Below are 57671 nucleotides of genomic sequence, written 5' to 3' on the forward strand. Positions count from 1 at the left end.
GGCCGTCACCCCGGCAACCGACCCGCGCTACCCGCCCCGCCTCACCGAGGCGCTCAAGTCCAGCACGGCGACGAGCTACCGGCTCACCATCCCCGGCGCCGCGCATCTCACCTTCATGGACGGCCCCCTGTACCTGCCGCCCGTGCCCTCGATCGTCGGCTCCCTGGGCCGCACCGAGAGCCCGCGCGTCGTCGCCGCAGCCACCCTCGCCTTCCTGGACGCCACGTTGCGGGGCAAACCCGGCGACCTGACGGGTGTTCTGCCGGCCTACGGCGACCTCAGCGTCTACCGCCCGGACAGCAGCCACTGACCAGCTGTTCCGGGGCACGCACGCCTGCCGCTGGCAGGCGGCCCCGTGTCGTCGTTCACCTGTGCGCGAACGCGCGGAGCAGGCGTACGTACGGGGTCCAGCGGGCCGGGCGGGCCACCGTGCCCGTGCAGGCGAGCTCGGCGCGGTCCAGGCCGTCCTCCAGGCAGGCGTCGTGCATCGGGCGCCAGGCCACCGGCCAGGTCAGGCGCGCCAGGCCGCCGGCCTTCATCGCGAGGGTGTGCCGCAGCACGGTGCGTTCCTCGTCGACGGGCAGCACCGTGAACTCGTGGAAGCCGTGGAATCCGCTCGGCCCGCTGAAGGTGAAGCGGATCCAGACCCCGGGCACGTACGCGGTGACCGTGTAGCGGACCGGGCCGTGGCCGCCGGTCGCGCCGACCGCCAGCGGGCGGTCGAACTCCATCGTGGGCCAGTCCGGGCTCGGCCAGAGCCGGTCCGCCGGGCCGCCTGACAGGTTGTCGATGAGCGCGCCCACCTCGCCGGCCTTGGCGGCCAGCAGGCGCTCGTGCACGTTGTAGACGCCCATGCGTCCTCCCCTCCAGATTATTAGAGACCATCCTCTAATAATCTGGAGGGTACCCTCTGATTCATGGCGAGACCACCCCGCTTCGACACCGACCAGATCCTCGACGCCGCCGTCCGGCTGGCCGCCTCCGCAGGGCCGGCCGGCGTGACCATGTCCGCCGCCGCCCAGGCGATCGGCGCGCCGAGCGGGTCCATGTACCACCGCTTCCCCGGCCGTACGGCGCTGCTCGCCGAGGTGTGGCTGCGGACCGTGGAGCGCTTCCAGGAGGGGTACTTCGCCGCACTCGGCAGCACCCCCGACCCCCACCCGGCCGCCCGCGCGGCCGCCCGGCACGTCATCTCCTGGAGCCGCGCCCACCCCCAGGAAGCCTCACTCCTCCTCTACGGCGCCGAGGAGTTCGGCCGCACCGACTGGTCCGAGGAACACCAGGAGCGCGCGGACCTCGGCAGCCGACGCGTGTTCGGCGCCATCGCCTCCCTCGCCGAAGCCCTCGGCGCGGCGGCCCCCCGGGACCACGAACGCATCACCCTGGCCCTGATCGACCTGCCGCTGTCCGTGGTCCGCCGCCACCTGCGCGCCGGACAGCCGCTGCCACCGCACGCAGAAGACCTCACCGAGGAATGCACGACGGCCCTGCTGGCCGCCGCGGGGGCTCCGTGATCGGACACCCCGAAGCCGGAGTCCTCCGCGGAGCCACACCGTCAGGCCGTGGCCGCCGGAGCGGCGAGCGCCTGACGGACGGCACAGTACCAACTGGCAGGTCCAGTAGGGCAGTTGGGACCGTCGATGTTACGGGAGAGCGCGTACTCCCAGCCCGCCGCCCCGGCGAAGTCCGGGTACTTGTCGGCGAGAGCGCGCAGCGTCCCCTGGAGGACCGGCATCTCGACGTAGCCCTCGCAGTCCAGGTTGTCGTTGGTGATGCCGGCGGCGACGACCTTGGACGCGGGGAACTGGTTCCGGATGACCGCGTCGTAGTCGGTGGTGTCGGCGAGGCTGCCGTTGCCGCAGTAGAACTGGGTGTTGTACCAGCGGATCAGGGGGCCGACCTGCTTCTCGAGCGTGCGGTAGTCGAGGAGGGGAAGGTTGCCGCCCTCGGGCGTGGTGAGATCGCCGGGCCCCGGGGCAAGGGTGATCAGGAAGTCCGGCCCGAAGTCGGAGCGCAGCTGACGGATCAGCCGCTCGGCGGTCACCTCGCGGAACGCTTCCTCGACGTCGAGGTCGATGCCGTCCAGCCGGTACGTCCTGAGGGCGTCGCGGACGGGCGGGTAGTACGTGCCGAAGTCCTTGTCGAGCAGCCCGTACGTCCCCTGCGCGGCGCCGCCGAGGAGAGCGGTGACCTTGACGCCCTTCGCCTGCACCGAGGCGATGTCACGCCACATCGGAACGTACTTGGGCGCGGAGGGCGGGTCGTCGTTCAGAGTGAGGATCGGGTACTGGGCCGGGTCGTTGAGGTGGAACGCGGCCACCTCCACCACGTCCGCGTGACCGATCAGGGGCACCGGGGAGACGTACTGGCTCCCCGGATCGCCCGTGGTCGTGCCGGTCTGGTAGAACGCGACGACGTGGCGGCTCGCCGACGCCTTCGCCGCGGGAGAGGCGCCTGACACCCCGTCAGGGTGTCCGTGACTGCTCATGGACGGGTTCCTCCTGGTGATCGGCCGCAGACCTGCTGCGGGTCACCAGGAAGCGTGCCGTTCCACCCGGGAGGGCCGCGCGCATTCCCATCACGCGTCCTGGAATTCCACTCCGCCGGCCCCGTACCACCGCCGCCGGCTCCGATGGTGCTCAGTCGACGCAGAACTCGTTGCCCTCGACGTCCTGCATCGCGATGCACGAATCGTGGCCGTCGTAGAGCAGTTGCACGCGCACCGCGCCGAGCGCGACCAGCCGGGTGCACTCGGCTTCGAGTGTGGCGAGGCGCTCCTCGCCCACGAGCCCGGTGCCGACCCGCACGTCCAGGTGCACCCGGTTCTTGACGACCTTGCCTTCGGGAACGCGCTGGAAGAACAGTCTCGGACCCACACCCGAGGGGTCGATGCAGGCGGACCACGAACCCTGCTCCTCAGCAGGCTGGGAGCGGTCGTACTCGTCCCAGGTGGCGAACCCCTTCGGCGGCGGCGATTCGTACCCCAGCACCTCGCACCAGAAGCGGGCGACGCGCCGGGGTTCCGCGCAGTCGAAGGTGACCTGGAACTGCTTGATCAATGACATAAGCGCACGATAACAGGGGGCCTCCCGCTCATCTCCCGCCAGGAATACGCATGTTGCCGGAGGGCCGGAACCTTGGCCGATCCTTTCGTCAACAGCCTTGCCACGAACCCCCGTACGTCTCGTCGGTATACTGGTGGCGCACGATTGCAGTGTGACATTTTCTGCTGATCGAAAGTCAACTCCCTTGCCGAAGGGTCGTCATGGGCGTCGTACACAAGACCGTTCACCCGATCGACGGCGAGCAGCTGAGCGTGTACACGGTGGACCCGGGGCCCGGCACCGTCGCGGACCGCATGGGCGTCGTCGTCATGCACGGCGCGGGCAGCGGCAGCAAGGAGCGCAACCTGCCGCTCGCCGAGGACTTCGCCGCACTCGGACACCCGGCCGTCGCCCTGGACTTCTCCGGCCACGGGGAGAGCACCGGCGAGCTGCGCGACCTCAGCCTCCGCCGACGCCGGTACCAAGCCGCGGCCGTGATCGAGGAGGTGTTCGGCGCCGACCTGCCGCTCGCCCTGGTCGGCTTCAGCATGAGCGGCCAGACCATCGCCGACCTGGTCGCGCTGTACGGCGGCCGGGTGGCGGCGCTCGCCGCCTGCGCCCCCGGGATCTACGGCGCGGAGGCCTGGGACGTGCCCTTCGGCTCCGGGTTCACCGAACTGATCCGCAGGCCCGACAGCTGGCGGACCAGCTCCGCGCCCGGCACCTTCGCGCGGTTCGACGGCCGGGCCCTGCTGGTGGTCCCGGAGCAGGACGCCGTCATCCCGCCCGGCGTCACCGACCTGGTCCGCACGTCGCTGGCCGCGAAGGCCGGCTTCTCCGAGCTGCGCCTCGCGGGGTCCGACCACCGGCTCGGGGCCTGGCTGGCCGACCACCCGGAGGACCGGCAGCGCCTCGTCAGCGCACTGCTGCGGCCACGTCCGTCAGTACCGGGCCCAGGAAACGACGTCCGATCCGCTGGAGCGCCGGCGAAGACGCCGCCCGGTTGCTCGACCACCGTTCATCGCGGGGCCCGCGACCGGTGAAGCGCCGCTTCGGCGAGGGAGAACCGGGGCCACGCGGCCGCGGGACCGGCTAGGAGCGTGGGTCGCTGACCGGGAGTGCGCGGGTGCGGATCCGGTGCCGTTTCGTGCTGCGGATCCGTAGTGCGACGGCGCAGGAGGCGACGAAGATCATGGCGATGCCCGTGCCGGTCAGCACCTGACGGGCCCCCAGGGCGGTGGTGAGGGGGCCGCCCAGTGCCGCGCCGACGGGTGCCGCTGTCAGCAGGACGGACGCGCGCAGGGCGAGGACGGTGGTCAGGAGGGCTGCCGGGGTGTGCTCCTGGAACAGTTTGAAGGCCAGGGCGCTGTAGGGGCCGTAGATCACACCGGCCAGGGCGAAACCCCCGAGGGAGAACACCGCCGGCGCGTGGAGTCCGAAGGGCAGCATGGCCAGGCCGTGACCGGCGATGATGCACAGCAGGACCGGCCACAGCGGCAGGTTCCGCAGGGTGCCGACGGCCAGGGTGCCGGTGACCGCTCCGATGCCGAATGCGGCCCAGTACAGGCCGAGGGCCCCCGCGCCGGAGTGGAGGTCCTGGGCGACGAACAGGGGCAGGGCGACTTCGACGGGGCCGTAGAACAGGTTGAACAGCCAGGTCACCGCGAGCAGGCCGAGCAGTTCGGGCCGGGTGCGCAGGAGGCGCAGGCCTTCGCCGGGTCGGGTGTCGGGGGCCGGCCCGGCGGGTGCCGGAGTACCAGGCTCGCCCAGGCGCGCGCTCTGCAGGGCCAGGGCGGCGAAGGACAGGGCGTCCAGGCCGATGATCCAGGCCGGGGCGATCGCCGCCGCGAGGAATCCGGCGAGTGCCGGGCCGACGATCGTGGATACACAGGTGCTGGTGCTGAGCAGCGCGTTGGCCGCCAAGTGGTGCTCGGCGGGGAGGGCTTGGGCGGCCAGGGCGTACTTGGCGCTGCCGCCCCAGGCGTGCAGGAGGGATGAGCCGGCGAGCAGCGCGAGGTAGAGGGCGGGGTGGAGCATGCCGAGCGCCCACGCCAGGGGGATGCAGCCGAGGAAGAACGCGCGTGTCCAGGCGTTCGCGCGGATCAACTGCTGTGCGGGGAGGGAGCGCAGCCATCGGCCCAGCAGCAGTGCGCCGATGGCGCCCGGCAGGATGTAGGCGGCGACCGCGGCTCCGATCAGCGGGCCTCGTGCGCCGGGCGGGGAGATCTGTACCGCCAGCCACGCCACCGCGACCACGCTCATCCCGTCGCCGAGGTCGGATACCGCCAGCGCGGGCAGCAGGCGCCGGAACGGGCGGTGGGCGAAGAGCGGTCGGTACCCTCGGGGCAGCCGACGGAGCAGGCGTGCTGAGATCATGTGGCCAGGCAAGCGGTTCAAGCGCGCTTGAAGTCAAACGACGGGTGATGCAGTGCGATACGTGGGCATCGGGGAGCTGGCGCGCCAGTCGGGCATGCGGGCCTCGGCCCTGCGCTACTACGAGAGCCTGGGGCTCCTGCCGGCCGCGCGCCGCGAAGGCGGACGCAGACTGTGGCCCGCCCCCACCCTGCGGCGGATCGCGCTGATCCGGATGTCGCAGCGCGCGGGGTTCACCCTGGCTGAGATCCGCGAACTGCTGGACAGTGACACCAGCCAGGGCGCCACCCGCCAGTGGCGTGCTCTGGCCGAACGCAAGCTCCCCGAACTCGACCGCGTCGTCCAGCAGACCCAGCAACTGCGCGAAGCGGTCGCGGCCTGCCTCGCCTGCGGCTGCATGAACTTCACCGACTGCGAACTCCTGGCCGGCGCACCCGCCACGGATACCTGATCGCCTCCTCCCGGTCGGGGGCGCCCGTCACCGACCCACGCTCCTAGGTCCTGTCCGGTCGATCTTGGCCCGGCAAGATCGGCCGGACAGGACCTAGCCGAACGACGTGGTGACGGTGTGGTGGAGCCGGGCGATCTCGTCCTCCCAGTCGGGGACCGCGCGGGCGGGGACCAGGATGACGTGTTCGACGCCGACGGCCGCGAACTCGGCCAGGCGCTCGCGCAACGCCCGGTCGCCGCCGACGGCGTAGACGTCGCGGCTGGTGCAGCCCTGCTTGTGGGCCGAGACCTCGGCGTCCAGCTCGCGCCGGAGCTCGGGGGTGTCGATGGCGGGCGGCACGTAGACGAGCTGCACCGCGCGGGTGATGTGCTCGGTGCGGCCGAGGTGTTGCCGCTCCTCGTCGAGGACCTTCAGGCGCCGGCGGTACTCGGCGGGGGTGATGAACGCGGGGACCCAGCCGTCCGCGAGGGCGGCGACGCGCCGTACGGTCCTCTCCCTGCCCCCGCCCAGCCACACGGGCGGCACCCCGGTCGGGCCGCTGCCGCTGGATTCCCCGGCGGACTCCCCGACGAGGCGGCGCAGGCGGCGCAGGATGTCCTCCAGGGCGGCGGCGGCTTCGGCGGGGTCCCGGATGAGGGCCTCGCGGGGGCCGCCGATGCCGAGCTGGGCGACGAACCGGCCGTTGGAGCGCCGGTACAGGTCGGTCAGTTCGCGGACCACGGCGGAGGGTTCCAGGCCGGCGGCGACCAGGACGTGCGGACCGAATACCAGGGCGGACGTCCGGTGGGCCACTTCCCGGGCCAGCTCGAGCGGCGGGGGCATGTCGTCCCCGTTGTTGTTGTAGAACCAGAACGAATCGAATCCGTGCTGCTCCACCGCGTCGAGCAATTTCCACAAGTGGTCCCGCGTCACGTCATGACGCAACGAGGTACCGAAACAGAAGCCGAATTGCAGACCCATGAGACCTCCCTGTCGAGATATTGCCTGAGGGGCACGGCCGCCTGCCGGGCGGACGGTCGATGAATTGGCGGGAGCCAGCTGAATACCGACTTCAGGGCCGCGGTCCACAGGATTTTCCAATCCCGTCGAACCCTTTCGAACCCTGTCGAAATAAGGGGTCTCCGCTCGCCGTGCGCAGCCGACGAAGCAGATCAGATACACCTTCGCCTGGAACGTACCACAGGGGTCGAGCCTTCGAGAAGTGCGCCAATCCAGGCCCGGAGCTCATTTACCGAGCCATATAACATCCTTTAACCAACCTTCGCAAGGTCCACAGGTTTCACTCAAACCAACGGTGCGATTCGCCCCAAAGTGCGCTCTTGCGCCGACCCCGAGGCAGCAGCAGCGCCGGCGGAAGCACTGGCTCCGGTGTCGGGAGAGGCGGGCGCAGCCCTATGTCCAGAAAGTCGCCTTCCCCGTGCCTGCGAGAATGAGACATTCCGTTTGCCCGTTCTTGAAAAATTCCCAGGGTACATACAGACTCGTTTCGTGAACGGACCCCGGCATGCCGGAGGTCCGACCCGGGGCACCGATCCCCGAGGGCGCCGACCGCACCTTCACGTACGCGCCCCTGGTTCCCCGCTCAATTCGCCGTCGCCGGCATCCGCCCGCTCACGGGCGAACTCTTCACGCTTGCAGAGCCCCATGCCCGGATGGCCGCACAGCTTCATTCTTCCTCTCGACACCCCGCGCTCGGACCACCGGCCGAGTGCCGCCAGCACGTACGGAAGGGGCAACCGAAGTGAACAGGAGCGACCTGGTTTCGGATTCGGGTCCGGCGTCGGATGCCGAATTCGCATTCCCGCTCTCGGCCCCGGAGTTCGGTATCTGGCTCACCTGTCGGGACCAGCCGGAGTCCTTCAACATCCACCGCGTCTGGGAGCTGCGCGGGCGGCTCGACGAGCAGGCCCTGAAGGGCGCCGTCGAGGAGACCGTCGCCCGGCACCCCGTGTTCGCCCGCCGGCTCGTCGACGAGGACGGCGTGCCCTCCTGGGTTCCCGGCGCGCCGCAGCCGCGATGGACCGTGGTGGACACGGCCTCGACGGTCGACGCCGCGCCCTGGGCGCCCGTCGGACGCCACCGGTTCGACCTGAGACGAGACTGCCCCGTCCGCGTCGACCTGTTCCGGCACCGACCGGACCACCATGTGCTCTCCCTCCTGGTGCACCACATCGCGTGCGACGGGGCGTCGCTGGAGAACGTGCTGGCGGACATCGGTGCCGCGTACAACGCGCGCACCGGCGGCGGGCCCACCTTCTCGCCATCACCGGCCCCGACACCCGACCCGCCCGCGCCTGCGGAGCCCTCCCGCTTCTGGCCCCTCGAACTGGCCGACGCCCAGTGGCCGGAGGCCCTGCCGCGCACCCCGGGCCCCCGGACGGCCGAGGCCGACGTCCTGGTGCTCCCGCTGCCCCCGGACGAGGCCGACGCGGTGCGCGCGGCGGCCCGCCGCCTGCGCGTCACCCCGTACCTCATGGGACTCGCCGCCCTCTACGCGGCGTTCGCCACGCAGGGCAACGCCCCGGACGTCATGGTCGCCACACCGTTCGCCTCCCGGACACCGGCCACCGCGTCGCTGGTCGGCTGCTTCGCGCGGATGGTCCCGCTGCGCCGGCGGTGGCCCTCGGGAGCCTCCGGCGCCGAGCTCTGCGACGGTGTGCGGCGGACCGTCGCCGAGGCGCTGTCCCACGCACACGAGCCGATCCACGAGAGCGCGGACCTCTTCGACGCCGCGGCGCCCGGACTCACCGTCAGTTTCCAGCTGCGGGACCCCCTTCCGGGGCCGGCACTCGGCGGGCTCACCGTCCGCGCGATGGAAGCGACGTGGGCGGCGGGCACCGTGCCCGGGGCGGAAGCGGTGCGTGAGCCGGCGGCACCCAGCGCCGGCGCACCGGAGGTGCCCGGAGCGACTGAAGCGACTGAAGGCCCCGAAGCCCCTGAAACTCCCGGAGCCCCCGAAGCCGCTCCCCCGGCCGAGTCCCCGGCCGGGCACCCCGGCGGGACGAACGGCCTCACGCGCTTCGACCTCGAATTCGACCTCTGCCTACGGGCGGACGACGCCTCGGTGACGGTGACGCGCCGGGTACGCGGCGGCTCGACCCGCGCGGCCGCCGCCGAACTGCTCGCCGCCTACCGCCGGGTCCTGCTCGCCCTCGCCCGCGACCCGGAGGCACCGCTGCCCCGCTCGACGAGCGCGGCGACGCCGTCCCTGATCGTCGCCCCGGCCGATCCGTCGGAGCACGCGCAGCCCCTCATGGAGCGGTTCGACGCCTGGGTGCGCACACAGCCCCGGCGGCCGGCGGTGCGGTGCGGCGACGACCTCCTCACCTTCGCCGGCCTGGACCGCGAGGTCGCCCGGCTCGCGGCCGCCCTGCGCCGCCACGGCGCGGGCCCGGGCACCGCGGTGGGCGTCCTGCGCGAGCGGGGCGTCGCCCTCGTCGCGTCCGTGCTGGCGGCGTGGCGGGTGCGGGCCCACGTCGTCGCCCTCGACCCCTCCCAGCCCGACTCCCGTCTCGCGTACGTCGTGGCGGACACCGGCACCCGTCTCGTACTGTGCGATCCCGCGTCGCGCCACCGGCTCGACGCCTCGCTCACGATCGTCGACGAGGACGCGCACGACGAGGCCCCCGACACCGAGGCCCTGGACACCGAGGCCCCGAACACCCAGGTCCCGAACACCCAGGCCCCGAACACCGAAGACGCCCGCCCCCACGATCTGGCGTACGTCCTGCACACCTCGGGCACCACCGGCCGCCCCAAGGGCGTCATGGTCGAGCACCGGGGTCTCGCCGTCCTCGTCGACGCGCAGCCCGCGGGAGCCGGGGCCGCCCAGGTCGGCGTCACCGCCGCCGTCTCCTTCGACGTCTTCTTCCAGCAGCTCCTCTACCTCTTCCGGGGCAGCTGCCTGGTGGTGGCCGACCAGGCCACGTACCGCGATCCGCAGGCACTGGTGGAGTGGGTCGAGCGCAACGACGTGCGCCTGCTCAGCACCTCGCCGTCGATGTTCGCCGCCATGCGCCCCTTCGGCGTCGAGGAGGTGTTCCAACGCACGGGCCTGGAGCTGGACTTCGGCGGCGAGGCGGTCGACGCCACGACCTGGCGCAGGCTGCGCGAGCTGGGTGTGAGGGGGTCCAACGGCTACGGCCCGACCGAGGTCACGATCCAGACCACGTGGTGCGGTTTCGACGAGTACGGGACCCCCAGCATCGGCCGGCCGCTCGACGGCACCTCGGCCTACGTCCTGGGCGCCGACCTCCGCCCCGTGCCGGTCGGTTCCCGCGGCGAGCTGTACCTCGCGGGGCCGCTGGTCACCCGCGGCTACCTCAATGCCCCCGCGCTCACGGCCGAGCGCTTCCTCCCGGACCCCTTCGCCCCGGCGCCCGGCGCCCGGATGTACCGCACGGGGGACCGCGTCACCCTCGGCGCCGACGGACACCTGATCTACCACGGCCGGACCGACCACCAGTTGAAGGTGCGCGGCCAGCGGGTCGACCCGTACGAGGTGGAGGAGGTGCTGCGCGGCACGCCGGGCGTCCAGGACGCCTACGTGGCACGCCAGGGCCCGATCGGGACGGCGGGGCTCCTCGCCTGGGTCACCCCCCGCCGCCCCGGGCCGGTTCCGGTGCCGGGGGAGCTGCGCGACCTCGCGGCCCGGCGGCTGGCGCCCGCCGCGGTGCCCGCGCACATCGAGGTCGTCGACGCGTTCCCGCTCACGCTCAGCGGGAAGGTCGACGAGCGTGCCCTGCCCGTGCCCGCGCCCGTGCGGCCGCCGGACGGCGGCGCGGACCCCGTCGTCCGGCTCTGGGCGCTGACACTCGGCCGCCCGCCCGCCTCGGACGGGGACAACTTCTTCTCCTGCGGCGGGAGTTCACTGGACGCGGCCCGGCTCGTCGCCGAGGTCAACCAGGAGTGCGGCGTGCGCGTCGACCTCGCCTCGTTCTTCGGCGACCCGACCCCGGAGGGGTTGCGGCACCTGATCGCGCGGGCCGCGCCCTCCGGCGGCGAGGGCCCGTCCACGGCTGCGCCCGCCGGTCTGTCGGCCGCCCAGCGGCGGCTGTGGCTGCTGCACCGGGCGGAGCCGGACAGCCACGAGTTCACCGTGTACTGGGCGCTGCGGCTGAGCGGTCCGCTGGATCCCGCGTGCCTGGAGGCGGCCTGGCACGACGTGCTCACCGCCCACCCCGAGACGCGGCTGCGGGTCATCGACGACGACGTGGCCCCCGGGCGCGGGCAGTGGCCCCTCTCGGCGTTCACCGTGAGCGTGCGGGACGTGCCCGGGCACGCCCTGGCCGAGCACCTACGGCGCGTGGCCCACCGGCCCTTCGACCTGTTCGAGGAGCCCCTGATCGAGCTGCGGGTGCTCCGGACCGGCCCCGAGGACCACGTGCTGGTCTTCGCCGGCCACCACCTCGTGCTCGACCGCCGCTCCACGGAGCTGATCACCGATCAGCTGCTGAGCCGGCTGGCCGGCGGCCCGGCGCTCCCGCCCACCCCGGCGGGCGCCGTCCCCGGACCGTCGCCGGCCGAGGCCGAACGGCTGCGCCGGTTCTGGGCCGAGGAGCTCGCCGGTGTCTCCGCCCACTCGCCGGTCGCCCTCGGCGGGCCCCGGCCGGGCCCGCACCGGCGCACCGCGGCGACGGTCGGCGTCCCGCTGGACGCGGCGCAGTGGCGGCGCGTGACGGAGGCGGCGCGTGCGCACCGCACCACGGCCCTCGTCCTTGTCCTGTCGGCGTTCGCGGTGACGGCCGACCGGTACGGCGCGGCGGGCGACGTCCTGGTCGGCACCACCATGGACGTCCGACCGCCCGGCTTCAGCGAGGCCGTCGGCCTCTTCGTCAACCCCGTCCCGGTACGGCTTCGCCCCCGCCCCGGCGGCACCGCCGGCGAGGCGGTCGCCCAGGCGCACGCGGCCCTCCTGCGGGCGCACGCGCACCGCGCGCACCCCTTCGACGAACTCGTCCGGGAGCTCGGTCTGCGGGCCGGTCCGGGGCAGGCCCCCCTGTTCCAGGTGCTGGTCGACCACGAGCCGTCGGCCGCGGTGACGGCCGCGCCGCCCGGCGTCCGCGCCCGCCCGGTGGAGATCCCGGCGGCCATCGCGAAGTACGACATCGAGGTCCTGCTCCGGGAGACCCCTGACGGCGCCCGGCTGGACGTGCTCCACCGCACCGACCGGTGGACGACGGACCAGGCCTGGCAGCTGGCCGAGCGGATCCGCGGGGCGCTGCTCGCGCTGGCCGCCGAACCCTCCGCGCCGGCCGCGCTCCCCGCGGCGCTGGACCCGGGGCGCCTGCCCCTGGAGTGGGGGCGGGGCCCGGAGCCGTTCGCGCCGGTCGTCCCGGTGAGCGAGCTCATCGCCCGGATCGCCCGGGAGGCACCGGAGCGGACCGCCGTGGTCGCCGGGGGCGAGCAGCTCACCTACGGACGGCTGCGGGCCGACGCCCTGGACCTCGCCGCCCGGCTGACGGCTCAGCTGACGACCCGGGGCGCCCGGGTGGCGGTGCTGACCGAGCGGTCCACGGGCCTGCTGACCGCGCTGCTCGGCGTGCACTTCGCCGGCGCCGCGTACGTCCCGCTCGATCCCCGGCACCCCGACTCCCGCATGACGGCGTGCCTGGCCGACTGCGGGGCCGCCGCCGTCGTCACCGACGCGGCCATGGCCGGGCGGGCGACGTCCTTCGGGCTGCCCGTGCTTCCGCTGCCCTCGACAGCCGGGCCGACGGCCGACCGGAGTGCCGAACCCGCCGTCCCCCTCCCGCCCGGACCGCACGACCCCGCCTACGTCATCTACACCTCCGGAACGACCGGGCGGCCCAAGGGCGTGGTGATCGAGCACGGCACACTGGCCGCCTCCACGGCCGCCCGCCGCACCGTCTACCCGGGGCGGCCGGTCTTCCTGCTGCTCTCGCCGGCGGCGTTCGACTCGGCCGCCGCCGGCATCTGGGGAACGCTGTCGGCCGGTGGCCGCCTGGTCGTCGCGAGCGACGACGAGGTCCGCGACCCCGAGGCCCTGGTCGCCCTGATCTCCCGGCACCAGGTCACCCGGCTGCTGTGCGTGCCCTCGCTCCACGCCCTGCTGCTCACCGCCGCCGACCGGGCCGGCCCCGACGCGGTGCGGAGCCTGCGCGAGGTCGTCACGGCCGGGGAACCGCTCCCGGACGAGCTGCTGCGGCGCCACTTCGCCGTCCTGCCCCGGGTGGCGCTGGTCAACGAGTACGGCCCCACCGAGGCCACCGTCTGGGCGAGCTACCGCCGCTACCACGGGCCGGAGGCCGTCGACATCGGCGGCCCGGTGCCCGGGTACCGCCTCTACGTCCTGGACCACGCCCTGCGCCCCGTCCCCCCGGGGGTCGACGGCGAACTGTACGTCGGCGGCGCGGGGGTGGGCCGGGGGTACGTCGGCCGGCCCGCCGGGACGGCCGGCGCCTTCCTGCCCGACCCGTTCAGCGGCGAGCCGGGGGCCCGGATGTACCGCACGGGCGACCGGGTGCGGTGGCAGGGGCCGGAGGCGCTCGCCTTCGTCGGCCGGCTGGACCACCAGGTCAAGGTCCGGGGCCACCGGGTGCAGCCCGCCGAGGTGGAGGCGGCGCTGCGCGGCGCCGAGGGCGTCCGGGAGGCGGCCGTGGTCGCCGACGGCGGCGCGCGCCTCGTCGGCTTCGTCACCGGCGGCGGGCGGCCGGAGGCCGTCCGGCGCGAAGTCGCCGAGCTGCTGCCGGAGTTCATGGTCCCGGCCGTGGTCCACGCGCTGGAGCGGCTGCCCGTCACCCCCAACGGCAAGGTCGACCGGGGAGCCCTGGAGCAGGAGGCGGCCCGGCGCCGGGCCTCGGCGCCCGCCCGGCCCGCCGGGGACGTCTCGCCCGGGCACGCGGCGGTCACTGCGGCGTGGCGGGAGGTCCTGGGCGTCGCCGACGTTCCCGGCGACGTCAACTTCTTCGACCTCGGGGGGCATTCGCTGCTGGTGCCGGCGCTCCAGGAGGCCCTGCACCGGCACACCGGCGTCCGGCTGCCGATCCTCGACCTCTTCCGCCACAGCACCGTCGCCGACCTCGCGGCCCGGCTGGCCCGTGCGAAGACGGCCACGCCGCCCGCCCCCGGGGCGGACCCACCGCCCTCAGCCGGTTCGCCCCGTCGCCGACGCGGCGACGCGGCCCGTACGCTCCGCGACCGCCGTGCCCAGGAGGCCGACCGATGAACCGCGACCGTTCCCTCGACATCGCCGTCACCGGCATGACGGGGCGCTTCCCCGGAGCGGCCGATGTGGCAGAGCTGTGGCGGGCCCTGCGCGACGGGCGGGTGCTGACCCGGCGCCTGGGCCGGGAGGAGCTGGCGGCCCGTGGCGTCCCCGCGTCCCTCGCCGACGATCCGGCCTACGTCCCCGTCCACGGGTCGCTCGACGATCCCGACCGCTTCGACCACGAGTTCTTCGGCGTCAGCCCCCGCGAGGCCGCGCTGACGGACCCGCAGCACCGCCTGCTCCTGGAGTGTGCCTGGGCCGCCCTGGAGGACGCCGGCCACAGCGTCACCGCCGGCGACGGGCTGCGGACGGCGGTGTACGCGGCCGCCAGCGGCAGCGGCCACCTGCGGGCGCTCCTGGCCTCCGGCTCGCTGGCGCCCCCGGAGTTCGAGGAGGCCCTCCTCGTCAACGAACGCGACTTCCTCGCGACGCGCATCGCCTACAAACTGGGGCTGACCGGGCCCGCGCTCACCGTCCTCACGGCCTGCTCCTCCTCGCTCGTCGCGGCCCACCTGGCCGTCCAGGCGCTGAACAACGGGGAGTGCGACCAGGCCCTGGTGCTCGCCGCGTCGGCCAACGCCCCCCAGGCGGGGCACCTGTCCCTGGCCGGCGGAGTGATGTCGCTCAGCGGGCACTGCCGCCCCTTCGACGCCTCGGCGGACGGCACCCTCGCCGGCTCGGGCGCGCTGGGCGTCGTCCTGCGCCGCTACGAGGACGTGGCGGACGGCCCGCTCCCCCTGCACGGAGTGCTGCTGGGATCCGCCGTCAACAACGACGGCACCGCCAAGGCGGGCTTCCTCGCACCGTCGGCGGCGGGCCAGGAGCAGGCGATCCGCGCCGCGCTCGCCGCCGCCGACGTCGACGCCGCGTCCGTCGGCTACCTGGAGAGCCACGGCACCGGCACCCGCGTCGGCGACCCCATCGAGTGGTCCGCCGCCTCCTCGGTGTACCGATCGCTGGGTGCCGCTCCCGGCAGCATCCCGGTCGGCGCGCTCAAGGCGACCATCGGCCACCTCGACGCCGCCGCCGGACTCGCCGGGCTGGTGAAGGCGCTGCTGGTGCTCCGGCACGGGTACGTGCCCGCGATCCCCGGGCTGAGCCGGGCCAATCCGCTGCTGGAGCGGGAGGACTCGCCGCTCGCCCTGCCCGCCGAGGCCGGGCCGTGGCGGGGCCCGCAGCCGCGCCGGGCCGCGGTGAGCTCGTTCGGCGTGGGCGGGACCAACGTGCACATGCTGGTGGAGCAGCCCCCGGATCCGACCACCGCACCGCCCGCCCCGCCGCCCGGGCGGGAACGGCTGGTGGTGCTCTCCGCGAAGGACCCGCGGGCCCTCTCCCGGATGCGGGAGCGGCTCGCCGCGCACCTGGAGGACCCCGGATCCGTGCCCTCGCTGGAGGACGTCGGCCGGACCCTCGCCCGGCGCGCGGAACTCCCCTACCGCTCCTCGGTGGTGGGCGCGAGCGTGGCCGAGGTCGTGGCGGCGCTGCGGGCCCCGGCCGAGCTGGCACCGGAGCCCGCGGCGCACCCCGCCCCGGCGCTGCTGCTCTTCCCGGGGCAGGGGACGCAGTTCCCCGGCATGGCGGCGCCCTTCGCCGCCGCCCTGCCCGCGTTCGCCGACGCGCTGGACGCCTGCCTGGCCGCCTTCTCCCCCGACCTCGCCCGCGAGGTGGACGAGGCGCTGCACGACGTCTCCTTCCCCGCCGAACGCCTCGCCCGGACGGCGCTCGCCCAGCCCGCGCTCTTCGCCGTCGAGTACGCCGCCGGGACGGCGCTGCTCGCCCTGGGCCTGGTGCCCTGCGCCCTGCTCGGGCACAGCCTGGGCGAGATCACGGCGGCGACCCTGGCCGGCGCGCTCTCCCTCGACGCCGCAGCCCGTCTCGTCGCGCGCCGGGCCCTGCTGATGCAGGACTGCGCCCCGGGCGCGATGGTCTCCCTGGCCTGCGGCGAGGCCGAGGCCCGGGCCCTGCTGGCCAAGGCCGGCGCCGAGCTGAGCGTCGCGGCGGTCAACGCCGCCACCAGCACCGTGCTCGCCGGGCCCCCCGAGGCGGTGGCGGCCTTCCGGGAGCGGATCGGCGGCCGGTACGCGGCCAAGCTGCTGCGGTCCTCCCGCGCCTTCCACTCCCCGCTGATCGAACCGGCGGCCGACGCGCTGCGGGGCACCCCGACGGCCGCCGAGGTGCGCCCCGCCGCCCTGGCGTGGATCGAGAACACGGAGGGGCAGCTGCTGCCCGAGGGCTCGCTCACCGACCCCGGCCACTTCGCCCGGGCCGCCCGCCGTCCGGTGCGCTTCGCGGACGCGCTGGCGACGGCCCGGGCGAAGTTCCCCGACGCCGTCGCGGTCGAGGTGGGGCCCGGCCGGGTGCTGAGCGGCTTCGCGGAAGCCGCCGGGCTGCCCGCGATCCCCCTGCTGGGCTCCGCTCCACAGGCGCCCGCCACGCCGTCGCACGCCCCGGCCGCCGCCACCGCACGCCCGGTGCTGGCGGCGATCGGCCGGCTGTGGTGCTCCGGCCTCCCCCTGGACCTCGCCCCGCTCCACGCCCCGGGGCGCTCCGTCCCGCTGCCGACCTATCCGTTCCACGGCCCGCGCCACCCGGTGCCGGCCGCCCCGGTGCCCGGAGCACCGCCCGGACCACCCGTCCGGGCAGCGGTCGCCGACGCGGCCGCGCCCGTCGCGGACACCCCCGTCGCGATCCTCCGCGCCCTGTGGGCCGAACAGCTGGGGGTGACCGACGCGCCCGACACGGCCGACTTCTTCCAGCTCGGCGGTGACTCGCTCACCGTCGCCCGGCTGGCACGCGGGATGAGCCGCCGGTTCGGCGTCGACATCCCCGTCGGCGAACTGTTGCAGGCCCGGTCCATCGGGCTCCAGTACGCGCTGGTCGAGCGGTTGATCGCCCAGCAGATCCTGGACGAGGCCGGGGAGGAGCTCGGATGACCGCCTCACCCCTCGACCGGCTCACCCCCGGGCAACGCGCCGAACTGGCCGCCCGGCTCCAGGGGCGCAGCCCCGCGGCCGCGCCACCGGCGGCCGCCGCACCGTCACCGGCGGATGCGGAACCGGCGCTCCCGCCCCGCCCGGACGCCGCGGCCGGCAGCCACCCCCTCTCCGTCACCCAGTACCGGATGTGGCTCGCCGAGCAGGCGTCCCCCACCGCGTCGGCGGCCTACACCGTGCCCCTGGCCCTCCAGCTCGCGGGCCCGCTCGACGTCGACCGGCTCCGCGCGTGCCTGGACGCCCTCGCCGCCCGCCATCTGGCCCTGCGGACCCGTTTCGGCCAGGAGAACGGGGTGCCCCGGCAGCGCTTCGACCTGCCCGCCCGCATCCCGCTGGAGGTGCGGGAACTGCCCGCGGGAGCGCCGGAGCGGGACCGGGCGCTCGACGCCGAGGCGGCGCGCCCGTTCCGCCTGGACCGGCCCCCGTACGTCCGTGCCGTCCTGCTCGCCCAGGGGCCGGAGCAGCACACCCTCCTCCTGACCTTCCACCACGCCGTCTGCGACGGATGGTCGTTGGGGGTGCTGATCGACGACCTGCTGGACGCGTACGCCGCCGGGGGCGGCCCCGCTTCCACCCGGCCCGCGCCGGCCGCCCAGCACCTCGACTACGTCCACTGGGAGCAGTCACCGGACGGTCGGGCCGCGCTGGCCGCCCACGCCGCGCACTGGGCCCGCTCCAGCGGCAGCGCCGACGACGGGAGCGAACTCCCCTTCGCCGTCGACCCGACCGCCACGGAACAGGCCACCGCGCAGCAGACCACCACGGAACAGGCCGCCACGGAGCAGGCCACCACGGAGCAGACCGCCTCGCACCAGGCCGCCCGGATGCCGCACGCCGAGCTCGCGCTGTCCCCGGGCCTCACCCGGCAGGTCCACGCGTTCGCCCGGCGGCACGCCTGCACCGCGCACGCGGTGTGGCTCGCCGCGTTCGCGGCCACCTGGAGCGCGGTCACCGGCGCCCGGACGGCCTCCGTGAGCGTCCCCACCGCCAACCGGGCGGCGGAGCGCTACGACCTCACCGTGGGCGCCTTCGTCTCCGCGATGCCCCTCGCCCTGCCCCTGCCGCCCGCGCTGGGCTTCGCCGCGCTGGCCCGGCGGACCGGCGAGCAGCTCCTGACCGGTTCCCAGCACCCGACCCTCCCCCTGACCTCCGACGACACCGCCGTGCCCGTACCCGCCGCCGCCTTCGTCCTGACCCACGAGGACAACCGGCCGCGCCCGGCCGGCCCCCTCACGGTCACCCCCCTGCCGGTGCGCGTCCAGGGCGACCAGGGCGCGCTGACCGTGCAGCTCACGGAACACGCCGGCACCGCCGCCGTCCGGCTGACCGGCTCCCCGCAGCACTACACCGACGCGGCCCTCGCCCGGCTCGGGCGGGCCTACCGACGCTGCCTCGTCTCCGTCCTCGCCGCCCCCGACGCACCGCTGGCCGCACTGGACGCCCGCGACCCGGCCGAGCGCGCGACCATCGCGGCCGCCTCCACGGCGCCGCCCGCCGCCGGGGCCCGCCTGCCCTACGACGCCTTCGCGGACTGGGCACGGCGCACCCCCGAGGCCTTCGCCGTCTGGGACGCCGCCGACGGTCACCTCACCTACCGGGCGCTGCACGAGCGCACCGAGCGCGCGGCGGCCCACCTCGCCCTCGCCGGGGTCGGCCCCGGCTCGGCGGTCGCCCTGGACGTACCGGCGGGCGCCGACTACCCGGCGCTGGCCCTGGCGGTCTGGCGGCTCGGCGGCTGGATCATCGCGCTGCGCCCCGACGACCCCGCGGAACGCCGCCGCACCCTGCTGCGCAGCGCCCGGGCCGACTTCCTCGTCCGCACGGCCGACGCCCCCGGGCACGACGCCCACACGCACGACGCCGACGACGGCGCCCCTGGGAGGGCGCTGCGGACGATCCGGCTCCCCCGAGGGGGCGCGCGCGAGCTCCCGGCCACCGGAACGACGGTGCCGCCCGTGGCCCGCACGAGCCCACAGGACCTGGCCTACGCGGTGTTCACCTCCGGCACGACCGGTACGCCCAAGTGCGTCCCGGTGCCGCTGGGCGCGCTGGCCAACGAGCTCGCCTGGCGCCGCGAGGCGATCGGCCTCGCCGCCCCCGACCGGGTGCTCCAGACCATCCCCCTGGTCTTCGACCCGTCGCTGTGGCAGTGCTTCGGACCGCTGGTCGCCGGGGCCGGCGTGGTCTTCCCCGGCGTCGACCTCGGGGCGCATCCGGCCGCCCTGGTGGAGGCCGCCCTTGAGCACTCCGCGACCGTGGTCGACGTCGTCCCCTCGCTGCTCGCGGCCCTGGACGACGAGGATCTGCGCCGACTGCCGGCCCGGGTCGTCTTCTGCGGCGGGGAGGCGCTGCCCTCCGCGCAGGCCGAACGCTACCTGCGCGTCGGCCGCGGTGAACTGCGCAACCAGTACGGGCCGTCCGAGGCCTGCATCGACGCCACCTCGTACCGGTGCGCGGCGGGGGCCGGGGGCGGCACCGCCCCCGTGGGCCACCCCATCTCCGGCGTGCGGCTGCACATCCTCGACGGCGCGCTGCGTCCGGTGCCCATCGGTGTCACCGGCGAGCTGTACATCGGCGGCACCGGGGTGGCGCGCGGCTACCGGGGCCGTCCGGCCGAGACGGCGGCCCGGTTCCTGCCCGACCCGGCCGGTCCCCCGGGCTCGCGGATGTACCGCACCGGGGACCGGGTGCGGTGGAACGCCGACGGGAGCGTGCAGTTCGTCGGCCGCAGCGACAACCAGGTCAAGGTGCGCGGCCACCGGGTGGAGCTGGAGGAGGTCGACCGGCACGTCGTGGACGCGCCGGGGGTGCGGGAGGCGGCCACCGTCGTCGTCGGGGAACGCGTCAGCCGCCTGGTGGGCTTCGTCACCGGCGAGCCCGCCCCGGACCCGGCGGCGGTGCGCGCCCATCTGGCCCGTACCCTCCCGCCGTACATGGTGCCCGGCGAGATCCGGGTGCTCCCTCGGCTGCCGGTGACCGCCAACGGCAAGGCGGACCGCCGCGCCCTGCTGGCGATGGTGCGCTCCCCGCGCACGGCGGCGGGCCCCGCCGCCGCCCACGACCGGGTGGCCGCCGCCGTGGTGGAGGCGTTCGCGGCGGCGCTCGACCGGCCGGCGGCCACCCTGGACGACCATCTCTACGACCTCGGCGGGGCGTCGCTGGGGGCGGCCCGGATCGCCTCCGCGCTGAGCCGCCGCCTCGGGGCGGAGGTCCCCGTGCGCACCGTCCTGACGCATCCGCTGGCCGCCGAACTCGCCACCGAGGTCCGGGCGTTGCTCGCAGCAGCAGCACCTCCGGCGCCCGCCGACGCCGGAGCCGGCGTTTCCCAGACGCCCGAACAGCTCCTGGTGGCCCAGCAGGAGCGGGCCCTCGGACACCCCGCTCCCCCGATTCCGCTGCTGCTCAGGCTCGACGCCCCCGTGGATCCGCAGGACGTGGAGCGGGCGGTCCGCGCACTGGTCGCCCGGCACGAGGCCCTGCGGCCGGCAACCCCGCAGGCCGCACCCACGACGACGCAGGCCCCCGGAACGGGACAGCACGACGCGTGGCAGCCCTGCCCCGTGGCCCCGCTGCCGGACCGGCCCGCCCAGGCCCACTGGGACACCGCACTGATCGAACGGCCACTGCCCGCAGGATCACCGGGGCTGGAGGTCGTCCTGCTGACCGGGGAGGACGGCACCGTCCGGCACCTGCTGCTGAGGCTGGCCCGCCACCGGGGCGACGGCGCCTCCGTGGGCATCCTCGCCGACGAACTCCTCGCCCTGCTCGCCGGACGCGACCTGCCTCGGCCGGCGCCGCGCTACAGCGACTACGCCCGCGCCAGGGCCGCCCGCCGCACGGCCCGGCGCGCCGAACTGGAACGGTACTGGCGCACGAGCCTGGGCCCGGTCGCCCCGGACCCGTTCGCCGAGCGCCGCACCGGCCCGAGGACCTTCCGCAACCACGGGGTGCGGAAGGTCCTCCCCGCCGACGCGTACGCGCGCCTCCAGCGGGCGGGCCGGACGGCGGGCACGACCACCACGGCCGCCTTCCTCGACCTGCTCGGCCGGATCGTCTCCCGGATGTCGGGCGGCACGTCCACGGTGATCGGCATGCCGGTCTCCCACCGCTCGGCGGCCACCGAGGAATCGCTCGTCGGCCGCGCCGTCGACCTGCTGCCGGTGGTGCTCGGTGCCACCGGGGCCGGCCACGCCCACCGGGCGCTGCTGTCGGCCCTGGACCACGCCGACCTGCCGCTGCTGCACATCGCCGAGCTCGCCGATCCGGTCGACCCCGCGCTCCGGCCGCCGGTCTGCGCGGCCGGGCTGGTCGTCCACGGGCAGGAGGAGAACCCGGCCGTGGTGCCGGACGACCTGCCCCACGACAGCGTGCCCGAGCACTGGGCGGACCTCGACCTCGTCCTCCACGTGCAACCGGCCCGCTCGGGAGAGTGTTCGGTGCTCCTGACCGGAGCCGTCGACCTCTTCCCGCAGGCCGAACTGCGCGGGCACCTCGCCCGGGCCCTGGCGGAGCTCGAACCCGACCAGGGCTGAGGCCCGGCCCCGCAGCCGCAGCCGCAGCCGCAGCCGCGCCACCCCAGCCACACCCACCAGACACATCCGACACAAGGGGAAAAGTCATGGACGAAGAGCAGAAGTACCTGTTCGACCTGCGCGGCTACCTGGTCCTGGAGGACATCCTCTCCGCGCAGGAACTCGCCTCCGTCAACGCCGCCCTCGACGGCCACGGCCTGTGGGACGGCGAGAACAAGCTCGACTACCCGCTGCTCAAGCGGTACAACCCGTTCATCGCCAACGCCGGCCCGCTCCACACCACCCCGCGCCCGGTGCGCGACCTGATCAGCCACCAGAAGGTGCTGCCGCACCTGGAGGAGGTGCTCGGCCCCGACCTGCGCTACGACGAGGGCCAGGTGCTCTACGCCCGCAAGGGCGCCGGAGCGCTGATCCTGCACAACGGCAACACCCCGTGGGAGTACCCCCCGCTGACCTACCAGGTCCGCGACGGCCGGATCTACGGCGGACACCTGATCGTCGCGTTCTGCCTCACCGACGCCCTCGCCGACCAGGGCGGCTTCGCGGTGGTCCCCGGCAGCCACAAGTCGGCCTTCGAGATCCCGGAGGACTTCCAGACCTGGCAGAAGGTCGGCGACTGGGTCTCCCGCGTCCCGGTCAGGGCCGGCTCGGTGGTCCTCTTCGCGGACACCGCCACCCACGGCAGCTGGCCCTGGGCCGCCGACTTCGAACGCCGGGTCGTCTTCTGCCGCTACACCGCGGGCATGGTGCAGCACACCGCTCCCGCGCCCGTGCCCGAGGACCTCCCGGGCGAGGAGTGGACCCCGGTCGAACGCCGGCTGCTCCGCCCGCCGTTCGCCTGGCACTTCCACGACCGGGGCAGGGGCTACACGGAGCAGCAGCGCACCTCCGTGCGCACCGCCGAGGGCTGGACGATGAACGACCACTCCCAGCAGATCATCACGCTCGCGGAGGACGCGGAGAAGTCCGCCGAGGGGCGGGGCTAGCCATGGCGAGCATCACCGTGAGTTCGGTCGGCTACGAGGAGTTCGACCAGCAGCTCGGCAGCGACCCCCTGGGGCTGATGACGCGGCTGCGCGACGAGGGGACGGTCAGCGCCGTCCCGCTGGACGACGGCACCCGGCTGATCGTCGCGGCGGAGCCCGCCGTCGCCGCCGCGGCCCTCGCCCACGGCACCCGCAACCACCGCGGGCTGCTGCGCGAACTGGTGGGCAGCGGACTGTTCGTGGTCGCCTCCGGGGAGCAGTGGCGCCACCGCCGCGCCCTGCTGCGCCCGATGTTCTCGGCCCGGGCCGTGGCGGAGCTGCACACCCTGGTGCTGGAGAGCGCGGAGGACTTCGTGCGCCGTCGGCTGCTGCCCGCGGCGGGCCGCGAGTTCGACCTCGGACACACCCTCCAGCAGCTGAGCATCGAGATCATCCTCCGGCTCGTGGACCCGGAGCTGACCGGCGCCGAACTGGCGTCCCTGGCCTCGACGGTGGACACGGCCGTCCACTACCTGGACCGGCGGCTGTTCGCCCCGGAGACCGTCACCGACGCGGACGGCGAGGCGTTCGCCCGGGACAGGGCGGTGCTGGAGGAGTTCATCGCGCACCGGGCGGCCCAGGTGCCGGCCGCGGCCGAAGGGGTCCTGCCGTCGCTCGTCGCCGCCCTGCACCAGCGGGGGGACACGCCCGGCGAGCGTCCCGAGGACGTGCTGCGCGAGGAACTGATGTCGATCTTCGTGGCCGGCGTGGAGACCATGGGCACCCTGCTCACCTGGACCTTCCACAACCTGGCCGGCTCGCCCCCGGCCCTGGCCCGCACCCTCGACGAGGTCCGCTCCACCGACCTCGGCGCCCTGCGCGCCGCGCCGTCGATCCCCCAGGGGACCTTGCCGTACACCCTGGCGGTGGTCGAGGAATCCCTGCGGCTGCACCCGCCCGCGTGGGCGCTCTTCCGCCGCATCGACACCCCCGTCGAAGCGGCCGGCGTCCGGCTGGAGCCCGGCGACCTCGTCCTGGCCAGCACCTACGCCATCCACCGCGCCCCGGCCCTGTGGGAGGCACCCGAGGAGTTCCGTCCGGACCGCTTCCTGGGCCGGCGCCCGCCCGTCCAGCAGTACTTCCCCTTCGGGGCGGGCCCCCACCAGTGCCTGGGGCGGCAGTTCTCGCTGCTGGAGGCGCAGCTCGCCACCGCCACGATCCTCGCGCACGGCCGGTTCACCCTGCTGGGCGACCGGGCCGCGACCGGACTCCGGCCGGCCATCGCCCTGACCCCGGACCCCAGCCCGCGCGCCGTGTTCACCCCGCACCCCGGCTCCGACACCGACAGCGACACCGGCACCACGGCCATCGGTCTCGGCACCGCCCGCAAGCACCCCACGGGGGCACGATGACGACCGCGCCGCACGCCCGGATCGAGCAGTGCTTCACCGCCGTCGCCGAGGCGTTCCCCGAGCGCGTGGCGTTGGCCGACCGGTACGGCGAGATCCGCTACGGGGAGCTCCTGACGCGGGCCCGCACCGCGGCGGCGTCGCTCCGGGCGAAGGGCGTCGACTCCGGTACCGCCGTGCTGATCGTCGGGCACGGCGACCACCGGACCGTCCTCGCCATGCTGGCCGTCCTGATGGCGGGCGGCTGCTACGTCCCGGTGGACCCCCGGTACCCGGCGGACCGCGTCCGGCTGATGGCCGACACGACCCGGGCGGCCCTGGCCCTGCACGCCGACCGCCCTCTGGCGGCGGACCTGGGCATCCCCGTGCACGACATCGCCTCCCTCCTCGCGGAGCGGACCACCACGGCGGTGCCGTCCGCGCCGGCCGGCCCCGACGACCTGGCCTACGTCATGTTCACCTCCGGCACCACGGGAGCCCCCAAGGCCGTGGGCGTCACCCACCGGGGGGTCACCGGGCTGGCGCTCGGGGCGGAGTCCCTGCGGCTGGGCCCCGGCGACGGCGTGCTCCTGCACTCCACCCTCGCCTTCGACGCGTCCACGTTCGAGATCTGGTCCCCGCTGCTGGCCGGGGCCCGGATCACGGCCGCGGACCGCCACCCCCTCGCCCTCCACGAACTGGCCGCCCTGCTGGCCCGGCCGCAGATCACCACGGCCTGGCTGACGGCCCCGCTGTTCCGCCTCATGGCCACCCACCACGGCCCGGCGCTGGGCACCCTGCGCACCCTCGTCACCGGCGGTGACACCGTCCCGGCCGGCACCGCGCGCTCCTTCACCGCCGCCCACCCCGCCACCCGGCTGGTCAACGGCTACGGCCCGACCGAGAACACCACCTTCAGCACGCTGGGGGACGCCGCCGCGTGGGACCGCGAGCACTCCGCCGCGTTCCCGATCGGCGCCGCCATCGCGGGAACGACGTGCCACGTCCTCGACGAACGGCTGCGGCCCGTCGCCCCGGGCGCGGTGGGCGAGCTCTACCTCGGCGGCCCCCGGCTCGCCCGCGGCTACCTGCACGACCCGGCCGCGACCGCCGCGCGGTTCGTCGCCGACCCCTTCTCCGCCCGGCCCGGTGCCCGCATGTACCGCACCGGTGACCGCGTACGGCACCTTCCCGACGGCGCCCTGGACTTCCTCGGGCGCGCCGACGACGAGGTGAAGGTCAGGGGCTTCCGCACCGATCCGGCGGAGGCGGCGGCGGTCCTCGCCGCCGACCCCGCCGTCGACGACGCCGTGGTCCTCGCCGGCACCGGTCCCGACGGCGCCGTCCTGACCGCCTTCCTCACTCCCGCGTCCGTCGACACCGACGCGGTGCGCCGGGGCGCGTGGCAGCGGGCACCGCGCCATCTGGTGGCCGAGCGGATCATCGCGGTCGACGCCCTTCCGCTGGGGCCCACCGGCAAGGTGGACCGCGCCGCCCTCGCCCGCCTCGCGGACGACACGGACGACACGGCCGCCCGGACGCACAACGCGCACGACACCGCCGCCCGGACGCACGACACCGCCGCCCCGGGCCACCCCGCACTCGCCGCGGCCTGGGAGTCCCAGACGGGCCACCGCCCGCTGCCCGACTCCGACTTCTTCGCCGACGGCGGCACCTCCCTGGGCCTGATGCGCCTGGTCGAACAGGTGCGCACCCAGCTCGGACCGACCCTCGACTTCGCCCAGCTCTACGCCGCTCCCACGTACGCCGACCTGTGCCGGCTGACCGCCCCGAGCACCACCCCGGCACCCCCCGGCGACCGAGCCCAGGAGGCCGTCGCATGACGCAGGTGATGCAGGATCAGGACAATGATCTGGCCAGAATGGACGGCCTGTGGATCCGGGTGATCGAACCCCAGTCACCCGCCCGGCACGCCCGGGACTTCGCCCAGGTCCACACCTGGCTGCGCCAGTACATCAGCCGGCCCCACGACGAGATCGGCCGCACCGGGCCGGTCTGCCCCTTCATCCCGCCCGCCCTCAGCGGCAAGGACGCCCAGTTCAGCTTCCGCTACGACATCACCGGGAAGGACGAGCGGCAGCTGCGCGAGGCCCTGGAGGCGGAGATGTCCACGTTCGCCCTCGGCACCGAGCGCAGCCGCACGCACACCGGGGCCTCCCTCGACTGCCGCATCGTGGTGCTCCCGGCCACCGGGCCGGAGGGCTGGAAGGTCCTCGACGAGGCGTACGAAGACCTGAAGAACAACGCGGTCGCCCATGGCCTGATGGTCGGTCAGTTCCACCCCCACTGCGACGAACGGGCCGTGCGCAACCCGCTCTTCCCCGTCTCCGTGGCCCCCGTCGGCCTGTTCGCCATCCGCCGGATGGCGCCCCACGATGTGCTCTTCTTGTACAAGCACCGCGCCTGGTTCAGGATTTACGATCAGAACTTCCGCGCCCACTACGAACGGGGCCGCGTACGCGACCCGCTCCTGCGCGAGTTGTACACGACCGCTGTGGAACGTCACGGCCTGCCCGAGCTCGCCCCGAAGGCAAAGGAGAACGACGCGCCGTGACCGAGGACCAGTACCGCATCGTCGTCAACCACGAGGAGCAGTACTCGATCTGGCCCACCTACCACGACGTCCCCCAGGGGTGGCGGACGGTGGGCGAGCCCGCGTCGCGCGAGGACTGCCTGCGCAGGATCGAGGAGGAGTGGGTCGACATGACCCCGAAGTCCGCCCGGCGCGAGGCGGCCCCGGCCGCGACGGCCCCCGCGGGCCCGGCCGGCGCGGCGGGGTCCCCGTGACCGGCACGCTTCCCACGGTCGCCGTCGTCTACGGCAGGGGGTCGGCGGGGCCGGCCGAGATCCTCGGCGCCGCCCGCGGCCTGTGCGACGTGGTCTTCGTCTGCGACCCGGCCGTCCCGGGCGTGGCGCCGCTGCTCGCGGGGATGCGCCGGCGGGCCCGGGTCTGCGAGATCAGCGGACACGACACCGCCGCCGCCGAACTGCTGCGCGAGCACGGCCCGGTGGGCATCGTCACCTTCAGCGAGTACTGCCTCGCCGGCACCGCGCGGCTGGCCGAAGCCCTCGGCCTGCCCTACCACCGGCCGGACACCGTCCGGCTGCTCACCGACAAGGCCGACCAGCGCGCGGCGTTCGCGGCGGCGGGGGTCGACCACACCCCGAGCGTCGTGGTGCGTTCCGCCGCCGAGGTCGACGCCGCCGTGGCCCGCCTGGGCTACCCCGTGGTGCTCAAACCCCGTACCGGGGCGGGCAGCCAGGACACCGTACGGCTGGCGGACGCGGAGCAGCAGCGGCGCGCCCTGGCCGACGTCGGCCTCGCCCCCGGGCCCGGTGACGGGCCGGCGGGCCCGGGCGGCGGCCCGCGTGACTTCGTCGTGGAGAAGTACCTGCCCGGGGACCCTGCGGTGGCCGGACCGGACTGGGGGGACTACGTCTCCGTCGAGGCCGTCGTGCAGCGCGCGGAGGTCACGACCCTCTGCGTCACCGGCAAGTTCGCCCTGGCGGACCCGCTGCGGGAGACCGGGCTGTTCCTGCCCGCCACCCTCACGCCCGCCGTGGAGAAGGACGTCGCCGAGCTCGCGGCGGCCGCGGTCCGGGCGCTCGGCGTGACGACCGGGGTGACCCACACGGAGGTGAAGCTCACCCCGGACGGCCCCCGCGTCATCGAGGTCAACGGCCGCGTCGGCGGGCGCGCGGTGGGCCTGCTGGACCGGGCGCTGGGCATCGATCTGCTCGCCCTCGCCTTCGCGTTGGCCCTGGAGCACGACGTCGGGCCCGTCACGGCCCCCCGGCCGGCGGCGGTGACCTTCGAGTACTTCATCGTGCCGCCGCGCACCGTCGGCACCGTCCGGGCGATCGACGGCGCCGACGCCGTCCGGGCCCTGCCCGGTGTCGGCGAGGTCGACGTGGCGACGGCCCCGGGGCAGCCCGTCGACTGGCGCCACCCCGCACAGCGCCTGGCGTTCGTCCGGGGCGCCGTCGCGACCCATGACGAGCTGCTGCGGCTCATCACGTCCGTCCATGACAGATTCCACCTGGAGTTCGCACCCCAGTGAAGAGAACGTTCCCCACCACAGACCGGCCGCGCACGCCCCGCCGAGGGCGTCGAAGAGCAGGTGCCCCGCAGTGTCCCCCAGTCCTTCATCGTGGAAAAGTGGAACAGCAGAGAGGTAGTCGATGCTCGACAAGGTGCGACAGCCACTGAAACACCGGCCCTTCCGGCGGGTGTGGCTGGGCGAGACCGTCTCCCTGGTGGGGGACTACAGCTTCGAGGTCGCCTTCATCTGGCTGATCCTGAACGAGACCGGATCGACGACCACGCTGGCCACGATCCTGCTCGTCCAGGCCGTCCCCCGGGGCGTGCTGATGCTGGTGGGCGGTGCGGTCACCGACCGGCTGTCCCCGCGCGCCGTCATGTTCTGCTCCCACACGCTCAGGGGGCTCGCCGTCGCCACCCTGGGGCTGATCGCCCTGACGGACCACGTGAGCACGTGGCACCTCTACGCCCTCGGCGCGCTCACCGGCATCGCCGAGGCGTTCTTCTGGCCCGCCGCCGGCAGCATCATCCCCTCCCTCCTGCCGCCCGAGCACCTCGCCCGGGGCAACGCGCTCGTCGGCTTCGGAGAGCAGGGGGCCCGGCTGCTGGGGCCGATCCTGGGCGGCGCCCTGGTGACCGCGGTGGGGACGTCGACCACCATCCTGCTCAACGCCTTCACCTTCTTCTTCGCCGCCCTGACGGTCTTCGGCGCACCCCGCAGACAACCGGCCGACCAGGCGGGCGACCAGGCCTCCGACCAGGCGGGCGAGGCCGACGAGGGCGCCAAGTCGTTCACGGCGATCCGCCGGGAGATCGTCGAAGGGCTCCGCTACGCCGGACGCAGCAGGGAGATCCGCACCGTCCTCCTGCTGATCGGCGCGGCCGCCCTCAGCTACAGCGGCCTCTTCAGCGTGGGCCTGCCCGCGCTGGCCAAGACCTTCCCCCAGGGCTCGCTCGCGCTGGGCGTCCTGCTGTCCGCCTGGGGGCTGGGGCAGCTGATCGGCACCATCGGCGCGGTCTTCACCGGGCTGCCGCGCCGCTGGGGGCTGCTCATCATCGGGATGACGCTCTGCGAGGGGACCGCCTTCGTGCTGCTGGGCTTCCTTCCCAGCGTGTGGAGCGCGGCGGTGGTGCTCACCCTGCTGGGGATCGGCGTCGCGTACTCCAGCGACGTCGCGCTGCCGACGTTCATCCAGACCAGGACCCCGACGGACGTGCTGGGCCGGGTCAGCAGCGTGATGGAACTGCCCCGGGCCACGCTGGAGCCGCTCTCCATCGCAGCCATGGGCCTGCTGGTCGGCTGGGACATACAGTGGGCGTTCGTGCTGGCCGCGATCCCCATGCTGGCCGTCGGCCTCCACCTGGCCCTCGACCGCGAGGCCCGCGCGCTGAGCACCACGGCCTCGGAGGACCATCCGGCGGCGAAGGACCCGGATCCCCTCGTCTTATAGGCCCTGCCCGCCGGTGATGGCCGGCGATCTCGAATGACCGCGCTTTCCGGCTGAAACCCCGAATTTCTCGGACAATGCGACGGAACATCGTTATCGAACCTCATCCGAAACGGGTTCGGCCAGGGCCACCACCGGGCCGGTGGTGGCCCTGGCCAACGGATGCGGCGGCTCGCGGGTTCACGGTCCCGGTCAGAAGATTCGGACAAGGAATTTCCCCTGGTCAGAGGAGTGCGGCAATACCAGAATTGTGAAGTGTGCATGGCATTTGCCCCTTGCTTACTTGATTCGCCCGAATCCCTTCCGTTCCCGGAGCGAATCTGACAGCATCGTCCGCTATCCGGCGACCGAATGTCGGTGATCACTGCGCCGGTGCGCCCACGGGTGTCCGTCCACGGCCGAGATGTGCCTGGACCGGATCAACGGGTGGGCCGGGATGCGACCGGGGGGAGAACCTTGATGCTCGGCTTCGTCGTGCGCCGACCGCGCGGGCGACTGCCGCTGGCGGCTGCCGCCCCGCCGCTGTCGGCCTTCCTCATCGGACGCCGCCGTCGGGACGTGGCCACCCGGCCGCGCCACGTGGAGGAGATGTGACCCCCCAGACCGGCACCACCGTGCCCACCACCGCGCCCGTCCCCGGGCCCCCTCCCGGGACACCCCACCGCCCCGCGCGCTGGGTCCGCACCAGGCTGCGGGCGAATCCGCTGGCCGCGCTGCTCATGGCGGCCCTGGCGTTCGTCGCCGTCTTCCTCGCGGCGGCCTTCCCCCGCGTCGCGGACCGGGGAGCGGACACGGCGCTCCAGGACTTCGTCGCTCAGAAGGGCTTCCACCAGACCAGCCTGCAGACCACGTCCAAGACCCGGGACGACGACAAGGCCGCCGAACTCGACCGGGTGCAGCAACAGCTCACCGAGCTGGTCGGCCGACAGCTGACGCTGGCCCAGCCCGGCCAGGCCTACGGCGCCCGCGCCCTGGGCGACCGCGGCATGGGCAACCCGGAGTACGACCGGTTCGCGGAAAGGAGGACCGACCCGGTCCTCGGCCTGCTCTACCTGCACGACCTGGCCGCCCGGGCCACCCTCACCGACGGCACCTGGCCGACCCCCGCCGCCGCCGGCGCTCCGCTGCCGATCGTGATCAGCAAGAAGGCCGCCGAGAGCATCCACATCAAGCTCGGTGACGTCATCGACAACGGCACCGAGGGTTCGGGCGCCAAGCGGACCACCGTGGTGGTCGGCCTGTACCGGATCAACGACCCCCAGGACCCGTTCTGGGAGGAGCTCGGCTGCCCGGCCCGCGCCTGTCTGAGGGCCGAACCCGAGCACGAGCACTGGATGACCAGCGGATTCGTCGACGGCGACAGCCTGCCCGCGCTGGCCCGCTGGGGTTCGAACGCCGAGAACTTCTGGCGGCTGCCCGTCGACGCCGCCTCGCTGCACGCCGACCGGCTCGACCGCACCCGCGGCATCCTCAGCTCCTTCCAGACCGGGCGCGACGCCACCGCCCTGGCCGACGCGACCCGCCGTACCGACCTGCACACCTCCTCGGGCCTTCCCGAGATCCTCAGCCGGGCGGACGACCGCTACCAGGCCTCGCTGCCGCTCAGCACGATCGGCCCGGCCGCCGTCGCGGGCGTCGCCATCGTGGTGCTGTTCCTGGCCGCCGCCCTCACCACCGACCGGCGCGCCGCCGAGATCAGGCTGCTCCAAGCCCGCGGCGGCTCCCGTGGCGGGGTGCTGCGACGGCTGATCGGCGAGGGTGCCGTCACCGTCCTGCCCGCCGCCGTACTCGCGACGGCCCTCGCCCTGGTACTGCTGCCCACCCCCCGGTGGGACCGCTCGGTGCTGGCGGCCCTCGTCGCGGCCCTGATCGCACTGCTGGCCTTCCCGGCCCGCGCGGCCCTGCTGTGGGCACGCCGGCGGGCGGCCGGCGGCCGGCGCCGCCTGGTCGGCGAACTCGCCGTCCTCGCGGTCACCGCCGCGGCCGTGGCCGAGGTCCGGCACCGGGGCGTCGGCACCGGCTCCGGGCTGGACCCACTGCTGGTGGCCGCCCCGCTCCTGCTCGCCGTCACCGGCGGGCTGCTGCTGGCCCGGGTCGAGCCGGTGGTGGTCGGCTGGCTGGCCGCCCTCGTCGGCCGGGGTCGCGGCCTGATCGGCTTCCTCGGTCTGGCCCGCGCCGCCCGCGACAACTCGGGCCGCCGCCGGCCCTCCGCCCTGCCGCTGCTCGCCCTGGTCATCGCCGTCACCACGACCGGCTTCGGCGCCACCGTGCTCGACACCGTCGATCACTCGCGGACCCGCGCCGCCCGCATCGCCACGGGCGGGGACATCGGCGTCTCCCTCCCGGGCTACGCCACCCTGTCCGAGTCGTTCACCCAGACCGCCGACGCCCTGCCGGGCGTGCGGGCCTCGACCGCGGCCTGGGTCGAGCCCAGCGCCCGCATCGCCGGCGCCGATCAGCGCTTCACTGAGGCCTACCTGGTGATGGTGACCGATCCGGCGGCGTACGCCGAGATCGCCCGGACCCTCGGGGCCGGCGAGTTCGATCCGGCGAAGCTGGCCGGGGCGCCCGGCGGCCGGGACACCCCGGTGCCCGCGCTGGTCAGCCGCGACCTGGCCGAGCGCCTGACCGCAGGGGCGTCCCAGGTGCGCACGCCCAACGGCAACGACCTGCGCCTCGCCGTCACCGGGACGGTCGGCGCCACCCCCGCCCTGCCGGACCCGGGCAAGCCGTTCGTCGTCGTTCCCGCCGGCCCCGCCTGGGAGCGACTGCCCGACGCCAAGCGGGTGAACAAGTGGTTCGCCGTTGGCGAGGTCGACCCCGACGGGGTCAGGGCGGCGCTGCGGAACAACGGCGGGGTCGAGCCGACCGGCCTGGCCAAGATGATCGCGGACGACGCCGCGGCCGTCGGCAAGGCCGTCGGCGGCCTGCCCGCGGGGTACACGGTGCACAGCAGCCGGGAGACCACGGCCGAGCTCGGCAACGACCCGCTGCAGCACGCCGCCGGGCGGCTGTTCTGGTACTCGGGTGCCGCCGGCGCCGGGTTCGCCCTGCTCGCCGTGCTGCTGACGCTGTTCCGGGCCGCACCCGACCGCACGGCCGTGCTCGCCCGGCTGCGCACCATGGGCCTGCGGCCCCGCCAGGGGCTGGCACTGATCGTCGCCGAGGCGCTGCCCCAGACCCTGGCGGCCGCCGTCGGCGGCGGGCTGGTCGCGGTGGCGGCGGTCGCCCTGCTGGGCGGCGCGTTCGACATCTCGACCCTGGTCGGTGCCAGGGTCGGGGAGGTCGTCACCCCCACGCTGATGCCGGTGCTGCTGCCCACCGCGGGCCTGGCCCTGCTGGTCGGCCTCGGGGTGGTGCTGGAGACGCTGGTCGCCGGCCGGCGCCAGATCGCCACCGAACTGCGGGCGGGCGAGCAGTCGTGACACCGCGACGGCGGCCCTCCGCGATCACCGGCTGACCGGCCCCCGACCCCGCGGTCGAGGGAACGCGGGCGCGTCGGACTGCTCCCGGGCTGTCCGACGCGCCACCGCGTTCCGGCCGCGCCTCAGTCCTGGTCCAGCTTGGACAGGGCGTCGGTGATCAGGCGGGTGGCGAAGTCGTGGTCGTCGCCGGACACCCGGTTGACGTGCTCCGCGAGCAGGGTGGCCGTGGCTTCCAGGGGGTTCATCTCGGCGTCCGTCCAGGGCCCGTACTGCGCGCGCCACAGGTTGGGGCTCAGTCCGCTGCCCGCGGCGATCACCAGGCCGGCCATGGTGGGGATGACCTCGGGGCGGAAGGTCCTGGGCATCATCCGCATGGTGGCCACGAGGGTGGGCACCACGTGCTCGATGACGTCCTTGTCGTGCTCCTCGCAGGCCGACCGCAGCCAGTTCATGAACAGGTAGATGAGCGTGCACGCGCCGTCCAGCAGCGCGTTGAACTCTTCGGGGCCCACGGATGCGGCGAACTCGTCGACCAGCCGCTGCTGTTCGGGGTCCGTCCCGGTCCTGCCGTCGTAGACGGCCTTGAGCCGGGAGTCGATCATCATGAGCGCGGTGCTCACATCGCCGACGGCGGCGTATCGGGGGTCACAAGGCGATGACACGGGACTCCTCCTCACACGGCCGCGGCGGGTGCGCGGCGGGTCCGGTCGCAGGGTTCTTCGGCCGGTCGGGTCACCCGCCCGACGGTACCGCTCCCCGTTGCGGCCGGGCGCCCGTTCCCGCCCCTCGCCCACGCCCCGGCGGGCCGCCCGCGCCCACCCGCCCGCGGCGGCATTCCGCAGGTCCCGGTGGTACGGCGGAACGCCGGGGGCGGCGGTGCGGCCCCGGCGATCCGGTTCCACCCGTCAACGGTTCGCCCTCAGAACGTCATCAGTACGGGTGAGCCGTCCGCGCGGTCGCGACGGCGCTCGGGGCGGCGGAGGATGAGGGTACGGGCGGGACGCGATGCGGAAGGGGCGTGACGCCATGGACGTCGGACCGGTCGAGTACGCCGTCATGGCCTTCCCGGGCAACCGGTTCCGGGGGGCGATCCTGCCGGAGCTCAGGCGCCTGACCTCCGAGGGGATCATCCGCATCCTCGACCTCACCTTCATCAAGAGGGACGAGCAGGGCACGGTCCGCGTCCTCGAACTCGATGCCCTGGACAGCGACGAAGCCGCCGGGTTCGCCGAGCTGGACGGCGAGATCATGGGCCTGCTGAGCGACGAGGACCTGGCCAGCGTCTGCGACGAGATCCCGGCGGGGTGCTCGGCGGCGATCATCGTCTGGGAGCACCGCTGGGCCGCGCCGCTGCTGCGGGCACTCGACGACGCGGACGGGATCCTGGTCACGCGCGAGCACGTGCCGCACACCGTGGTGGCGGCCGACCTCGCCGCGATCGGACTCTAGAAGGAGGCTGTCATGATCGGCCGCCGTCTGTCGCGCAGCGGACGCCCGGGGCTCATCGGCACCGCCGCCCGCACCGCCGTCATCGCCGGGACCGCCACGTCCGTGTCGAGCCGGGTCGCCGCCCGGCACCAGCAGGCCGCCGCGCAGGCGGCCCCGGCACCACCGCCGCCCGCCCCCGCACCCGCTCCCGCACCCGCGCCTCAGGCCGCGCCGAACTCCGGATCGAACGACCAGACACTCGCCCAGCTCGAACGCCTCGTCGAACTGCGGCAGAGCGGGATGCTGACCGACGACGAGTTCACGGCGGCCAAGCAACGCCTCCTCACCCCGTGAACCCCCTCCGCCCGACGGCGCCCGCACGGGGGCAGGGCCCGACCGGGCCTGCGCGCCGCGCCGCCGTGGTGCGGTGATGGAGCCCGTGACGGCGGTGCTCGCCGAACTCGTCGAACGGCACCGCGCCGACACCGCCGGTGACGTCGCCCGCTACATCCCCGAACTCGCCCGCGCCGACCCGCACGCCTTCGGCCTCGCCATGGTCAGCGTCCAGGGCCACGCCTACCAGGCCGGTGACGCGTCGGCCGCCTTCACGATCCAGTCGGTCTCGAAGCCCTTCGTGTACTCGCTGGCACTGTCGGAGCTGGGCCTGGCGGAGGTGGCCAGGAGGGTCGGGTTCGAGCCGAGCGGGGAGCCGTTCAACGCGATCAGCCTGGAGGCGGGCACCGGGCGCCCGGCGAACCCGCTGATCAACGCCGGGGCGATCGTGACGACCGCGCTGATCGGCGGCGACCGCGAGGCCGCGTTCGAACGGATCCGCGACACCCTGTCGGGCTTCGCCGGCCGTCGGCTGACGGTCGACGAGGACGTCTACCGGTCCGAGGCCGCCACCGGGGACCGCAACCGGGCGCTGGCCTACCTCACGCTCTCCCAGGGCGTGCTGGAGCGCCCGGCCCAGCAGGCCTGCGACGTGTACTTCCGCCAGTGCGCGATCGAGGTCACCGCCGTCGACCTGGCCGTCATGGGCGCCACGCTGGCCAACGGCGGGCGCAACCCGGTGACCGGGCGCAGCGTCGTGGACGCCGACGCGGCGAGCGCGACGCTGTCGGTCATGGCCACCTGCGGCATGTACGACCACAGCGGCGAATGGATGCTGCGGGTGGGCCTGCCGGCCAAGAGCGGCGTCGGCGGAGGGGTCTGCGCCGTGAGCCCCGGCCAGTTCGGCGTCGGCGTGTTCAGCCCCCCGCTGGACCCTCGGGGCAACAGCGTCCGCGCGAGCGCCGTCCTGCGGGAGCTGTCCGCCGAACTGGGCCTGCACGTCCTGCGGCGCACCGAGCGCGCGCGCTCACCGCTCCAGGCGGTGCGCACCGACCACGGCGCGCACCACTTGGAGCTGTTGGGCGACCTCGGTTTCGCGGCCGCCGAGGAGATCGTCCACCGCGTCCGCCGGCTGGCCCGCGATCAGCCCCGGCCGCTGGTCACGGTCGACCTCTCCCACGTCACCGCCGTGCGCCCGATCGCCCGCAGGCTGCTGGCCGACTGCGCCGCCGGCCTCCGGGCCCGGACGACAGTGCGCTTCGTCGACCCCGCGGGCCTGGTCCGGGGGCCGTCCGCAGACACCCCGCGCTCGACGCCCCGCTCGACGGCCTCGCGCGAGTCCGAACCCGAATCCGAGTCCGAACCCGGATCCGAGTCCGCCACTACCGTGACAACCTCCAGCGCCGTGCCGGACGGCTCGCGCTTGAGCGGATCGAAGCCGTAACGGGCCAGCAGCACCCCCTCCACCAACGCCTGCGCCGCCTCCGCCGTCGTCGCACCCGCCCCGGACGGCACCACGACGGCCAGCCGCGAACGGCCCGGCACCGCGAGCGCCACGGCCGCCCCGGCGTCCCTCAGCACATCCGGACCTGCCGCACCCTCCGGCCCCGTCCCGTAGAGCACGACGTCCGGCCCGTCCTCCCGGGGCACCAGCAGCACCTTGCCCGCCGCCCCGTCATCCCGGCCGCTTCCACGGCCCCCGGCCCGATCCCGATCCACTCCGGCACCGCCACCGCCCCCTGGACCACCGGCAGCCCCACCGCCTCCGGATCTCTCACCGCCGACGGATCCCGGGCCGGGACGACGTCAACCCTCGGAACGCGGCTCCACGAAGGGATGAGATCGAGGGCTGCCCTGCTCTGCGCCACTGTGCTCTCCTCTGCTGGGGGCGGCGGTCCAGAGGCCGCCGGTCCCAGCAGCCGCTCCCCGGTAAGACGCACGGTCAGGACGCTTCCAGGACACGCCACGCGCTGTGCCCCCCAAACGCACGAACGCCCGGCACCCCCGCCCGGGCGCGCGGGCGGGGGTGGGAGGACACCCCTAGGCTTGAGGCCGCACTGGTCCGAGGGACGGGGAGTCGGCTGCCGTGACCGATCGCAGCACAGAGGACGATCAGTCGAAACCGAACATCGCCCGGGTCTACGACTACCTGCTCGGCGGCAGGGACAACCACGCCGTCGACCGCGAGATCGGCGACTTCTTCATCAGGGACCTGCCCGGTTCGCGGGCGATCGCCTTCGCCAACCGCGGGGCCCTCGTTCGCGCCGTGGCGGCCATGGCCCGCGTCGGCATCTCCCAGTTCGTCGACATGGGCAGTGGCCTGCCCACCGCCGACAACGTGCACCAGGTCGCCCAGCGGCACCGTGCGGACGCGCGCGTCGTCTACGTCGACCACGACCCGGTCGTGGTCGCCCACAGCCGGGCCCTGCTGGCGGCCGACGACCGCACCACCGTGATCCGGGCTGACCTGCGCGCGCCGGAGGAGCTCTACCACGACCCCGGCCTACAGGAGTTGATCGACTTCGACGAGCCGGTGGGCGTCGTCTTCAGCGCCGTGCTGCACCACCTCACCGATGCCGAACGCCCCGCCGAGCTCGCGCGCTGGTGGGTGGACCGGGTGCCGTCGGACAGTCAGGTCTACATCTCCCACTTCCGCTCCGGCGGGAACGAGGAGACCCGGCTCATGGAGCAGAAGCTGCAGGCCAGCTTCGGCCGCGGCCGCTGGCGCACCGACGAGGAGATCACCGGCCTGTTCGACGGCCTCGAACTCCTCGAACCGGGCCTGGTCCCCTGCTCCCTGTGGCGGCCGGACCCGGCGCCGGGCGACGACGGCACCGGGAACGGCGTGGCCGGGCCCGCCCTGACGGTGTGGGAACAGCTGATCTCCTGCGCACTGGCCCGCAAGCCGTAGCCGGCTCGTACGTCGTGCAGGCGGGCGGGCGGAGAGTGTCAGTGGCGTGCTGTTGAGTGTGCGCCATGACTGTTCACCACCTGCTGTCCGCCCTGCCCGGGCTCGACGAGCTGCGCGCCCGCTGCCGGGCGCTGGCGCTGCTGGACTCGATCGTCTCCGTCCCCTACGAACCCGACCACTCGTACGTGGCCGAATGGCGTCCGGGCGTCGATCTGGCGTGCATGGGCAACGGTTCCGGTGACCAGTACGCGATCGTCTTCGACCCGGCTGGGGTGTTCCTCTACGGGTTCGACCACGAGAGCGACGCCACTCCGTGGCGGGAGGAGGACCGCGCGCACTGGCCCGGCCTGCTTGACGGCCTGCCCGGCCCGCTCGCGCACTACGCGCAGGCGCCGGAGTTCCAGTTCGAGGGCTTCTTCGACGCGACCGTGTGCGCCTGGCGCGAGACGCGCGGCACCGGCTGGCGGTGCGGGCCGGTCGAGTTCGCCGACGGCGAGACGGACGGCGCCGACTGGCTGTTCGACCTGCTCACCGCCGCCGACGGTACGGAGGCGTTCGTGGGCTACGCCGAGGAGCACCACGAGCGGTCCGTCGACCGGGAGGCGGTGGCGGCCGTGCTGGCGGACACCCCGCTCGATCGCCGAATGGTCTCCGCGCTCTCGCCCACCGCGAACTTCGACACCGTCGCCGCGTTGGCCCGCACGCTGGGTTACCACACCGTTCGGGAGGACAGCTGAGCTGATCAACTTCTTCTGGAGCGTCGGCCGGTGAACATCACCGCATGGAGCTCGACGACCCCGTCGTAGGTCCAGCGGTAGGACTTGGCGTCGTGTTCGTCGTAGGGCGGGACGAAGGTGGCGCTCGACGATGCCGGTGAAGGGAGCCTCGCGTCGCGGGGATCTCAGGGTGTAACCAGTACCACCCTCAAGACGGAAACCTGCATGATCGAGCGTCAGGGCGGGGCCGGGCAGGATCGTGCCCATGAACACCACCCCGAACCGCAAGCGCCGTATCAGCGCCGTCGCAATCCTGGGTCTCGCTGCATCAGTGGCCGCGACCGGCACCGGACTGGCCGCCACGACCCCGCCGTCCACCGTGCACGCGACCGTCGCCACAGCTGCCGCCGCGACCCCGCGGTCCCTCCAGGGCACGCTCCCCGCGCCGACCGGCCCCCACGCCGCCGGCGAGGACGTCATCCACCTCACCGACGCGAGCCGTCCCGACCCGTGGGTGCCGACATCCGGCCCCCGCCAACTGACCGTCACGATGGTCTACCCGGCCGTCCCCGGGACCGGGACTCCGGCCCCCTATATGACCCTCGCCGAGGCAGCCGGACACATCCAGCACGGGAAGATACCGGCGAGCTCCGGCATCACCCCGCAGAACCTTTCCAGCGTCACCACTCACGCCTTCGACGGCGCGCGGCCGCAGAGCGGCAAGTATCCGCTGGTGGTCCTCTCACCCGGGTTCGGGGACCCGCGCATGGTGCTCACCTCGCTCGCGACCGAACTGGCCAGTCACGGCTACGTCGTCGCGCTCGTCGGCCACACCTACGAGGACAGCGGCGAGACGCTGGCGAACGGTCAGACGCCGCCGTGCGCGATCTGCGATGACCCGGCGACGCTCGACTTCGACGCCGTCACCGCCAGCCGTGCGCTGGACGTGTCCTTCGTGATCGACCGGTTGACGCATGGCAATACCGCGTGGCCCCTGGCACACCTCATCGACAAGCACGAGATCGGCATGGCCGGACACTCCATCGGCGGAGCGGCGGCCGCCGCCACGATGATCACCGACCCGCGAGTTCGGGCCGGGGTGAACATGGACGGCAGCTTCAACCCGGCCCCGATGCCCGGCCAGATCGACCGGCCGTTCCTCATGCTGGGTGCGGCCGCCTACCACTCGGCCGGCGGTGGCGACAACTGGGGGCAGGCCTGGGCCGCCCTCGGCGGCTACAAGAAGTGGCTGGCGGTCACCGGCGCCAACCACCCCAGCTTCACCGACGTGGACCTGCTCGAGGAGGAGGCCGGGTTCCCGACGCCGCCCCTCGACCCCGAACGTGGAATCGTGATCACGCGTGAGTACGTGACAGCGTTCTTCGACCGGACGCTGAAGGGGATCCACAGTCCGCTGCTGGACGGCCCCTCGCCGAACAACCCGGAAGTGCTCTTCCAGTACTAGCCGGTACCTGACGACGAGGAACGGGACCTCTGGTAGATCACTTGCGTCGAGCAAGATGATCAAGAACCAGGGGTCCCGTTCGCAGGAGAAGCCTGTCGTCATCACCCGGACGATCTCCGGCTGCTGAACCGGTCACCTGCTCGGGCTGCCCATCACGCCTTGGGCGACTTGTAGATGGTGGCGGCCATCGCTCCCAGTTGCTTGTTGGCCTTGAGCGCGAGGTCGATGGCATCGCTCACGGAGTCACTGGGCACCGGAATGTTGTTCACGTAGATCGCGAAGGCGTAGCGGTGGCCGTCCTTCGCATCGATGTAGCCTGCGAGCGCCTTCGTGCCGAGGGCCAGCTTGCCCTGGTAGGAGCTGACCAGGGTGCCGGTCTTCGCACGGATGTGTCCTGCGGCGGGATCGGTGCGCTCGATGACGTCGGCGAGCGAACCGTCGACGCCCATGCTCGGCATGGAGTCGTAGAAGACGTCGAAGTCGTCCTGTCGTGCCAGGTGCCGCAGCAGCGCCACCTGGGCAGCCGGCGTCGCCTTGTCGCCGGGGAGGCCCTGGGCATCGACGAGGCTCACTGAATTCGGATCCACACCCGCGTGGGCGAGGAACTCCTTCTCGATCTTCATGCCGTCCGCATAGGTTCGTTGCCCGTTGTGTGCCGCCATCAGCGGCGGCAGAAGGTTCGCCCCGAGATTGTGGCTGACCTTGTTGATCAGCTTTGCGTACTCCTTGAAGGGCGGAGAGGTGTAGGTCGCCGATACGGGCAGCGAGCTCACTTCCGCCGACGGGGGAAGCTTGCTGTCGGGGTTCGCTCCCAGCGAGGGGGCGGATACGCTGACGCCGTTTCTGGCGAGTGCCTCGATGAGGACGGTGCGGGCGAACGCCGCCGGGTCGGGGACCTGGTAGGTCGTCATGAAGGGAGCCTTCGCGTCCGCGGGCACGGAGCCTCGGACCCGGATATGACCAGGGCTCACGCTGTCGGTCGTCACCGCCGGCTTGGTTCCGGCGGGTGTGGTCGTCACCTGCGCGTCGACGCCGAAGGCGGCCGTCTTCGGGCGCCAGTCGACCTTGGCCGGCTCGCCGGGTGCGCCCGGCGTGATGAGCACGTCGATCAGGTTGTCGTTGACGATGGTCGGAGTGATCGGCACCCCGCCGATCGACACCGGGTCCCAGAGTCGGTTGTCGATCACCACGTCGCCGTCGACATGGCGGACTCCACTGGCCGCGACCTGTCGGGCCAGCTCGTTGACACCCGCCAGCGGATCCTCTTCGGTGATGGTCGCCATGCCGGGTACGGCGTTGGCGTCGTAGTGGTCGAAGTCGGGGACGTCCAGTCCGCCTGACGCGGTGGTCCGCCCACCGAGTGCCAGATCGCCGCTCCCGACCAGGATGAGATCGCCGGAGAGCCGCCCGTCCGCGGAGACCGTACCCGAATGCACCACGGGCGTACGGAAGCGATGGTCGTCACCCAGGACATCGAGCGCGGCACTGACCGCGAAGGTCTTGGCCGTCGAACCGGTCATGAACTGAGAGTCGGCGCCCTGGGATTGGACGACCTTCCCCGTCTGCAGATCGGCGACCTGCAGCCCCCACTGGCCCGACGACCACGGCGCGGCACTCATGAGCTTCTGCAGGTCGGCGCTCACCCGTGTCGCACCCGGTGCCGGAGAGGCCGAGTTGTCCGTGGAGTTGTGGGAGCACGCCGTCATCGCCACGGCAGCCGTCATCGAAGCGGCGAGCGCCAGGGCGGTACGCCGCCGTACCCGAGGTGTCCTGATTCCGGAGAGGGAGTTGCTTGACATTCGTTCTTTCCTGTTCGACTTTCGCGCTCGATCGAACGCTTCCGGCCTGGTTGCTGCGCGGCGGCTAGGGTGTCCCGCCCTTGCCGATGGCGATGCTGCCGTTGCGGGTCCGGACGGCCACGGCATGGCCGCTCGCGTCGTCCTTCGCGACGTTCACGGTGACGTCGCCCTTCTTCGCGGCCGTGCGGACCGCGTACTTCGATTCCGGCAGGCCCAGTTCGACGTTGCCGTCCCTGCTCTGCACGTCGACCAGGTCGGGCACGGCGGCCAGCCCCAGGTCGACGTTGCCGTTCCGCGACGTGACGCTGACGGACCGGGCGGAGATCCCGTCGCCCTTGATGCTTCCGTCGCCGCCTTCCAGGGCCAGCTCGGCTCCGTGGAGGTCCGACAACCGGACGTCGCCGCCGGCGGTCCTGGCCGAGAAGTCCGCGGTGAAGCCGGTGGCCTCGATGCGCCCCTTGCCGCTCTCGGCGGTGACGGCGACGGCGCGCGGCACCTTCACGGTGTACTTCGCGCTGCAGCCCACCGAGATCCCCGTGCAGTCCACCGAGAGTGTGAGCGTGCCCCCTTCGAGCTGCCAGCCGGACCCCACCTCCCCGCCGACCTTCCTGCCGCTGACCCGTCGTTCCACCTGAACGCCGTCGATGTCGGCGGCCACCAGTGCGAGGTCGGCGGAACCGGAGTTGACGGTCAGGCTGCCACCGGCGAAGTCGAAGGACTTCGAATCCACGGTCGCGTCGGCCGATGCGCCGTTTGTGGTGCACGCCGTGGCGGCGAGGCCGAGGAGCGAGGCTGCGCCGAAGGCGAGAAGCGTGCGCGTGGTCGGTTTCATCGAATTCTTCCTTCGTCGACGAACATGGTGGTGTGGATTCCCGCGCCCCGGTTCACGAGCGCAGCGCCCGGACCGCGACGGTGCGCGACACCCGGGCCGCCTGAAGGACCAGCGCGAGGCAGGTGGTGACCAGCGTCCCGGCGGCGAGCGCCCCGAGCGTGGCCCAGGGGAGGCCCGCCAGGACCCGGACGACGTCGATCCGGGCTCCCAGGGCGATGGTGAGACTCGACACGGCGACGAACAGCGCGCCGAAGACGATCGCCGTCCCCGCGTAGATCGCCCCCTCGTAGACCATCGACCGGGTGACCACGCCCGGCCGCGCACCGGCCACCGTCACGACGGCGGAGTCACGGACGCGCTCCCGCCCGACGAGGGCGATCACGGCGAGGCCCCCGACCCAGGACACGACGAAGACCCAGCCCAGCACGACCAGGATGTTGTCCAGCCCGGCGCTGCCTCCGGGCATGGCCTTCCCCATCACCATGAAGAGGCCGACGAACGACAGGGAGAGCGCGAAGGGCAGCACCGTGGTGACGCTCCTCGTCGCGCGGGCCCGGCACGACTGCACGGCCAGGTGCCAGGCGACGCCGCGCGAGGGCACCAGCGCCGTCCAGAGCTTCATCAGCGGGGTGAGCACCCAGGGGCCCATCAGCAGCAGCAGGCAGACGAGGAAGAGGTTCCCGGCGAACGCGAAGGCCGTCCGCTGGGCGAGCCCGCCCTTGAGTTCGAGGCCCAGGCCGGGGACCCACATCCCGACCACTCCGGCGAGCAGGCACAGGGCGAGGCCGCCGCGGGCCACGCCCGGCCGCGCCGGGGGTTCGGAGAAGTCCCGGAAGGCGTGCATCTCCGGTGTCCTGGCGGCCCGCCGGGTGACGCCCCAACCCCCGAGCAGGCACGGAACCAGTCCGAACAGCACGCTCACGCCGACGTACCAGAACCGGAACCCGACCGAGGCCCCGTGCAGGTCGAGACCCGTCCCCTTCCACTGCGCGAGGGCGACACCCGCGACCAGCAGGGCGAGCGGTGCGGCCAGCGCGCCGGCCACCGCGCCCAGCACCACCAGCTCCGTCCGCAGGATGAACCTGACCCGGTGGCGCGGGATCCCGAGGATCACCCACAGGGCGTGCTCGCGCCGCTGGGTCGTCAGCGTCAGACCGACCGCGGAGGCGACGACGCCCACGGCGGCGAGCACGGTGAAGAAGACGATGTTGCCGCCGAGGGCGATCGACGCGGAGACCATCCGTGCGTCACCCGCCGCCCGCGCCGCCGAGACGGCGGTGAACATCGCGATGGCCGAGCCCGCCGAGCACGCCGCGCCGACCGTGGCGCACAGGAGCGTCCACCACCACATCGACGCCTGTAGGCGGATGTCCGACAGCACGAGCCGGATCACGACTCCTCCCCGCCCGCTTCGTCCGCCGACTGCGCCGCGAGGACGGCGTCGCCCACCGCGCGGGAGTCGCCACCGGGGATGACCGTGTGTACCCGCCCGGACCCCATCACCACGACCTGATCGGCCCGCGCGGCCGCATGGGGGTCGTGGGTGACCATGAGCACCGTGCTCCCCTGCGCGGGAAGCGCCTGCAGCCAGTCGAGCACCACATGACCCGACTTGATGTCGAGCGCACCCGTCGGCTCGTCGGCGAAGACGATCCGCGGCTGGTTCGCCACCACCCGGGCCACCGCGACGCGCTGGCGCTCGCCACCGGAGAGGCGGTCGGGGCGTCGCCGCGCGTGCCTGGCGATGCCGAGCCGCGCCATGGCGTCCTCGACCCGCGCCCTGGGCACCCGGCGGCCGGCGAGCCGCGCCGGCAGGGCGATGTTGTCCTCGACCGTCAGCGAGCTGACGAGGTTGTACTCCTGGAAGACGAAGCCGATGTTCTCGCTGCGGAACGCGGCCTGCTTGCGGGGGCTGAGTGAGCGGACGTCCGTCCCGAGGATCTCGACGGACCCCGCGGTCGCCCGCTCCAGCCCGGCCGTGCAGAGCAGGAGCGTCGACTTGCCCGAACCGGAGGGGCCGACGACGGCGGTCAGCCGGCCTTCGGGAATCTCCAGGTCGATGTCGTGCAGGACGCGCGTCGTCTCGCCCCGGCGGCCGGGAATGGGGAATTCCGTCCGAAGGCCGCGCAAACGAATGCACGGCACCGGAGCGGTAGTGGAAAATGGCATGAATCAAGGAAAGCAGGGCCGGGCAGTGGAGTGCACGGGTTCCTGCACTGCTATGGGAGGTAGACTTGGATCTACCGCCCGACCGATCCGAACTGTGCGAAAATGTTGATCATGGCGCAGATTCGTGTTGCCCGGAGGCTGCTGACCGAATTCGTCGCAGCGGCCGCCTTTCCGATTCTCCTGATTTCCGTTCTCGCTGCGCCGGTCTCGGTTCCGGTGGTGGCCGAACTGGACCGCTCCAGGGCGCAGTGGTGCGGAGTCCGGACGATGCCGCTGCGACCCGCCGACCGCAGCTGGCCGCAGTGGGTGGCCGGTCGGCTGCGGGCACGGTCGGTGTGGAGGACCGACCTCCCCGTGTTCGTCACCGCCGCGCTCCTGTCCGCGCTCTCACTGCTGGTGGGCTTCTTCGGATTCTTCGGCGCCCTGGCGCTGGTTCTCTCCCCCGTCCTCTGGGGTTTCGGCATCGCCGCGAAAGTCGGCCCGTTCACCCCGGCCGCCCTGTGGGAAACCCTCGTGGCGGTGCCCGCGGGAATCGCCCTCGGTGCGGTCACCGTGGGTGCGCTGGCCGGCATCTCGCTGCTCCGCGACCTGCTCCTGCGGGCCTTCTCGGGGAGCCGGAACCCCGACCTGCTCGCGAAACTGGAGGAACTCCGCGCCAGCCGGGCCTCGCTGACGGCGGCCTTCGAGAACGAGCGCCGGCGCATCGAGCGTGACCTGCACGACGGCGCCCAGCAGGAACTCGTCGCCCTCGTCATGCGCCTGGGAATCCTGGAAGCCGCGGCGACGGCCACCGACCAGGAACGGATCGTCCAGTTGGCCCGCCAGGCCCAGACCCAGGCGGAGCGCGCGCTCGAACGGCTGAGGGAGACGGTGCGCGACATCCACCCCAGCGAACTGAGCGATCTCGGTCTCGTCGCCGCCGTCCGGGAGCTGGTGGCCAGATCACCGTTGCAGGTCGAACTGACCAGCACCGGTACGGACGCCTGGCTCTCCTCGCCGATCGCCACGGCCGTGTACTTCACGGTCTCCGAGGCCCTGACGAACATCGCCAAGCACGCGGGCGTCGGGAGCGCCCGGATCGAGATGCGGTGCACCGAGAGCGGCGTCCGCGTCCGGGTGGGCGACGACGGCGCCGGCGGCGCGCGGATCAGCACCGGATCCGGGCTCTCCGGGCTGCGTGAGCGGATGCGAAGCGTCGGTGGGAACCTCGAAATCACCAGCCCGCCGGGCGGCGGAACGGAGGTCGTGGCATCCGCCCCGGCCCAACCCCCGTGGTGACGGAATTCGACAGGGAAAAGCGATGGGAAATCGATTGTGAGAATCATCCTGGCGGACGACAGTCTGCTGATACGCGCCGGAATCCGGGAGATCCTGGTTTCCAGTGCCCACGACGTGATCCGCGAATGCGAGGACGCCGACGAACTGGTCGCCGCTGTCGACGACCTCGCCGCCGCCGGAGCCGCCCCCGACCTGGTGATCACGGATGTTCGCATGCCGCCCGGGAACACCGACGACGGACTCCGGGCCGCGATCGACATTCGGTCGCGGCACCGGGACCTGCCGGTACTGGTCCTCTCCGCCTACGTCACGGGCCCGTACGTGCGCGAACTCCTGAACGGCCCGGGCGCCGACGGGGCGGTCGGCTACCTGCTCAAGGAGAAGGTGGGCAGAGTGGCGGACTTCCTGCGGGCCGTCGAGACGGTCTCCGGCGGCGGGGTGGTGATCGACCCCGAGGTGGTTCGCCACGTCACCCGCGCCGACCCGCCGCGGGGCCCGCTCGCCCGGCTCACGGCCCGCGAACAGGAGGTGCTCGCCCTCATGGCCGAAGGCCGCTCCAACGCGGAGATCGCGGCAGAGCTGTTCCTCTCGGGCGCCGCCGTGGCCAAACACGTGGGGAACGTCTTCCTGAAACTCGGCATGCCCTCCGGCGAGGACAACCGCCGGGTGAAGGCCATCCTGACCTGGTTCGAATACAACTAGGCAGAAGCCGACCTCCCGAGCCGAGATGCTGTCCGCCCACAGGCCAAGATCGAGCTCTACGGCTGGGGCACTAGGTTCACCATGAGATCGGGTACAGGTTTCATGGCACCGTCCTCCTGCGGTGCCCTAGCGTCGTGCCATGACGATTCCAGCTGGACTGAGACGCCCGGCCCTCCGGGCGCGGCGGGACACCTGCTTCCTTGCCGCTGGTGTGCTGCCGCACCTGGCGCTGGTGCCCGTGTGGGCCTGGGCGGCGACGACTACCGCCAGGACGGGGAACTGGCTCCTCACGGTTTCCCTGTCGGCCGCCCTGGTCCTGCTCGGAACCCCGGTGCTGACGGCCGTTCAGCGGGCTCGCTACCGGGTGCTCATCGGTGTGGACGTCCCCCGGCCCACCCCCACCGCGGCGGAACAACGGACGTGGGCCTCGACCGCCCGGTGGCTCGCGGCGACGCGGCCTTGGCGCAGGATCGGCTACCACCTCCTGCTGGGCCCGCTGCTCGCGCTGCTGGAGCTGCTGGTGCTCGCGGTGGCAGCGGCGGGCCTGGCGGGCGTGACCGCCTACGCCTGGGCATGGGCGCTGCCAACCGGAATCCGCCAGGACTGGTTCGGCTACCTGACCCAACTGCCGGCTTACACAGCGGCTGGACTCCTCCTCCTGTGCGCCCTGCCCTGGACCGCGCGGGCAGCCGCCCGGGCCGAGGCGCGGCTGGCGTCGGGCCTGCTCGGGCCCAGCCGGGCGCAGCGGCTCCAGGAGCGGGTCGATCAGCTGGCCGTGAGCCGGACCGACTTGATCGAGGCCGTCGACGCGGAGCGCCGCCGGATCGAGCGCGACCTGCACGACGGCACCCAGCAGCGGTTGGTGTCTCTCGCGGTCAACCTGGGTCTGGCCCTTGCCACCCGCCCGGACCTGCCGAGTGATGACCGCGAGGTGATCGCGAAAGCGCATCTGGAGGCGAAGGAGGCGATCACCGAACTCAATGACCTGGTGCGGGGGCTGCACCCGGCCGTGCTCGAAGACCGAGGTCTGGACGCGGCGTTGTCCGGGCTGGCTGCCCGCACGCCCCTGCCGGTGCGGCTGCGGGTCAATCTGGAGGAGCGGGTGGCGCCCAACGTGGAGTCGGTCGCGTACTTCGTGATCTCCGAGGCGCTGACCAATGCGACGAAGCACGCCAACGCGATGCACGCGGAGGTGATCGTCCGTCAGGTCGGCGAGGTGCTGCGAGTGCGCGTCACCGACGACGGGCTGGGCGGTGCCGACGCCGCTGCCGGCACGGGGCTGACCGGGCTGGCCAAGCGGGTCGGCTCCCTCGACGGGGCCTTCCACGTCAGCAGCCCCGTTGGCGGGCCCACCACCATCACCGCGGAGCTGCCGTGCGCGCGGTGATCGCCGAGGATTCGGTGTTGTTGCGGGTCGGCCTGATCAAGGTGCTGGAGATGGGCGGGTTCCAGGTCGCCGCGGAAGCCGGCGACGCGGAGGGGCTGTTGGCGGCAGTGGCGGAGCACCGGCCCGAACTCGCCCTGATCGACGTCCGGATGCCGCCCGGCTTCACCGACGAGGGGGTGCGGGCGGCGATGGAGATCCGCCGGCGCTGGCCGGGGACGCCGGTGGTGCTGCTTTCGCAGTACGTGGAGGAGCGGTACGCGGCCGACCTGCTGTCTGCGAACACCAGCGGTGTGGGCTACCTGCTCAAGCAGCGGGTTGCCGATGTCGCCGACTTCGTGGCGGCGGTCCGGCGAGTGGCGGACGGGGGCACGGCCCTGGACCCGCAGGTCGTCGCCCAGTTGCTGCTGCGGCGGCGCGACAGCGACCCGCTCGCGCGGCTGACCCCCCGCGAACGGGAGGTGCTCGGCCTGATGGCCGAGGGGCGCTCCAATGCCGGCATCGCGCAGGCGCTGGTGGTCAGCGAGAGCGCCGTGGCGAAGCACATCAACAACATCTTCGCCAAGCTCGACCTGCCCGTGGTCGACGCGGACCACCGCCGCGTCCTGGCCGTGCTGCGGTTCCTCGGAGCGTCCCGGGTCTGACCTTCCCGTCCGTGATCACGATCTACGGCTGGAGTACCGGCCAGGAGGTGAACGGATCGCGGACCAGCTCCTGATCGGCCTGGTCCGCCGGCCGACGCGACCCGCACGGGCTAGACCGACGCCGTGTGGGTCGGGGGTTGGAGGCGTACGGGGAGGGCCTTCAGGTGCCAGTTGAGCGGGTTGGTGCCGCGTTGCAGGTGCTCCGGGGCGACGGCGAGTCGCAGGTCGGGTACCCGGCTGAACAGGGCGGCCAGGGCGACGGCGGCCTCCTCCTGGGCGAGGTGTGCGCCCAGGCAGCGGTGCGCGCCGTGGCCGAAGCCGAGGTGGGGCTCCTTGCTGTGGCGGGTGCGGCCGAGGTCGAGGCGGTCGGGGTCGGCGAAGGCGGCGGGGTCGCGGTTGGCCGCGGACACGATCGGGAGGACGGCTTCTCCGGCGCACACCGGGGTGGCGCCGACGGTGGTGTCGCGAGTGGCGTAACGGGGCAACGCGCGCACGACGGGCCCGCAGTAGCGCATGAGTTCGTCGACGGCGTGCGGCATGAGGGAAGGGTCCTCGCGCAGCAGGGCGAGCTGGTCGGGGTGGGCGAGGAGCACTTCGGTGCTGTTGGCGATGAGGTTGACGGTGGTGATGTGCCCGGCGACGACCAGGTTGGTGATGAGCGAGACGAGCTCGTCGGTGCTCAGGCGGTCGTCGTGGTGGGGCGCGAGCAGTTCGGAGATGAGGTCGTCGCCCGGATCGGCGGTGTGGAGGCCGATGAGGAGGTGGGCGTCGGCGACCATGCCGGCGAGCGCCGCACCCAGTTCCTCGCCGCAGGTGCCGGCGGCCAGGGTCGCGCTGCGGCTCCGCCAGCGGTCGCGGTCGGCTTCGGGGACGGCGATGAGTTCGCAGATGACGGTGATGGGAAGCGGCCGGGCGAAGTGTTCGATCAGGTCGACGACGCCGTCCTCGGCGTGGTCCGGCAGGCGGTCGAGCAGGTCGGCGGCGATGGCTTCGATCCGGGGGCGCAGCGCGGCCACGCGGCGCGGGGAGAACGCGGCGGCGACCAGGCCGCGCAGCCGGCGGTGGTCGGCGCCGTCCGAGTCGAAGATCCCGGCGCGCAGGTACTTCTCGTGGCCCGCGTACATGCCGCGGGCCTGCCAGGTCTGTTCGGTGCGGTGGGCCACCTCCGCGCCGGGGACGGTCGCGGCGTCGATGGTGAAGTCGGGATCGCTCATGATCGTGCGGATGTCGTCGTGGCGGGTCGCCACCCACATGGGGTCGACGCCTTGGACGCGGCCCCGCACCAGGTGCTCGCGTTCGCGGATGTGCGCGTAGGAGGTGAACGGGTCGCGGACCAACTCCTGGTCGGCGAGGTCCAGCGGTTCGTCGCCGGTCTCGGTGGTGGCCCGGCCTTGCGTCGTCATGGTGAGGCGCTCCCTACGGGTTGTCGTTCCGTGACGGCATCATGGCGGCCGGACCGTGCCCCATCTGTCGCTATCGGTACCAATCCACCCGAACGAACGTATTCGCCCTCGACCCCGGAGACGAGGACGGCCGTCTCCTCCGGGGCCGCCGCCACCGTCTCGCTCTCGCTAAGGTGGCGGTCGTGGAACGGGTGCTGATCGCGGGGATCTCAGGGGCGGGCAAGACGACGATGGCCGGGCGGCTGGCCGAGCGGCTCGGCCTGCCGCGGTACGAGCTGGACGCCCTGCACCACGGCCCGAACTGGACTCCGCGCCCGGAGTTCCGCTCCGACGTCGAGGCGTTCGCGAGCACCTCGCGCTGGGTCGTCGAGGACCAGTACACCCGGCTGCTCGGTGACCTGCTGACTGCTCGGGCCGACACCTACGTCTGGCTCGACCTGCCCCGGCGGACCGTCATGTACCGCGTCCTGCGCCGTTCGTTCGCCCGGGCGCTCAGCCGCCGCGAGCTCTGGAACGGCAACCGCGAGGGCTTCCGCGACTGGCTGGACCCGGAACACCCGATCCGCTGGGCCTGGGCCAGGCACTCCGTCCACCGCCGGCGCACGCTGGACCGGCTCGCGGCCCACCCCGGGCTGACGCTGGTCCACCTGACGTCGGCGCGCGCGGCGCGCAGGTGGCTGCGGGCGGTCGGCGACCCGGTACCGGCCCCTGTCCGGGCCCGGGAGTGAGCCCGGGCCCGGGCCCGGGAGTGAGCCGCGCGGAGGTGTCAGCCGCGCCCGGCGGTGGATGACCGGACGTGGAGCTCCCAGGCGTGGGTGCGCACCACGCCCGGTTCCGCCGCGCCCGACAGCAGGTCGCTGAGCAGGGCCGCGCATTCGCGGCCGTACTCCGCCGCGCGCAGGTCCACCGCCGTCACCTGCGGGCTCGACCCGCGGGCCGCGGCGCCGTCGACGCAGGCGGCCACCAGCACCTCGGATCCGGCCCGCAGGCCTGCCCGGGCCACGGCTGCCAGCACGCCGGGCACCGCGCCGTCGGGGGCGCAGACCACGGCGTCCAGGCCCGGGGTGCCGGCGAGCAGGTCCGTGGTGGCGGCCTCGGCCTCGGTCGGCGTGGCCGCGAACGGGACGGTTCGCACGACGACCTCGACGCCGTGGCGCCCGGTCCAGTCGGCGGCGGCGGCCCGCAGGGCGGCCGCCCAGTCGGATCCCGGGCCGGGGGCCAGCAGCGCCGGGCGGCGGGCGCCGCGCTGCGCGAGGTGGTCCAGCAGGGCGGCGAGCGAGGTGGCGTTGTCGCACACCACCGATCCGCTGGGTGCGGCCCCGCCGCCGAGGTAGCGCTCCCCGGTGACCACGGGCACGCCTGCGGCCAACAGGCCGGGCACGGCCGGGTCGTCGACCTCCGGATCGATGACCATCAGCCCGTCGACCCGGGCGGCCAACCCGCCCTCCGCCGCCTTCCCGGGGGCGAGCAGCACCACGTCGAGGCCGTCCTCGCGGGCCCGCTCGACGGCGCCGAAGGCCAGCTTCATGTAGTAGTCGAGGCGGGTCGCCGTGCGCGGCAGGTACAGGCCCACCGCCCCGGTGCTGGAGCGGCGCAGGCTGCGCGCCGCCGAGTTCGGCCGGTAGCCGAGCTCCCGGGCCGCGGCCTGGACGCGTTCGCGCGTCGCCTCGGCCACCCGGCCGGATCCGAGGAGGGCGTCGGAGGCGGTGCTCTTGGACACCCCGGCCGCCCGGGCCACGTCGAACAGGGTCACGGATCGGCTGGTCACAGCCCGGAAGTCTAGACGCAGAACCGGTGGCCACCCGTCGTGCGGGCGCCCGCGGTGCTGCCCGCATCCTCTTGCCGGAACGTTCCGGCAGAGCTTAGGGTCACCCGTGCCGGAACGTTCCGGCACGGGTTCGGCACAGCTTCGGCCGCTGCTCCCGACACCACGACCCGAGATGACCCGAGGACCCGCCATGCGCCTGATCACCGCCCTCAACCCGCCCGCGTCCCCGGCCCGCACCCGCGCACCCCGGCGCGCCGCCCTGCGGGTCGCCCTCGTCCAGCAGCGCTGGCACGCGGACCCCGAGCAGCACCGGGCCGGCCTGCTGGAGGGAATCCGCCTCGCCGCCGAACAGGGCGCCGTCCTCGTCGCCCTCCAGGAGCTCACGCTCTCCCCGTACTTCGCCGTGCTGCGCCAGTCCGACCACCCGCAGGCCGTCGAGCCCGAGGACCTGCGCACCGGCCCGACCTTCGCGTTCGCCGCGGCCGCCGCCCGCGAGCACGGCCTCCACGTGCACGCCTCGCTCTTCGAGAAGGCCGACGGGCCGGACGGCCCCGACGGCCTCGGCTACAACACCGCGATCCTCGTCGCCCCCGACGGCACCCTGGTGCAGCGCACCCGCAAGCTGCACATCCCCGTGACCGAGGGCTACTACGAGGACACCTGGTTCCGCCAGGGCCCGGCCGGCGAGGACGCCTTCCCCCTCGCCGCGGTGGGCGACGCCGCCGTCGGCTTGCCGACCTGCTGGGACCAGTGGTTCCCCGAACTCGCCCGCGCCTACTCCCTCGCCGGCGCCGACGTCCTCGTCTACCCGACCGCCATCGGCTCCGAGCCGGGCCACCCCGGCTTCGACACCCAGCCGCTGTGGCAGCAGGTCATCACCGGCAACGCCATCGCCAACGCCACCTTCATGGTCGTCCCCAACCGCATCGGCACCGAGGGCGAACTCACCTTCTACGGCAGCTCGTTCATCGTCGACCCGTACGGCCGCGTGCTCGCCCGGGCCCCGCGCGACGAGGCCGCCGTCCTGGTCGCCGACCTCGACCTCGACCAGCGCCACGACTGGCTCGAACTCTTCCCCTTCAACACCACCCGCCGCCCCGACGCCTACGCGCCCCTGACCGCCCAGCGCTGACGCCCCCCGGCCTCCCCGGCCCGGTTCCGACCGGGGGACGGGGAGGCCCGGCGGCGCCGCCTCACACACCCCCACCGGCGCACCCCACACGCCGTCCGGCACCAGCCCCTCCACCAGCACCCGACCCGGCGGCGGCAGCGCCCCCACCGACGCCGCCCCCTGCGACATCAACAACCTCTCCATCCACGTCACCGCACGCCCCGGAGCACCCAGCCAGCGGGTCATCGACGTCCACAACACCGGCGCCAAGGCCTGCAGCCTCAGCTCCTCCCCCGGCGTCAACCTGGGCAACTCCACCGCCCGCGACCAGAGCAACAACATCCGGCCGGTGCTCGCCAGCGGCACCCTGCGCTTCCCCGTCCCCGCCGGCCAGAACGCCTACGTCGTCATCGACCTCAACCCCAGCGGCGCCACCACCGGCACCACCCCCGACATCAACGAGATCAACGTCCTCGCCGACCAGGACGACACCAACATGCCCCTCGCCGCCACCCACAACTTCCCGCTCACCCCCGACACCCGCGTCCTCAACCCCCACATGGGCAACTACCGCGCCACCGTCGCGGAGGCCGTCACCTCCATGGCAGCCGCCGGCAAGTAACCCCAGCGAGGCGACGAGGCCGCGAGGTCAGAGGGCCAGGGCGGGGCGGTGGTGGTCGAGCCACAGCGCGAGGTCGACGACCCGCTCCAGGCGGAGCCGGTGGCCCCACGGCAACTGCTCGGCAGGCGTGTCGAGGGCGGCTCCGACGACCGTCTCGTCGGCGATGTCCCGGACGTGCGGTGCGTCCAGTGCCTCGCGGGCCAGCCGTTGCAGGCCCGCGTTGTAGTCGGGGTGGTGGGTGGCCGGGTAGTGGTTCTTCGGCCGCCACAGCACCGAGTCGGGGGCGATGCCCCGGCCGAGGTCGCGCAGCAGGCTCTTCTCCCGGCCGTCGTGGTTCTTCATCGCCCAGGGGGTGTTGAAGGCGTACTCGACGAGGCGGTGGTCGCAGTAGGGCACGCGCACCTCCAGGCCCTGAGCCATGGAGAGGCGGTCCTTGCGGTGCAGGAGTTGGCGCAGCCAGCGGGTGAGCGAGAGGTGCTGCATCTCGCGCAGGCGGTGTTCGGCGGCGCTCTCGGAATCGAGGCGGGGGACGGCGGCCACGGCGGTGCGGTAGGTGTCGGCGCGGAACTCGGGGATGCGCAGCCGGGCGGCGAGGTCGGGGTGGAGCGGCATCGCGGCCTGGTCCCCGGTGACCAGGAGCCAGGGGAAGGCACGAGCGGCGAGTGCCTTCGGGTTGTGGAACCACGGGTAGCCTCCGAAGACCTCGTCGGCGGCCTCGCCGGAGAGGGCGACGGTGGAGTGCTTGCGGATCTCCCCGAACAGCAGGTAGAGCGAGGTGTCCATGTCGCCGACGCCGATCGGCGAGTCCCGGGCGGCGACCACGGCGCGCCGGTTGTCCGGGTCGAGCAGGGCGCGGGGGTCGAGGACGACGGTGGAGTGCTCGGTGCCGATGAACGCGCCGGCCTCGACGGCGAAGGGGGTGTCGTGGCCGGTGCGCAGCACGTCGCCGGTGAACCGTTCGGCCTGGTCGCTGTAGTCGACGGCGTAGGAGCGCAGGGTGGCCTGCGGCCCTTCGCGGAGGCGGAGTTCGTCGGCGATCAGGGCGGTGACGACGGTGGAGTCGAGGCCGCCCGAGAGCAGGCTGCACAGCGGGACGTCGGCCTCCAGCTGGGTGCGGGCGGCGCGGTCGACCAGGCCGCCGATCAGCTCGGTGGTGGTCTGCGGGTCGTCGGTGTGCGGGCGGGCCGTCAGCTCCCAGTAGCGCCGTTCGCGGATGCCGTCGCGGTCGAGGACGAGCAGGCTGCCGGGGTGCACCTCGCGGACGCCGGCCCAGACGGTGGGGCCGGTGTTGAACAGGAGGCTGTAGGCCTCGCGCAGGCCGTCGGCGTCCACGGTGGGGGTCACCTCGGGGTGGGCGAACAGGGCCTTGGGTTCGGAGCCGAAGGCGAGGCCGCCGTCGGTTTCGGCCCAGAACAGCGGCTTGACCCCGAGCCGGTCGCGGACCAGCAGCAGGCGCTGCTCGCGGTCGTCCCAGACGGCGAAGGCGTACATGCCCTCCAGGTGGTCGACCAGGGCGTCCCCCCACTCCTGGTAGGCGCGCAGGACCACCTCGGTGTCGCTGCGGGTCTCGAACCGGTGGCCCTTGGCGGCGAGTTCGGATCTCAGCCGGTGGTGGTTGTAGACCTCGCCGCTGTAGGTGAGCACCACCTGCGGGTGGTCGGGGCGGTCGGTCATGGGCTGGGTGCCGCCCTCGATGTCGATGACGGCGAGGCGGCGGTGGCCGAACGCGGCGTGGCGGCCGAGCCAGACGCCGCCGGCGTCGGGTCCGCGCAGGGCCATGGTGTCGGTCATCGCCCGGATGACGGAGGCGGCGCCGTGGCCTGTGTCCTGGTGGAGGGACTGGTGGAAGGACACCCAGCCGGTGATCCCGCACATGCTCGCGCTCCTGGGGTGAGGGGGTGTGCTCTGCCGGACGCTGTCGGCGACGGCGCCCGGCACAGGAGTCGGACCGGACGGCCGGGAAGTTCCGGGCAGCCGGGTGATTTCCGGAACCCGCCGGGCGCGAACCGGTGGGCGTCGAGCCAAGGACGGCCAGGCCGGTACACCGGCCGGCGGCCTTCAGTTCCGGGGGTCGGGCAGCGCGGGGTAGGGGATGAAGGTGCTGGTGTGCTCGTCGAGCGCGAGCGGCCGGCCGATGGCGGGCGCGGCGCGCTGGGGGCACGCCGGGCGTTCGCACACCTTGCAGCCGAGCCCGATCGGGGTGGCGGCCGTCCGGTCGCCCAGATCCAGCCCCGCCGAGTACACGAGCCGTGCGGCGTGGCGGAGTTCGCAGCCGAGGCCGATGGCGAAGGTCTTGCCGGGGCGGCCCCAGCCGCCGGGTGAGCGGGTGACGGCGCGGGCGGTCCAGAGGTAGCGCCGGCCGTCGGGCATGGCGGCGACCTGGACGTGGACGCGGCCGGGGGCGGCGAAGGATTCGTAGACGTTCCACAGCGGGCAGGTGCCGCCGGTGCGGGAGAAGTGGAAGTCGGTCGCGGACTGGCGCTTGGAGACGTTGCCGGCCCGGTCGACCCGGACGAAGGAGAACGGCACGCCGCGCAGCCGGGGCCGCTGGAGGGTGCTGAGCCGGTGGCAGACCGTCTCGTAGCCGACGCCGAAGTGGTCGGCGAGGTGCTCGATGTCGTAGCGCGCCGATTCGGCCTCGGCGTGGAAGGCGGCGTACGGCAGCACGAGGGCGGCGGCGAAGTAGTTGGCCAGGCCGATCCGGGTGAGCGACCAGGCGGTGGAGCCTTCCGGGCTGTCCTGGGCCGCGAGTTCGGACAGCAGCGGATCGTGTTCCAGGTAGGCGAGTTGGGTGGCCATCCGGAACGCCTGCTGCCCCGGGCGCAGCCGGTCCGACAGGCTCAGGACCCTGCTGCGCGGGTCGTACCGGTGCAGGTGCTCGCCTCCGGCGACGGTCCGTACGCCGTGGCCGGAGGCGAGCCGGTCGGCCAGCACCGTTCTGACCTCGCCGCGCCGAAGGCCGATGGTGGCCGCCAACTCCTCGGCGGCGGTGTCGAGTTCGTGGAGGTAGTTCTGGCGGCGGTAGAAGAACTCGCGGACCTGTTCGTGCGGGGTGAGGGTGTCGGGCGCCGGGCCGCGGTCCCCGGCGAGGACGGCGAGCTGCTCGGTGACCGCCCGTCGGCCGCGGCCGAGGTCCATGAGCAGCCGTGCCACGGCGGGCAGGCGGGCGGCGACCTCGTCGAGGTCCCCGGCGGTGACCCGTCCGGCCGCGAGCTCCTCGCCGAGCGCGTCGCGCAGTTCGGCGGTGAGCCGGGCGCTTTCGGGCGGGGCGAAGTACCCGGCCTCGACGCCGAAGGCCTCGGTGAGGCGCAGCAGGACGGGCACGGTGAGCGGGCGGGCGTCGTGCTCCAGCTGGTTGAGGTAGCTGGGTGAGAGGTCGATCAGCCGGGCGAGGGCGGCCTGGCTGAGTCCGCGCTCCTCGCGCAGGCGGCGCAGCCGGGCGCCGGCGAAGGCCTTTCCCATCGTGTCGTTCTCCCCCACTGGGCGCGTCGGCCGATCCGGTGCGGGAAGCCTAGCCGCACCGCGGGGCGCCAAGTCGTCGCAACCTTCGCAGATTTGCCGAGGACCGTTCGCAGAAGTTGGCAGTGGTCCACCGGTGACGGCGGCTTCGCGGGGTGCCAGAGTCGGTGGTGCGGCCGGGAGGTGCGCAGGACAGCGGCGAAACACCAGGTCGGTCGCGGCCGGGCAGGCTGTCCGGGCATCCACGTCCTGCGGTGTCACGCCGCCGCCCGGCACCGCCCGGCCGCCCACTCGCCCTTGCGGTGAGGCACCTCACAACCTTCGCAACGAGCACCCTGGGGAGCAGACCCATGACTCAGTCGGTCCGGCAGCAGCAGGAGCAGCAGGCGGCGGCGCTGGCCGCCCGGTGGGCGTCCGACCCGCGGTGGGCGGGCATCGAGCGCACGTACTCGGCGGCCGAGGTCGTGCGGCTGTCCGGCACCGTCCGCGAGGAGCACACGCTGGCCCGCCGGGGCGCCGAGCGCCTGTGGCGGCAGTTGCACGAGCAGGACTACGTGCACGCCCTCGGCGCGCTGACTGGCGGTCAGGCCGTGCAGATGGTGAGGGCCGGGCTGCAGGCGATCTACCTGTCCGGGTGGCAGGTCGCGGCCGACGCCAACCAGGCCGGCCAGACCTACCCGGACCAGAGCCTCTACCCGGCCAACTCCGTTCCCCAGGTGGTGCGTCGGATCAACA

Annotated in this window: 44 protein-coding genes and 1 pseudogene (2 of these 45 cut by a window edge); 30 read left to right on the forward strand and 15 right to left on the reverse strand. The window is 73.6% G+C overall.

Features of this window, described 5'->3' with window-relative positions; all coding sequences use genetic code 11:
• Positions 1-310, forward strand: partial view of an alpha/beta hydrolase family protein gene (locus ACFVTF_RS07215; protein WP_387810763.1) — the final stretch only. It extends 1190 nt beyond the left edge of the window; 310 of the gene's 1500 nt are visible here — the last part of the coding sequence; its start codon lies off the left edge, out of view; its stop codon occupies positions 308-310.
• Positions 311-365: 55 nt separating this feature from the next.
• Here the strand turns inward: ACFVTF_RS07215 and ACFVTF_RS07220 are convergent, their stop codons facing one another.
• Positions 366-854 carry an SRPBCC family protein gene (locus ACFVTF_RS07220; protein ID WP_387810251.1) on the reverse strand — a complete coding sequence of 163 codons (489 nt, stop codon included), beginning with the start codon at positions 852-854 and terminating at the stop codon, positions 366-368.
• A 63-nt stretch (positions 855-917) separates the two neighbouring features.
• On the opposite strand from ACFVTF_RS07220, the gene ACFVTF_RS07225 reads away from it, so the two are divergent.
• A complete protein-coding gene (locus ACFVTF_RS07225; protein ID WP_387810254.1) occupies positions 918-1514 on the forward strand; it encodes a TetR/AcrR family transcriptional regulator in 597 nt (198 codons plus the stop codon).
• A gap of 41 nt (positions 1515-1555) precedes the next feature.
• Here ACFVTF_RS07225 and ACFVTF_RS07230 read toward each other — a convergent pair whose 3' ends face one another.
• Positions 1556-2488, reverse strand: coding sequence for a chitinase (locus tag ACFVTF_RS07230; protein WP_387810257.1), 933 nt, complete (start codon positions 2486-2488; stop codon positions 1556-1558).
• Positions 2489-2639: 151 nt separating this feature from the next.
• Entirely contained in the window at positions 2640-3065 is a 426-nt protein-coding gene (locus ACFVTF_RS07235) for a VOC family protein (protein ID WP_387810260.1), read from the reverse strand.
• 200 nt (positions 3066-3265) lie between these two features.
• Between ACFVTF_RS07235 and ACFVTF_RS07240 the strand changes: the two genes are divergently transcribed.
• Complete coding sequence (locus ACFVTF_RS07240; protein WP_387810263.1) at positions 3266-4087, forward strand: alpha/beta hydrolase; 822 nt, start codon at positions 3266-3268, stop codon at positions 4085-4087.
• Between the two features lie 49 nt (positions 4088-4136).
• On the opposite strand, the gene ACFVTF_RS07245 is transcribed toward ACFVTF_RS07240, so the two are convergent.
• Entirely contained in the window at positions 4137-5420 is a 1284-nt protein-coding gene (locus tag ACFVTF_RS07245; RefSeq protein WP_387810266.1) for an MFS transporter, read from the reverse strand.
• A 61-nt stretch (positions 5421-5481) separates the two neighbouring features.
• On the opposite strand from ACFVTF_RS07245, the gene ACFVTF_RS07250 reads away from it, so the two are divergent.
• Positions 5482-5868, forward strand: coding sequence for a MerR family transcriptional regulator (locus tag ACFVTF_RS07250; protein ID WP_371523099.1), 387 nt, complete (start codon positions 5482-5484; stop codon positions 5866-5868).
• Between the two features lie 93 nt (positions 5869-5961).
• Here the strand turns inward: ACFVTF_RS07250 and ACFVTF_RS07255 are convergent, their stop codons facing one another.
• Positions 5962-6828, reverse strand: coding sequence for an LLM class flavin-dependent oxidoreductase (locus tag ACFVTF_RS07255; protein ID WP_387810270.1), 867 nt, complete (start codon positions 6826-6828; stop codon positions 5962-5964).
• A gap of 781 nt (positions 6829-7609) precedes the next feature.
• On the opposite strand from ACFVTF_RS07255, the gene ACFVTF_RS07260 reads away from it, so the two are divergent.
• From ACFVTF_RS07260 to ACFVTF_RS07315, 12 genes are all read left to right on the forward strand, one after another.
• Entirely contained in the window at positions 7610-14056 is a 6447-nt protein-coding gene (locus ACFVTF_RS07260; RefSeq protein ID WP_387810273.1) for an amino acid adenylation domain-containing protein, read from the forward strand.
• Positions 14053-17031: a type I polyketide synthase gene (locus tag ACFVTF_RS07265; RefSeq protein ID WP_387810276.1), complete on the forward strand. Its 2979-nt coding sequence runs from the start codon at positions 14053-14055 to the stop codon at positions 17029-17031. The genes ACFVTF_RS07260 and ACFVTF_RS07265 overlap by 4 nt, the downstream gene beginning before the upstream one ends.
• A complete protein-coding gene (locus ACFVTF_RS07270; protein ID WP_387810279.1) occupies positions 17028-21623 on the forward strand; it encodes an amino acid adenylation domain-containing protein in 4596 nt (1531 codons plus the stop codon). The genes ACFVTF_RS07265 and ACFVTF_RS07270 overlap by 4 nt, the downstream gene beginning before the upstream one ends.
• Before the next feature lie 86 nt (positions 21624-21709).
• Positions 21710-22609: a phytanoyl-CoA dioxygenase family protein gene (locus tag ACFVTF_RS07275; RefSeq protein WP_387810282.1), complete on the forward strand. Its 900-nt coding sequence runs from the start codon at positions 21710-21712 to the stop codon at positions 22607-22609.
• Positions 22610-22611: 2 nt separating this feature from the next.
• On the forward strand, positions 22612-24000 hold the full coding sequence (locus ACFVTF_RS07280; RefSeq protein WP_387810285.1) for a cytochrome P450: 1389 nt from the start codon (positions 22612-22614) through the stop codon (positions 23998-24000).
• A complete protein-coding gene (locus tag ACFVTF_RS07285; RefSeq protein WP_387810288.1) occupies positions 23997-25820 on the forward strand; it encodes a non-ribosomal peptide synthetase in 1824 nt (607 codons plus the stop codon). Before ACFVTF_RS07280 ends, ACFVTF_RS07285 begins: the two co-directional genes overlap by 4 nt.
• Positions 25817-26551, forward strand: a complete 735-nt coding sequence (locus tag ACFVTF_RS07290; protein ID WP_387810291.1) for a DUF6875 domain-containing protein — start codon at positions 25817-25819, stop codon at positions 26549-26551. The genes ACFVTF_RS07285 and ACFVTF_RS07290 overlap by 4 nt, the downstream gene beginning before the upstream one ends.
• On the forward strand, positions 26548-26784 hold the full coding sequence (locus ACFVTF_RS07295; RefSeq protein WP_331744107.1) for an MbtH family NRPS accessory protein: 237 nt from the start codon (positions 26548-26550) through the stop codon (positions 26782-26784). Before ACFVTF_RS07290 ends, ACFVTF_RS07295 begins: the two co-directional genes overlap by 4 nt.
• Positions 26781-28058 carry an ATP-grasp domain-containing protein gene (locus ACFVTF_RS07300; protein ID WP_387810295.1) on the forward strand — a complete coding sequence of 426 codons (1278 nt, stop codon included), beginning with the start codon at positions 26781-26783 and terminating at the stop codon, positions 28056-28058. The genes ACFVTF_RS07295 and ACFVTF_RS07300 overlap by 4 nt, the downstream gene beginning before the upstream one ends.
• A 133-nt stretch (positions 28059-28191) precedes the next feature.
• Entirely contained in the window at positions 28192-29490 is a 1299-nt protein-coding gene (locus tag ACFVTF_RS07305) for an MFS transporter (RefSeq protein WP_371523101.1), read from the forward strand.
• Positions 29491-29946: 456 nt separating this feature from the next.
• Positions 29947-30081: a hypothetical protein gene (locus ACFVTF_RS07310; protein ID WP_331744114.1), complete on the forward strand. Its 135-nt coding sequence runs from the start codon at positions 29947-29949 to the stop codon at positions 30079-30081.
• Entirely contained in the window at positions 30078-32912 is a 2835-nt protein-coding gene (locus ACFVTF_RS07315) for a hypothetical protein (protein ID WP_387810298.1), read from the forward strand. Before ACFVTF_RS07310 ends, ACFVTF_RS07315 begins: the two co-directional genes overlap by 4 nt.
• A 122-nt stretch (positions 32913-33034) precedes the next feature.
• Here the strand turns inward: ACFVTF_RS07315 and ACFVTF_RS07320 are convergent, their stop codons facing one another.
• Positions 33035-33574 (reverse strand): hypothetical protein, encoded by a 540-nt coding sequence (locus ACFVTF_RS07320; protein ID WP_363619742.1) that lies wholly within the window; start codon positions 33572-33574, stop codon positions 33035-33037.
• 364 nt (positions 33575-33938) lie between these two features.
• Here ACFVTF_RS07320 and ACFVTF_RS07325 point away from each other — a divergent pair, with 364 nt between their 5' ends.
• The 3 genes from ACFVTF_RS07325 to glsA all read left to right on the forward strand — a co-directional run bounded on the left by ACFVTF_RS07325 (position 33939) and on the right by glsA (position 36117).
• A complete protein-coding gene (locus ACFVTF_RS07325) occupies positions 33939-34361 on the forward strand; it encodes a DUF6325 family protein (protein ID WP_387810301.1) in 423 nt (140 codons plus the stop codon).
• 12 nt (positions 34362-34373) lie between these two features.
• Positions 34374-34694 (forward strand): SHOCT domain-containing protein, encoded by a 321-nt coding sequence (locus ACFVTF_RS07330; protein ID WP_387810304.1) that lies wholly within the window; start codon positions 34374-34376, stop codon positions 34692-34694.
• A 76-nt stretch (positions 34695-34770) separates the two neighbouring features.
• Complete coding sequence (gene glsA, locus ACFVTF_RS07335) at positions 34771-36117, forward strand: glutaminase A (protein WP_387810307.1); 1347 nt, start codon at positions 34771-34773, stop codon at positions 36115-36117.
• Positions 36118-36149: 32 nt separating this feature from the next.
• Here glsA and ACFVTF_RS07340 read toward each other — a convergent pair.
• Positions 36150-36392: pseudogene (locus ACFVTF_RS07340) on the reverse strand (hypothetical protein); the annotation flags it as partial.
• A gap of 367 nt (positions 36393-36759) precedes the next feature.
• On the opposite strand from ACFVTF_RS07340, the gene ACFVTF_RS07345 reads away from it, so the two are divergent.
• The 3 genes from ACFVTF_RS07345 to ACFVTF_RS07355 all read left to right on the forward strand — a co-directional run bounded on the left by ACFVTF_RS07345 (position 36760) and on the right by ACFVTF_RS07355 (position 39765).
• Complete coding sequence (locus ACFVTF_RS07345; RefSeq protein ID WP_387810310.1) at positions 36760-37584, forward strand: SAM-dependent methyltransferase; 825 nt, start codon at positions 36760-36762, stop codon at positions 37582-37584.
• 65 nt (positions 37585-37649) lie between these two features.
• Positions 37650-38321, forward strand: coding sequence for a hypothetical protein (locus tag ACFVTF_RS07350; RefSeq protein ID WP_387810313.1), 672 nt, complete (start codon positions 37650-37652; stop codon positions 38319-38321).
• Between the two features lie 244 nt (positions 38322-38565).
• Entirely contained in the window at positions 38566-39765 is a 1200-nt protein-coding gene (locus ACFVTF_RS07355) for an alpha/beta hydrolase family protein (protein WP_387810316.1), read from the forward strand.
• A gap of 152 nt (positions 39766-39917) precedes the next feature.
• Here the strand turns inward: ACFVTF_RS07355 and dacB are convergent, their stop codons facing one another.
• The 4 genes from dacB to ACFVTF_RS07375 all read right to left on the reverse strand — a co-directional run bounded on the left by dacB (position 39918) and on the right by ACFVTF_RS07375 (position 44565).
• Positions 39918-41408, reverse strand: coding sequence for a D-alanyl-D-alanine carboxypeptidase/D-alanyl-D-alanine-endopeptidase (gene dacB, locus ACFVTF_RS07360; RefSeq protein ID WP_387810319.1), 1491 nt, complete (start codon positions 41406-41408; stop codon positions 39918-39920).
• A 220-nt stretch (positions 41409-41628) separates the two neighbouring features.
• Positions 41629-42396 (reverse strand): DUF4097 family beta strand repeat-containing protein, encoded by a 768-nt coding sequence (locus ACFVTF_RS07365; RefSeq protein ID WP_387810322.1) that lies wholly within the window; start codon positions 42394-42396, stop codon positions 41629-41631.
• Between the two features lie 52 nt (positions 42397-42448).
• Positions 42449-43789, reverse strand: a complete 1341-nt coding sequence (locus tag ACFVTF_RS07370) for an FtsX-like permease family protein (RefSeq protein ID WP_387810325.1) — start codon at positions 43787-43789, stop codon at positions 42449-42451.
• On the reverse strand, positions 43786-44565 hold the full coding sequence (locus ACFVTF_RS07375; protein ID WP_387810328.1) for an ABC transporter ATP-binding protein: 780 nt from the start codon (positions 44563-44565) through the stop codon (positions 43786-43788). The genes ACFVTF_RS07370 and ACFVTF_RS07375 overlap by 4 nt, the downstream gene beginning before the upstream one ends.
• 267 nt (positions 44566-44832) lie before the next feature.
• Between ACFVTF_RS07375 and ACFVTF_RS07380 the strand changes: the two genes are divergently transcribed.
• From ACFVTF_RS07380 to ACFVTF_RS07395, 4 genes are all read left to right on the forward strand, one after another.
• Positions 44833-45843 (forward strand): sensor histidine kinase, encoded by a 1011-nt coding sequence (locus ACFVTF_RS07380; RefSeq protein ID WP_387810331.1) that lies wholly within the window; start codon positions 44833-44835, stop codon positions 45841-45843.
• A 33-nt stretch (positions 45844-45876) separates the two neighbouring features.
• Positions 45877-46545, forward strand: coding sequence for a response regulator (locus ACFVTF_RS07385; RefSeq protein ID WP_387810766.1), 669 nt, complete (start codon positions 45877-45879; stop codon positions 46543-46545).
• A gap of 139 nt (positions 46546-46684) precedes the next feature.
• Entirely contained in the window at positions 46685-47932 is a 1248-nt protein-coding gene (locus tag ACFVTF_RS07390; RefSeq protein WP_387810334.1) for a sensor histidine kinase, read from the forward strand.
• Entirely contained in the window at positions 47920-48573 is a 654-nt protein-coding gene (locus ACFVTF_RS07395; RefSeq protein ID WP_387810337.1) for a response regulator, read from the forward strand. Before ACFVTF_RS07390 ends, ACFVTF_RS07395 begins: the two co-directional genes overlap by 13 nt.
• A gap of 110 nt (positions 48574-48683) precedes the next feature.
• On the opposite strand, the gene ACFVTF_RS07400 is transcribed toward ACFVTF_RS07395, so the two are convergent.
• A complete protein-coding gene (locus ACFVTF_RS07400) occupies positions 48684-49976 on the reverse strand; it encodes a cytochrome P450 (RefSeq protein WP_387810340.1) in 1293 nt (430 codons plus the stop codon).
• Between the two features lie 182 nt (positions 49977-50158).
• Between ACFVTF_RS07400 and ACFVTF_RS07405 the strand changes: the two genes are divergently transcribed.
• Positions 50159-50704 (forward strand): adenylate kinase, encoded by a 546-nt coding sequence (locus ACFVTF_RS07405; RefSeq protein WP_387810343.1) that lies wholly within the window; start codon positions 50159-50161, stop codon positions 50702-50704.
• 38 nt (positions 50705-50742) lie between these two features.
• Here ACFVTF_RS07405 and ACFVTF_RS07410 read toward each other — a convergent pair whose 3' ends face one another.
• Positions 50743-51744: a LacI family DNA-binding transcriptional regulator gene (locus ACFVTF_RS07410; protein ID WP_387810346.1), complete on the reverse strand. Its 1002-nt coding sequence runs from the start codon at positions 51742-51744 to the stop codon at positions 50743-50745.
• A gap of 190 nt (positions 51745-51934) precedes the next feature.
• Here ACFVTF_RS07410 and ACFVTF_RS07415 point away from each other — a divergent pair, with 190 nt between their 5' ends.
• The gene (locus ACFVTF_RS07415; protein ID WP_387810349.1) at positions 51935-52876 is read left to right on the forward strand and encodes a nitrilase-related carbon-nitrogen hydrolase; all 942 of its coding nucleotides are present in this window, start codon (positions 51935-51937) and stop codon (positions 52874-52876) included.
• Positions 52877-53042: 166 nt separating this feature from the next.
• The gene (locus tag ACFVTF_RS07420; RefSeq protein ID WP_387810769.1) at positions 53043-53477 is read left to right on the forward strand and encodes a hypothetical protein; all 435 of its coding nucleotides are present in this window, start codon (positions 53043-53045) and stop codon (positions 53475-53477) included.
• Between the two features lie 27 nt (positions 53478-53504).
• Here the strand turns inward: ACFVTF_RS07420 and asnB are convergent, their stop codons facing one another.
• Complete coding sequence (asnB, locus tag ACFVTF_RS07425) at positions 53505-55352, reverse strand: asparagine synthase (glutamine-hydrolyzing) (protein WP_387810352.1); 1848 nt, start codon at positions 55350-55352, stop codon at positions 53505-53507.
• Positions 55353-55535: 183 nt separating this feature from the next.
• Positions 55536-56939 carry a short-chain fatty acyl-CoA regulator family protein gene (locus ACFVTF_RS07430; protein WP_387810355.1) on the reverse strand — a complete coding sequence of 468 codons (1404 nt, stop codon included), beginning with the start codon at positions 56937-56939 and terminating at the stop codon, positions 55536-55538.
• A 347-nt stretch (positions 56940-57286) separates the two neighbouring features.
• Here ACFVTF_RS07430 and aceA point away from each other — a divergent pair, with 347 nt between their 5' ends.
• Positions 57287-57671, forward strand: the start of a protein-coding gene (aceA, locus tag ACFVTF_RS07435) for an isocitrate lyase (RefSeq protein ID WP_387810358.1). 911 nt of this gene lie beyond the right edge of the window; 385 of the gene's 1296 nt are visible here — the first part of the coding sequence; the start codon lies at positions 57287-57289; the stop codon falls past the right edge of the window.

It is taken from the genome of Kitasatospora sp. NPDC057940, from assembly GCF_042887425.1.
Taxonomy (GTDB): domain Bacteria; phylum Actinomycetota; class Actinomycetes; order Streptomycetales; family Streptomycetaceae; genus Kitasatospora.

Excerpts from the sequence above, each read along its gene's own strand:
- ACFVTF_RS07220 (WP_387810251.1), bottom strand. The coding sequence starts at position 854 with ATGGGCGTCTACAACGTGCACGAGCGCCTGCTGGCCGCCAAGGCCGGC.
- ACFVTF_RS07225 (WP_387810254.1), top strand. The coding sequence starts at position 918 with ATGGCGAGACCACCCCGCTTCGACACCGACCAGATCCTCGACGCCGCC.
- ACFVTF_RS07230 (WP_387810257.1), bottom strand. The coding sequence starts at position 2,488 with ATGAGCAGTCACGGACACCCTGACGGGGTGTCAGGCGCCTCTCCCGCG.
- ACFVTF_RS07235 (WP_387810260.1), bottom strand. The coding sequence starts at position 3,065 with ATGTCATTGATCAAGCAGTTCCAGGTCACCTTCGACTGCGCGGAACCC.
- ACFVTF_RS07240 (WP_387810263.1), top strand. The coding sequence starts at position 3,266 with ATGGGCGTCGTACACAAGACCGTTCACCCGATCGACGGCGAGCAGCTG.
- ACFVTF_RS07245 (WP_387810266.1), bottom strand. The coding sequence starts at position 5,420 with ATGATCTCAGCACGCCTGCTCCGTCGGCTGCCCCGAGGGTACCGACCG.
- ACFVTF_RS07255 (WP_387810270.1), bottom strand. The coding sequence starts at position 6,828 with ATGGGTCTGCAATTCGGCTTCTGTTTCGGTACCTCGTTGCGTCATGAC.
- ACFVTF_RS07265 (WP_387810276.1), top strand. The coding sequence starts at position 14,053 with ATGAACCGCGACCGTTCCCTCGACATCGCCGTCACCGGCATGACGGGG.
- ACFVTF_RS07270 (WP_387810279.1), top strand. The coding sequence starts at position 17,028 with ATGACCGCCTCACCCCTCGACCGGCTCACCCCCGGGCAACGCGCCGAA.
- ACFVTF_RS07275 (WP_387810282.1), top strand. The coding sequence starts at position 21,710 with ATGGACGAAGAGCAGAAGTACCTGTTCGACCTGCGCGGCTACCTGGTC.
- ACFVTF_RS07280 (WP_387810285.1), top strand. The coding sequence starts at position 22,612 with ATGGCGAGCATCACCGTGAGTTCGGTCGGCTACGAGGAGTTCGACCAG.
- ACFVTF_RS07285 (WP_387810288.1), top strand. The coding sequence starts at position 23,997 with ATGACGACCGCGCCGCACGCCCGGATCGAGCAGTGCTTCACCGCCGTC.
- ACFVTF_RS07290 (WP_387810291.1), top strand. The coding sequence starts at position 25,817 with ATGACGCAGGTGATGCAGGATCAGGACAATGATCTGGCCAGAATGGAC.
- ACFVTF_RS07310 (WP_331744114.1), top strand. The coding sequence starts at position 29,947 with ATGCTCGGCTTCGTCGTGCGCCGACCGCGCGGGCGACTGCCGCTGGCG.
- ACFVTF_RS07325 (WP_387810301.1), top strand. The coding sequence starts at position 33,939 with ATGGACGTCGGACCGGTCGAGTACGCCGTCATGGCCTTCCCGGGCAAC.
- ACFVTF_RS07330 (WP_387810304.1), top strand. The coding sequence starts at position 34,374 with ATGATCGGCCGCCGTCTGTCGCGCAGCGGACGCCCGGGGCTCATCGGC.
- glsA (WP_387810307.1), top strand. The coding sequence starts at position 34,771 with ATGGAGCCCGTGACGGCGGTGCTCGCCGAACTCGTCGAACGGCACCGC.
- ACFVTF_RS07350 (WP_387810313.1), top strand. The coding sequence starts at position 37,650 with ATGACTGTTCACCACCTGCTGTCCGCCCTGCCCGGGCTCGACGAGCTG.
- ACFVTF_RS07355 (WP_387810316.1), top strand. The coding sequence starts at position 38,566 with ATGAACACCACCCCGAACCGCAAGCGCCGTATCAGCGCCGTCGCAATC.
- ACFVTF_RS07365 (WP_387810322.1), bottom strand. The coding sequence starts at position 42,396 with ATGAAACCGACCACGCGCACGCTTCTCGCCTTCGGCGCAGCCTCGCTC.
- ACFVTF_RS07375 (WP_387810328.1), bottom strand. The coding sequence starts at position 44,565 with ATGCCATTTTCCACTACCGCTCCGGTGCCGTGCATTCGTTTGCGCGGC.
- ACFVTF_RS07380 (WP_387810331.1), top strand. The coding sequence starts at position 44,833 with ATGCCGCTGCGACCCGCCGACCGCAGCTGGCCGCAGTGGGTGGCCGGT.
- ACFVTF_RS07390 (WP_387810334.1), top strand. The coding sequence starts at position 46,685 with ATGACGATTCCAGCTGGACTGAGACGCCCGGCCCTCCGGGCGCGGCGG.
- ACFVTF_RS07400 (WP_387810340.1), bottom strand. The coding sequence starts at position 49,976 with ATGACGACGCAAGGCCGGGCCACCACCGAGACCGGCGACGAACCGCTG.
- ACFVTF_RS07415 (WP_387810349.1), top strand. The coding sequence starts at position 51,935 with ATGCGCCTGATCACCGCCCTCAACCCGCCCGCGTCCCCGGCCCGCACC.
- asnB (WP_387810352.1), bottom strand. The coding sequence starts at position 55,352 with ATGTGCGGGATCACCGGCTGGGTGTCCTTCCACCAGTCCCTCCACCAG.
- ACFVTF_RS07430 (WP_387810355.1), bottom strand. The coding sequence starts at position 56,939 with ATGGGAAAGGCCTTCGCCGGCGCCCGGCTGCGCCGCCTGCGCGAGGAG.